Annotated in this window: 50 protein-coding genes and 3 pseudogenes (2 of these 53 running past the window's edge); 19 read left to right on the forward strand and 34 right to left on the reverse strand. The window is 38.5% G+C overall.

The features are described 5' to 3' along the window. Positions 1 to 1788, reverse strand: a pseudogene (gene polA / locus H9N25_RS18940) (DNA polymerase I) (it extends 1019 nt beyond the left edge of the window). Between the two features lie 95 nt (positions 1789 to 1883). Beyond that, the gene (locus H9N25_RS18945; RefSeq protein ID WP_190326878.1) at positions 1884 to 2639 is read right to left on the reverse strand and encodes a CPBP family glutamic-type intramembrane protease; all 756 of its coding nucleotides are present in this window, start codon (positions 2637 to 2639) and stop codon (positions 1884 to 1886) included. Between H9N25_RS18945 and H9N25_RS18950 the strand changes: the two genes are divergently transcribed. Then, positions 2640 to 3320 carry a hypothetical protein gene (locus H9N25_RS18950; RefSeq protein ID WP_190326879.1) on the forward strand — a complete coding sequence of 227 codons (681 nt, stop codon included), beginning with the start codon at positions 2640 to 2642 and terminating at the stop codon, positions 3318 to 3320. It begins immediately after the preceding gene. Between the two features lie 36 nt (positions 3321 to 3356). Here H9N25_RS18950 and H9N25_RS18955 read toward each other — a convergent pair whose 3' ends face one another. The 4 genes from H9N25_RS18955 to H9N25_RS18970 form a co-directional block, all read right to left on the reverse strand. Then, complete coding sequence (locus tag H9N25_RS18955) at positions 3357 to 3899, reverse strand: GNAT family N-acetyltransferase (RefSeq protein ID WP_190326880.1); 543 nt, start codon at positions 3897 to 3899, stop codon at positions 3357 to 3359. After that, entirely contained in the window at positions 3899 to 4486 is a 588-nt protein-coding gene (locus H9N25_RS18960) for a DNA-3-methyladenine glycosylase I (RefSeq protein ID WP_190326881.1), read from the reverse strand. Before H9N25_RS18960 ends, H9N25_RS18955 begins: the two co-directional genes overlap by 1 nt. Before the next feature lies 1 nt (position 4487). Further along, positions 4488 to 4850: a four helix bundle protein gene (locus tag H9N25_RS18965; protein ID WP_190326882.1), complete on the reverse strand. Its 363-nt coding sequence runs from the start codon at positions 4848 to 4850 to the stop codon at positions 4488 to 4490. Positions 4851 to 4921: 71 nt separating this feature from the next. Then, positions 4922 to 5263 (reverse strand): carboxymuconolactone decarboxylase family protein, encoded by a 342-nt coding sequence (locus H9N25_RS18970; RefSeq protein WP_167295681.1) that lies wholly within the window; start codon positions 5261 to 5263, stop codon positions 4922 to 4924. Positions 5264 to 5314: 51 nt separating this feature from the next. Between H9N25_RS18970 and H9N25_RS18975 the strand changes: the two genes are divergently transcribed. Continuing rightward, positions 5315 to 5674: a hypothetical protein gene (locus H9N25_RS18975; protein WP_190326883.1), complete on the forward strand. Its 360-nt coding sequence runs from the start codon at positions 5315 to 5317 to the stop codon at positions 5672 to 5674. On the opposite strand, the gene H9N25_RS18980 is transcribed toward H9N25_RS18975, so the two are convergent. Together H9N25_RS18980 and trmB are read right to left on the reverse strand one after the other, a co-directional pair. Beyond that, positions 5664 to 5996 (reverse strand): MGMT family protein, encoded by a 333-nt coding sequence (locus H9N25_RS18980; protein WP_167295683.1) that lies wholly within the window; start codon positions 5994 to 5996, stop codon positions 5664 to 5666. The two genes, H9N25_RS18975 and H9N25_RS18980, sit on opposite strands and share 11 nt — an antisense overlap. Then, positions 5996 to 6646, reverse strand: coding sequence for a tRNA (guanosine(46)-N7)-methyltransferase TrmB (gene trmB, locus H9N25_RS18985; protein ID WP_167295684.1), 651 nt, complete (start codon positions 6644 to 6646; stop codon positions 5996 to 5998). The genes H9N25_RS18980 and trmB overlap by 1 nt, the downstream gene beginning before the upstream one ends. 113 nt (positions 6647 to 6759) lie before the next feature. Between trmB and fcl the strand changes: the two genes are divergently transcribed. Both fcl and H9N25_RS18995 read left to right on the forward strand, forming a co-directional pair. Beyond that, entirely contained in the window at positions 6760 to 7686 is a 927-nt protein-coding gene (fcl, locus tag H9N25_RS18990; protein WP_190326884.1) for a GDP-L-fucose synthase, read from the forward strand. A gap of 125 nt (positions 7687 to 7811) precedes the next feature. Beyond that, positions 7812 to 8744: a hydrogen peroxide-inducible genes activator gene (locus tag H9N25_RS18995; RefSeq protein WP_167295686.1), complete on the forward strand. Its 933-nt coding sequence runs from the start codon at positions 7812 to 7814 to the stop codon at positions 8742 to 8744. A gap of 163 nt (positions 8745 to 8907) precedes the next feature. Here the strand turns inward: H9N25_RS18995 and H9N25_RS19000 are convergent, their stop codons facing one another. The 5 genes from H9N25_RS19000 to H9N25_RS19020 all read right to left on the reverse strand — a co-directional run bounded on the left by H9N25_RS19000 (position 8908) and on the right by H9N25_RS19020 (position 11580). Then, on the reverse strand, positions 8908 to 9132 hold the full coding sequence (locus H9N25_RS19000) for a hypothetical protein (protein ID WP_167295687.1): 225 nt from the start codon (positions 9130 to 9132) through the stop codon (positions 8908 to 8910). A 48-nt stretch (positions 9133 to 9180) separates the two neighbouring features. Next, a complete protein-coding gene (locus tag H9N25_RS19005) occupies positions 9181 to 9642 on the reverse strand; it encodes a hypothetical protein (RefSeq protein WP_167295688.1) in 462 nt (153 codons plus the stop codon). 98 nt (positions 9643 to 9740) lie between these two features. Next, a complete protein-coding gene (locus H9N25_RS19010) occupies positions 9741 to 10349 on the reverse strand; it encodes a superoxide dismutase (protein WP_167295689.1) in 609 nt (202 codons plus the stop codon). 213 nt (positions 10350 to 10562) lie between these two features. Next, complete coding sequence (locus tag H9N25_RS19015; protein WP_190326885.1) at positions 10563 to 11030, reverse strand: nucleoside deaminase; 468 nt, start codon at positions 11028 to 11030, stop codon at positions 10563 to 10565. 214 nt (positions 11031 to 11244) lie between these two features. Then, on the reverse strand, positions 11245 to 11580 hold the full coding sequence (locus tag H9N25_RS19020; RefSeq protein WP_167295691.1) for a tRNA-binding protein: 336 nt from the start codon (positions 11578 to 11580) through the stop codon (positions 11245 to 11247). A 194-nt stretch (positions 11581 to 11774) separates the two neighbouring features. Here H9N25_RS19020 and H9N25_RS19025 point away from each other — a divergent pair, with 194 nt between their 5' ends. From H9N25_RS19025 to H9N25_RS19035, 3 genes and pseudogenes are all read left to right on the forward strand, one after another. Next, complete coding sequence (locus H9N25_RS19025; RefSeq protein WP_190326886.1) at positions 11775 to 13259, forward strand: xylulokinase; 1485 nt, start codon at positions 11775 to 11777, stop codon at positions 13257 to 13259. 73 nt (positions 13260 to 13332) lie between these two features. After that, positions 13333 to 14663, forward strand: a pseudogene (gene xylA / locus H9N25_RS19030) (xylose isomerase). A 251-nt stretch (positions 14664 to 14914) separates the two neighbouring features. After that, positions 14915 to 16582 carry a sodium/sugar symporter gene (locus H9N25_RS19035; RefSeq protein ID WP_167295694.1) on the forward strand — a complete coding sequence of 556 codons (1668 nt, stop codon included), beginning with the start codon at positions 14915 to 14917 and terminating at the stop codon, positions 16580 to 16582. Positions 16583 to 17029: 447 nt separating this feature from the next. Here the strand turns inward: H9N25_RS19035 and H9N25_RS19040 are convergent, their stop codons facing one another. The 7 genes from H9N25_RS19040 to H9N25_RS19070 all read right to left on the reverse strand — a co-directional run bounded on the left by H9N25_RS19040 (position 17030) and on the right by H9N25_RS19070 (position 23134). Then, positions 17030 to 17410: a hypothetical protein gene (locus H9N25_RS19040; protein WP_167295695.1), complete on the reverse strand. Its 381-nt coding sequence runs from the start codon at positions 17408 to 17410 to the stop codon at positions 17030 to 17032. A 1-nt stretch (position 17411) separates the two neighbouring features. Further along, on the reverse strand, positions 17412 to 18647 hold the full coding sequence (locus H9N25_RS19045) for an ABC transporter permease (RefSeq protein ID WP_190326887.1): 1236 nt from the start codon (positions 18645 to 18647) through the stop codon (positions 17412 to 17414). Between the two features lie 98 nt (positions 18648 to 18745). Beyond that, positions 18746 to 19384: an MBL fold metallo-hydrolase gene (locus H9N25_RS19050; protein ID WP_190326888.1), complete on the reverse strand. Its 639-nt coding sequence runs from the start codon at positions 19382 to 19384 to the stop codon at positions 18746 to 18748. 48 nt (positions 19385 to 19432) lie between these two features. After that, the gene (gene gldD, locus H9N25_RS19055) at positions 19433 to 20020 is read right to left on the reverse strand and encodes a gliding motility lipoprotein GldD (protein WP_190326889.1); all 588 of its coding nucleotides are present in this window, start codon (positions 20018 to 20020) and stop codon (positions 19433 to 19435) included. A 55-nt stretch (positions 20021 to 20075) separates the two neighbouring features. Beyond that, a complete protein-coding gene (locus H9N25_RS19060; protein WP_167295699.1) occupies positions 20076 to 20819 on the reverse strand; it encodes a shikimate dehydrogenase family protein in 744 nt (247 codons plus the stop codon). Positions 20820 to 20902: 83 nt separating this feature from the next. Continuing rightward, entirely contained in the window at positions 20903 to 21670 is a 768-nt protein-coding gene (locus tag H9N25_RS19065) for a phosphosulfolactate synthase (RefSeq protein ID WP_169502713.1), read from the reverse strand. 60 nt (positions 21671 to 21730) lie between these two features. Beyond that, entirely contained in the window at positions 21731 to 23134 is a 1404-nt protein-coding gene (locus H9N25_RS19070; RefSeq protein WP_167295701.1) for a tetratricopeptide repeat protein, read from the reverse strand. Between the two features lie 250 nt (positions 23135 to 23384). Between H9N25_RS19070 and H9N25_RS19075 the strand changes: the two genes are divergently transcribed. Beyond that, positions 23385 to 23843 carry a nuclear transport factor 2 family protein gene (locus H9N25_RS19075; RefSeq protein ID WP_190326890.1) on the forward strand — a complete coding sequence of 153 codons (459 nt, stop codon included), beginning with the start codon at positions 23385 to 23387 and terminating at the stop codon, positions 23841 to 23843. 136 nt (positions 23844 to 23979) lie between these two features. Here the strand turns inward: H9N25_RS19075 and H9N25_RS19080 are convergent, their stop codons facing one another. Both H9N25_RS19080 and H9N25_RS19085 read right to left on the reverse strand, forming a co-directional pair. Then, entirely contained in the window at positions 23980 to 26490 is a 2511-nt protein-coding gene (locus H9N25_RS19080; RefSeq protein ID WP_190326891.1) for a M1 family aminopeptidase, read from the reverse strand. Between the two features lie 105 nt (positions 26491 to 26595). Then, positions 26596 to 27477 carry a TraB/GumN family protein gene (locus tag H9N25_RS19085; RefSeq protein WP_190326892.1) on the reverse strand — a complete coding sequence of 294 codons (882 nt, stop codon included), beginning with the start codon at positions 27475 to 27477 and terminating at the stop codon, positions 26596 to 26598. Positions 27478 to 27609: 132 nt separating this feature from the next. Between H9N25_RS19085 and H9N25_RS19090 the strand changes: the two genes are divergently transcribed. After that, positions 27610 to 28722, forward strand: coding sequence for a TlpA disulfide reductase family protein (locus H9N25_RS19090; protein WP_190326893.1), 1113 nt, complete (start codon positions 27610 to 27612; stop codon positions 28720 to 28722). 164 nt (positions 28723 to 28886) lie between these two features. After that, positions 28887 to 30428 carry an L-piperidine-6-carboxylate dehydrogenase gene (amaB, locus tag H9N25_RS19095; protein WP_190326894.1) on the forward strand — a complete coding sequence of 514 codons (1542 nt, stop codon included), beginning with the start codon at positions 28887 to 28889 and terminating at the stop codon, positions 30426 to 30428. A gap of 95 nt (positions 30429 to 30523) precedes the next feature. Here amaB and H9N25_RS19100 read toward each other — a convergent pair whose 3' ends face one another. Beyond that, a complete protein-coding gene (locus H9N25_RS19100; protein WP_190326895.1) occupies positions 30524 to 31165 on the reverse strand; it encodes a GIN domain-containing protein in 642 nt (213 codons plus the stop codon). 291 nt (positions 31166 to 31456) lie between these two features. Between H9N25_RS19100 and H9N25_RS19105 the strand changes: the two genes are divergently transcribed. The 4 genes from H9N25_RS19105 (at position 31457) to H9N25_RS19120 (ending at position 36211) form a co-directional block, all read left to right on the forward strand. Continuing rightward, on the forward strand, positions 31457 to 34246 hold the full coding sequence (locus tag H9N25_RS19105; protein WP_190326896.1) for an outer membrane beta-barrel family protein: 2790 nt from the start codon (positions 31457 to 31459) through the stop codon (positions 34244 to 34246). A gap of 5 nt (positions 34247 to 34251) precedes the next feature. Next, complete coding sequence (locus H9N25_RS19110) at positions 34252 to 35034, forward strand: GLPGLI family protein (protein ID WP_190326897.1); 783 nt, start codon at positions 34252 to 34254, stop codon at positions 35032 to 35034. A 57-nt stretch (positions 35035 to 35091) separates the two neighbouring features. Continuing rightward, on the forward strand, positions 35092 to 35661 hold the full coding sequence (locus H9N25_RS19115; protein ID WP_190326898.1) for a Crp/Fnr family transcriptional regulator: 570 nt from the start codon (positions 35092 to 35094) through the stop codon (positions 35659 to 35661). 115 nt (positions 35662 to 35776) lie between these two features. Then, positions 35777 to 36211: a carboxymuconolactone decarboxylase family protein gene (locus H9N25_RS19120; RefSeq protein ID WP_167295711.1), complete on the forward strand. Its 435-nt coding sequence runs from the start codon at positions 35777 to 35779 to the stop codon at positions 36209 to 36211. A 112-nt stretch (positions 36212 to 36323) separates the two neighbouring features. Here the strand turns inward: H9N25_RS19120 and H9N25_RS19125 are convergent, their stop codons facing one another. Further along, a complete protein-coding gene (locus H9N25_RS19125; protein ID WP_190326899.1) occupies positions 36324 to 37508 on the reverse strand; it encodes a class I SAM-dependent rRNA methyltransferase in 1185 nt (394 codons plus the stop codon). Between the two features lie 137 nt (positions 37509 to 37645). Further along, entirely contained in the window at positions 37646 to 38662 is a 1017-nt protein-coding gene (locus H9N25_RS19130; RefSeq protein WP_167295713.1) for a LacI family DNA-binding transcriptional regulator, read from the reverse strand. Between the two features lie 263 nt (positions 38663 to 38925). Between H9N25_RS19130 and H9N25_RS19135 the strand changes: the two genes are divergently transcribed. From H9N25_RS19135 to H9N25_RS19155, 5 genes are all read left to right on the forward strand, one after another. Beyond that, the gene (locus tag H9N25_RS19135; RefSeq protein ID WP_190326900.1) at positions 38926 to 42147 is read left to right on the forward strand and encodes a SusC/RagA family TonB-linked outer membrane protein; all 3222 of its coding nucleotides are present in this window, start codon (positions 38926 to 38928) and stop codon (positions 42145 to 42147) included. A 12-nt stretch (positions 42148 to 42159) separates the two neighbouring features. After that, on the forward strand, positions 42160 to 44001 hold the full coding sequence (locus tag H9N25_RS19140; RefSeq protein ID WP_190326901.1) for a RagB/SusD family nutrient uptake outer membrane protein: 1842 nt from the start codon (positions 42160 to 42162) through the stop codon (positions 43999 to 44001). Between the two features lie 20 nt (positions 44002 to 44021). Beyond that, entirely contained in the window at positions 44022 to 45668 is a 1647-nt protein-coding gene (locus H9N25_RS19145; protein WP_167295716.1) for a fibronectin type III domain-containing protein, read from the forward strand. An 81-nt stretch (positions 45669 to 45749) separates the two neighbouring features. After that, complete coding sequence (locus H9N25_RS19150; RefSeq protein WP_190326902.1) at positions 45750 to 46772, forward strand: pectinesterase family protein; 1023 nt, start codon at positions 45750 to 45752, stop codon at positions 46770 to 46772. 8 nt (positions 46773 to 46780) lie between these two features. After that, positions 46781 to 47521 carry a rhamnogalacturonan acetylesterase gene (locus tag H9N25_RS19155; protein ID WP_190326903.1) on the forward strand — a complete coding sequence of 247 codons (741 nt, stop codon included), beginning with the start codon at positions 46781 to 46783 and terminating at the stop codon, positions 47519 to 47521. Between the two features lie 124 nt (positions 47522 to 47645). Here the strand turns inward: H9N25_RS19155 and H9N25_RS19160 are convergent, their stop codons facing one another. The 9 genes and pseudogenes from H9N25_RS19160 to pelA form a co-directional block, all read right to left on the reverse strand. Beyond that, positions 47646 to 49271 (reverse strand): NADP-dependent glyceraldehyde-3-phosphate dehydrogenase, encoded by a 1626-nt coding sequence (locus tag H9N25_RS19160; RefSeq protein ID WP_169502710.1) that lies wholly within the window; start codon positions 49269 to 49271, stop codon positions 47646 to 47648. 112 nt (positions 49272 to 49383) lie between these two features. After that, positions 49384 to 50823 carry an MFS transporter gene (locus tag H9N25_RS19165; RefSeq protein WP_190326904.1) on the reverse strand — a complete coding sequence of 480 codons (1440 nt, stop codon included), beginning with the start codon at positions 50821 to 50823 and terminating at the stop codon, positions 49384 to 49386. Between the two features lie 21 nt (positions 50824 to 50844). Then, the gene (locus H9N25_RS24690) at positions 50845 to 51222 is read right to left on the reverse strand and encodes a bifunctional 4-hydroxy-2-oxoglutarate aldolase/2-dehydro-3-deoxy-phosphogluconate aldolase (RefSeq protein ID WP_255524493.1); all 378 of its coding nucleotides are present in this window, start codon (positions 51220 to 51222) and stop codon (positions 50845 to 50847) included. Positions 51223 to 51242: 20 nt separating this feature from the next. Further along, on the reverse strand, positions 51243 to 51506 hold the full coding sequence (locus H9N25_RS24695; protein WP_223833438.1) for a beta/alpha barrel domain-containing protein: 264 nt from the start codon (positions 51504 to 51506) through the stop codon (positions 51243 to 51245). Next, positions 51499 to 52554 carry a sugar kinase gene (locus H9N25_RS19175; protein WP_190326905.1) on the reverse strand — a complete coding sequence of 352 codons (1056 nt, stop codon included), beginning with the start codon at positions 52552 to 52554 and terminating at the stop codon, positions 51499 to 51501. Before H9N25_RS19175 ends, H9N25_RS24695 begins: the two co-directional genes overlap by 8 nt. Before the next feature lie 114 nt (positions 52555 to 52668). Then, positions 52669 to 54069, reverse strand: coding sequence for a glucuronate isomerase (gene uxaC / locus H9N25_RS19180; protein WP_190326906.1), 1401 nt, complete (start codon positions 54067 to 54069; stop codon positions 52669 to 52671). A gap of 203 nt (positions 54070 to 54272) precedes the next feature. Further along, a complete protein-coding gene (locus tag H9N25_RS19185) occupies positions 54273 to 55919 on the reverse strand; it encodes a UxaA family hydrolase (protein ID WP_190326907.1) in 1647 nt (548 codons plus the stop codon). Between the two features lies 1 nt (position 55920). Further along, a complete protein-coding gene (locus H9N25_RS19190) occupies positions 55921 to 57432 on the reverse strand; it encodes a tagaturonate reductase (RefSeq protein ID WP_190326908.1) in 1512 nt (503 codons plus the stop codon). A gap of 78 nt (positions 57433 to 57510) precedes the next feature. After that, positions 57511 to 57671, reverse strand: a pseudogene (pelA, locus tag H9N25_RS25510) (pectate lyase) (it continues 870 nt past the right edge of the window).

The following is a 57671-nucleotide window of genomic DNA, read 5'->3' on the forward strand; positions in this document are numbered from 1 at the left end:
AAATAAAACCTCTCCCAACTGCTTTGGTGAAGCCAGGTTAAATTTAAGCCCTGCTTTATCGTAAACATTCTGCTCAAACTTAATAATTTCAGTTTCGAGCTCTTTAGAGTAGGCCTTTAAGGTTTCGATATCAATGCGAACACCTTCTTTTTCTATATCAGCCAAAACATAAACCAAAGGGTTCTCAATTTCTTCTGCTAGTTTAGCTGCATTTAATTCTTTTAATTTTGGTTCGAAGATATGTGCCAGTTGTAGCGTCACATCTGCATCCTCGGCAGCATAATCTACCACATCAATTACCGGAACATCGCGCATGGTACCCTGGTTTTTACCCTTTGCACCAATCAGTTTGGTAATCGAAATAGGAGAGTAACCGAGGTAATTTTCTGATAATACGTCCATACCATGGCGGGTATCGGGATCGATCAGATAGTGAGCAAGCATAGTATCGAAAAGTTTTCCTTTTACTTCCACACCATACCATTTTAGCACTAAAATGTCGTATTTGGTATTCTGACCAATTTTTTCGATTTCTTCATTTTCCAATACGATCTTAAATTCATCAACAATCGCCTGAGCCTCTTCTCTGTCTGCCGGAACTGGGATATAATAACCCGTGCCCGGTTTTATGGAGAAAGATAAACCAACCAAATCGGCCATGTTCGCATCGGTGCCCGTAGTTTCGGTATCAAATGAGATCCTTTTTTCGGCAAGCAATAATTTGATTAAATCGGCTCGTTGTTCAGCGGTATCAACCAACTGATAATCGTGTTCCGTATTTTCGATGGTTTTAGCCGGAAGCTTTTCTGCTGGTTCTTCTTCAAGTGTATTCGTATATTGAATGGCCTCCCCTGGCTGGTTACCGAACAAATCGGTCTGCGTACCTTCCTGAAAGCGTGCCGTCGTAACCGAAAATTCATCACCAAATACCCTGCGTCCCAAAGTCCTGAATTCTAATTCGGTAAACAAGGGTTCTAATAAATCTCGACTTGGATCGCAGAGCTCCAAACTAGCTTCATCCAGTTCAACTGGTACATCCAATAAAATGGTAGCCAACTTTTTGGATATTAAACCCTGTTCTGCAAAATTCTCCACGTTTTCGCGTTGTTTGCCTTTTAATTCGTGTGAATTGGCAATAATGTTCTCCATGGAGCCATATTGCTTGATCAGGGCTTTTGCTGTTTTTTCTCCAATACCCGGAATGCCTGGGATATTATCTACGGCATCGCCCCATAATCCTAAGATATCGATTACCTGTAATACATTTTCGATTTCCCATTTGGCCAATACTTCCTTTACACCCAATATTTCCATATCGTTACCCATACGGGCAGGTTTGTAAATAAAAATATTTTCAGAAACCAATTGTGCAAAATCCTTATCAGGTGTCATACAGTAAACCTGGTAACCCTTTTGTTCTGCTTTTTTAGCCAGTGTACCAATAATATCATCGGCCTCGTAACCATCAGAGGTGATTACAGGAATGTTAAAACCCGTAATTAACTTAATCACATAAGGCATTGCTGCAGCCAGATCTTCAGGCATGGCCTGGCGCTGTGCTTTATAGGCTTCGAAGGTGGTATGCCTTTCTGTTGGTGCTTCAGTATCGAAAACCACTGCAATGTGTGTCGGTTTTTCTTTCTTCAGCACATCGAGCAAAGTATTGGTAAAGCCCATTACTGCCGATGTATTGATGCCAGTTGAGGTAAAACGAGGGTTTTTACTTAATGCAAAATGCGCCCTGTACATCAGCGCCATACCATCTAAGAGAAAGAGTTTTTTATTCATGTGATTACACCGATTTAATGATTACACCGACAAATAGATTTATCGGATGATAAAAGTAACCAAAGTTAAAGGTTTAGAAAAGATATAGTTTCAATTTAACAGAAAAAGACTGTTAATAATACGAGGATAAAATTAAAGAAGCCATGTAATAATATGGAATAGCCCAAACCATATTTGACGCGTATAAAACCAAGTGATATACCCGTAAATGTTTGGGAGATAACGAATAGAATAAAAGCGGGATCGCTTAGTGTTAAACCTTTAATATTGCCTAAGTGTATTAAACCAAATATGATAGCAGAATAATAAAAGAGATAGCTAAATGATTTTTGCTGAAAAACCAGTCTCTTGCGTATGTCTATCCTTTTAAAATATCCTGAAATAATTAATGCCACAAAAAGAAAAAATATATAAACAGGCCAGGTAAGAAAACTGCTCTTTATGAAATAATTTGATATCAGGCCCAAGGTAAAACACACAAAGTATATTGGCAGATACTTCTTTCTCAGGTGCCATCTAAATAAAAATTCTTCTAATACTGGAGCCAAAATACAGACCAAAAGTAAGGTTACAGTTAACCCATATTTTTTCAGGATATCGATTTCCTGAACATATTCTTTAATAATTTTAAAATCTACTAGAATACAATAGGTAGTTATTACTAAACCTGCAAATAATAGATCGAGTATGAGTAGCCATAACATATCTCTCCAAAGAGATTTATTATCTTTACTGAGTTTTAAAGGTTTTGGCTTTTTTAAGAATTGCCAAAATGCAGAGAGCGTTTGTATCATTCGTATATTGAATATTATTTTTGAATAACTTACGTTATATCCCGAGATTACTAACATATGAAGATTTTTAGCTTTTTTATTTTATTTTTTTCAATAATTATTACTGCTCGTGCCCAGGATTTTATCGTTAAAAACAATGATGAAGTCATCCGTGGAACAATAAAGGGAACCGATTATTTTTCCGTTTTTATCAGTGCCAACGATGAGGCTGATGTGATTTTACCAGCAAAGGATATTAAAAACTTCTTTTGGAATGGTGATAGCTTTGTGAGCAAGGGCTTTGCAAATGGGCGCAATTTCGAATACCGTTTTGTTAAGGTAATAGAAATGGGAACGGTTAATCTTTATTCTTTTGGCGGAGGCACCTTAGTTCCTGAAGTAAAAGAGAAAAAAGTAAAATTCAGACCATCAATTGGCATCGGTACAGGAACCGGCGGTTATGGCGGGATGGGTATGGGCGGAGGCATTAGCATTGGTGGTGGACGTAATACTGCACCAGAAAGGCCAGCAGGTGCACCAGTTATCCGTTACTTTATTGAAAAACCAGGTGCTGGTCCTTTACAGGAAGTGCCGATGAAAGCAATAACCGAAGACACCAAAAAAGCTGAAGTTAAAAGTATTTTATTGCAAAAAATGAGCGACCAACCTGCTTTAAAAGCTAAAGTTGAAGCTGGAACTGATTTTAATAGCAGGGATGTAATTGAATGGGTTAAGGAATATAACGCGACAAAGAAATAGAATCATGATTAACTGATTTCAGGATTGCAAGATCGTTTAACTAATATCTTCGCGCTTTAACTTTATATAGATGGCTAAACTGATAAGCTCATCTTTTTTAATTTCACAGTTCTCCATTGTTTTCTGATAATCAAAATCAAGTTTTTGCAGCACCTTTTTGCTGTTTTCATTTTTAGTTTCAACCACGGCCTCGATCTTTATTAAGCCTAATTTCTCAAAGGCATAATTGCAAACGGGATTTGCTACTTCTTTAATGATACCTTTTCCCCAATGTTCGGGCAACAGCCAAAAACCGATTTCAGCCTTTTGATCCGTTTTACTTAAATCATTAAACCCTATCGCGCCTAAGAGACTAAGGTTTTCTTTATCGCAGATGGCCCACCAAATACCTGTTTCATTTTTTTGAAGGTCATTGAACCAGATCAATTGCTCATTGGTTTCCTCTAGGCTAGAATAGCGCACACCGTAATAAAGGATCACATCCGGATGAGATAATCCTTCAAAAACAAATGCTAGATCGTCAGAACAAAATTGTCTTAATAAAAATCTATTCGTGTGTATTGTCGCTGAAGCAAACATTACCTTGCGCAACAGTTTAATAAATGGTCATTCACCATTCCGGTTGCCTGCATATGGGCATAGCAGATAGTGGTGCCGAAAAATTTGAAACCGCGTTTTTTCATGTCTTTACTGATCTGATCAGAAAGTTCGGTTCTTGGCGGCACATCACCCATTTTTTCGATGTGATTTTGAATCGGTTTACCATCCGGAACAAAACCCCACATGTATTTAGAGAAACTGCCAAATTCTTTCTGAATTTCGATAAATAGCTTGGCATTCGTGATTGCGCCATTAACTTTTAAACGGTTGCGGATAATGCCTTCATCGTTCATTAACCTTTCTACATCTTTTTCTGTAAAAGCAGCTACTTTATTAACATCAAAATCGGCAAAAGCTTTACGGTAGTTTTCCCGTCTTCGAAGAATAGTGATCCAGCTTAAACCTGCCTGGGCACCTTCGAGTATTAAAAATTCGAATAAAATTTTATCATCATAAACAGGCTTTCCCCATTCTTCATCATGATATTTGATGTAAAGCGGATCGGAGCCAGCCCAGCTGCAGCGGATTGTTAAGTCCTCAGTCTTGAGTCCAGAGTCTTGAGTCATATTATGCGAATTTTGCAGGATTGTTAATCATAAAGTTTAATAATTTGCTTATCTCTTCACATTGACTATCCAAGTGATTGAATTTTTCCTCAGAAATATAGTTACATGCAAGCGCTACATCTAACCAAACTTGCGTTTCACCATTTTCCATATCGGCGTCTGATAATTTGCTGATGAAATGATTTGGATACCTTCTTTTTTTATAAGCTTCACCTATACTGCTACAAACAGACCTAGAAGATCTGCGAATTTGGTCTACCAAACTATATTGCTCAGATTTGGGAAATTCTTTTGTTAACATAAAGATATCCATCAACAGAGAAAATCCTTTTTTATAAACCATTAGTTCTCTAAATTTCCCCATAGTTTTTTAAAACTAATATAACAATTTGAGAGCAGAATAAAGACTCTAGACTGAGGACTTAAGACTCGGGACTAAGCATTCAATTCATCCCAATACTCCACCGCTCTCCTATAATGTGGAATTACAATACTACCGCCTACAAGATTGGCGATCATGAAAATTTCGTTCATCTCATCGTGGCTTACACCGGCATCGAAACATTTGCCCAAATGGTATTTAATACAATCATCACAGCGCAAAACCATCGAGGCTACCAAACCTAACATCTCTTTCGTTTTAACATCTAAGGCTCCGTCTGCATAGGAAGTTGTATCGAGCGCAAAAAAACGTTTAATATTTGTATTTGCCGTTTCCATTATCCTATCGTTCATTTTTTCACGATAGCCATTAAATTCTTCTACAAGCTTTCCCATATTTTAAAATCTTTTTTAACTGTTATTTGTTAGGGATATAAACATTTGATTATGAAAATGATATCCCCAAAATTTCATGCCGTTTTAGATTACCTATTAGTAATGCTTTTATTGGCTTCACCTGATGTTTTTGGTCTTTCCAAAACCGCTTCAACACTCGCTTATGCACTGGGTATCATTCATTTTTTATTAACAATAAGCACTAATTTTAGCGGAGGTATTTTTAAAATCATTAATCTTAAACTTCACGGCCTGATCGAATTTTTCGTCAGTGTTATTCTAGTTATTTTAGCGTTTACGCTTTTTAAGGGAAATTTAGTAGATGAAATTTTCTACGCCTGCTTAGGCTTATTGATTCTGATTATTTTTATCCTTACTGATTATAAACGAAGTTTACCTGTTATATTATAATTTCTTCCAGCGGATTCCAGAATATCTTTTTAAAGTTTACCACCTTGTCGTTCTTCACTTCAACACCTTCTTTCCTCAACAGCTCCTCCATCAATTCGGGCGGTTTGAAATGAAACTTTCCGGTTAGCAAGCCACTACTGTTTACTACCCTATGTGCAGGCACACTAGGATGTGCTGTTCCGGCATAAAGCATGGCATGCCCTACCATTCTTGACGATTTTGCTGCACCCAAACTTTTGGCGATAGCGCCATAAGAAGTAACCCTTCCTTTCGGAATTAACCGGGCAATCTCATAAACCTGCTCGTAAAAGTTGGTATCCATTATTCAAAAGAAAATTGAATATAATTAATATTTTTATCGTGTAACAAGTATTTTTTCTCGTAATAGGTTTTGATCGACAATACTTCATCAACCAGTTCAGATGTATATAGATGATCGGTGTTTTTATGTACAGGCAAGCCCAATTCTGCCACCTTTTCGCAAGTATAAGTATACAGTTGGTCGTTATCTGTTTTTAAATTAACATTGCCACCTGGCCTTAAAACAAGTTTATAACGGTTCAGGAATGCCGGAAAAGTCAGACGTTTTTTCTCACGGCTATCTTGTGGTTGCGGATCGGGGAAAGTGATCCAGATCTCATCAATTTCTCCTTCGTTGAAATAATCCAGTAAGTTTTCAATCTGGATTCTTAAAAAAGCCACATTATCAATCCCGTCTTCAATGGCCGTTTTGGCCCCGCGCCAAATGCGGTTACCTTTATAATCAACGCCTATAAAATTCTTCTCCGGGAATAACCTGGCCAGATTTACCGAATATTCGCCTTTTCCACATGCCAGTTCGAGCACAATTGGATTCGTATTTTTAAAATGTGCTGAAGCCCAGTTTCCCTTTAAAGCTTTTCCTTGTTCTAATTGATATACGTTTGCAAATGTTTCAATTTCTGCAAAACGCCTAAGTTTATCTTTACCCAAAAGTTTTTTTTCTGCAAAAATACAATTAAATCAATAATCGAAGTTTCTTTTGCTATAAAGATTAATGTCATTCTTGCATAGGAATCGTATTTTTGTAACCTTATAAAAATACCGTGGAAAAAAACGCTAAAATATATGTTGCAGGTCATCGTGGTATGGTGGGTTCGGCCATTTACCTTAAACTGCAAAAAGAGGGTTACGAAAATATCATTACCAAAACGTCAGCAGAACTTGATCTGCGCAACCAGCAGGCCGTTACCGATTTCTTTGCAAAAGAAAAACCGGATTATGTGTTTCTTGCCGCAGCAAAAGTTGGTGGTATTATAGCCAACAATACATACAGGGCCGACTTTCTTTACGAGAACTTAGCCATACAAAATAACGTGATCCACAATGCTTATGTAAATGGCGTTAAGAAACTTATGTTTTTGGGATCGAGCTGTATTTACCCTAAAATGGCTCCGCAACCTTTAAAAGAAGATTACCTTTTAACCGGAACTTTAGAGCACACCAACGAACCTTATGCCATTGCAAAAATTGCAGGAATTAAAATGTGTGATGCTTACCGCGATCAGTATGGCTGTAATTTCATCTCGGTTATGCCCACAAATCTATATGGCTTTAATGATAACTATCACCCTCAAAATTCGCATGTTTTACCAGCTTTGATCCGTAAGGTACACGAAGCAAAAGCAAATAACGAAAAAGAGATTGTAGTTTGGGGATCAGGATCGCCGATGCGCGAATTTTTGTTTGCAGATGATCTGGCAGACGCCTGTTATTTTCTGATGCAAAACTATAACGAACCACATTTGATCAACGTAGGCACCGGACACGATTTGACCATTAAAGATTTAGCTTTATTAATCAAAGATGTATTGGGCTTTGAAGGTGAATTGGTATTCGATGCCAGCAAACCAGACGGAACGCCCCGTAAATTGATGGATGTAAGCAAACTGCACAGTTTAGGCTGGAAACACAAAATCGAATTACCTGAGGGCATTGCTTTGGCTTATCAGGATTTCGAAAGCAGATATTAAATAATGATTGAATGATAGAATAATTTTTATGCAGCTAGCCATTTCTCTCATTCAAAATTCCGTCATTCGCTAATTTATCATAGCTAAAATTTATATATTTGTTTTGATAAATAAATTTTAACTATATGACTTTAGTTCAGCTAGAATATATCGTTGCTGTAGATACTTACAGAAGTTTTGTTACCGCTGCAGATAAATGTTTTGTAACGCAACCTACCTTAAGCATGCAGGTACAAAAACTGGAGGAGTTGATTAGCGTTAAAATTTTCGACAGAAGCAAACAGCCAGTAAGTCCTACTGAAATTGGCGCCCAGATTATTGCTCAGGCCAGAATCATTTTACAAGAAAGCGGAAAAATAAAAGAACTGATCAGCAGTCAGCAACAGGATGTTTTAGGCGAGCTAAGAATAGGTGTAATCCCAACTGTTGCACCGTACCTGCTGCCTGAAGTAATTTCGGCCATGCTGGATAAATATCCCGAATTAAAACTTTTAATCTGGGAATATACCACAGAAGACATTATTCACCATTTAAAAACAGGCGTACTCGATTGCGGGATTTTAGCCACCCCACTTACCGACCCGAACATTACTGAAACCCCTTTATATTACGAAAACTTTGTAAGCTACATCAGCAAAAACAGCAAGCTTTATAAAAAGAAGGCCGTTGATGCAGAAGACCTAAACGATGAAAACATCTGGCTTTTGAACGAAGGTCATTGTATGCGCAATCAGGTATTGAATATTTGCCGCTCTACAAAAAACAACAGATTACAGGGGCTGGAATACAATACAGGCAGTGTAGAAACCTTAGTGCGTATGGTTGATTTAAATGGAGGTGCAACATTACTCCCTGAGTTGGCCATAGCAGAATTAAATGCAAAACAGACCAATAAAGTTCGTCATTTTAAATCTCCTGAACCTGTGCGTGAGATCAGCCTGGTAACACATAAAAACTTCATCAAAAAAAGGATGCTCAATGCTTTAAAAGATGAGATTTTAGAAATTATCCCAAAAACAATGAAACAAAAAAAGAAAAAAGATATCGTTGGGATATAAATCATCTTGAGAAGTTTAAAAGTGCGAAGCGATAGAAAAACTTCGAAAGCTTTAATATGGTTGTCATTGCAAGAAGGCTCTTTCAGCCGACGAAGCAGTCTTACAACGATCGCTAGAAGCATGCGCATTAAGATTGCGTGTACCTCATTTAAACTTCATGAAGTTACTCACGATCTTTATCTACATGATCAGCCAGCTTATAGCCTGCAGCAGCAGGATTTTTATCTTCTAAAAAGATCAAAATAATTAATGAAATAATGGGGATTAAAAAGGAAATGAAAAACCAGAACCAAAAATTCCGGCCTGTTCGCTTTGCCAAAAAACCTGCAAGTAACTGTGGCGATAATAGTAGTCCGAGTACAATAGTGCCTAAGATAATCTCTGGCATTTGTTATTGATTTAATTGATTACAAAACCACTGATTTGCTTAATAATACTACTGATTTTGTTTTTCTACGGGAGGTGCAGATAGCAATCCTTTAATATCGCTCTCCACTTCTTCTTCTTCGCCTTTCTTCTTTTTCTTGTTTTTAGCTTTTAAGCCTTTACCGCTTAAACGTTCCTCAATAATTTTATCATATTCGGTTTGTTGCTCTGGCCTTAAAACATTGCGGATATTTTTTGAGGTTTCGTTCTGGAGTTTATAGAATTTATCTACATCCTCTTCGCGCGAGTTGCCTGCCTGTTGTCTTTTAATTAAATCAGCCTGCTCTTTCGCCTGGTTATAGGTAAAGCTGTAGATTACGCTTTTTTGCGTCCCATTAAGTTTTAATCGCTTATCCAGATCCTCCACATTCTTCTGTGCAATTTCTGTTGGAGTAGGTACTTTATTCTGTTGTGCACGTACCAATCCATTTGCACCAACAATAATTAAAAATAAAATTACAAGCCTTTTCATTCCGAACATTTTATATCTGCGAAGTTACTTAATTATCTTAAAACAAGAAAGTCCCGATTTGCATCGGGACTTCTCTTAAATTTTATTTAATGTTTAGCTTATAAAGCTTTTTTGTAAAGCTCAGCAACTGCATCCCAGTTAATTACATTCCAAATGGCCGCTAAATAATCAGGGCGTTTGTTCTGGTATTTTAAGTAATAAGCGTGCTCCCAAACATCGATACCTAAAATTGGTGTGCCTTTTACCTCAGCAATATCCATTAAAGGATTATCCTGGTTTGGTGTAGAAGAAACTTGAAGTTTTTTATCAGCACCTACTGATAACCAAGCCCAACCAGAACCAAAACGGGTAGCACCGGCTTCTTGTAATTTAGTTTTAAGCTCGGCAAACGAACCAAAAGTTTCGTTAATGGCCTTAGCTAAATCGCCAGTTGGCTCACCACCCTTATTTGGACCTAAAATGTTCCAGAATAAAGAGTGATTATAATGTCCACCGCCATTGTTTCTTACAGCAGCAGGGAATTTTGAAATGTGTTTTACAATTTCCTCAATGCTTGAAGTCGCCTCTGGCTTACCTTCTAAAGCTTTGTTTAGGTTGGTAACGTAAGCCTGATGGTGTTTATCATGGTGGATTTCCATGGTAGTTTTATCAATATGCGGTTCTAATGCATCGGTTGCGTAATGTAACGCAGGTAATTCAAAAGCCATAATGTTTTATGTTTAAAGATTTAAAAATGTTTCTTGTAGCAAATATAACATTAGAACGTTAAGATTTGTTCATGTTATTATCATCAAATCGTTTTCTGTAAGAAGTTGTAAAGCCAGAAGGGTTGAAAAGTTGTAAGGTTCAGGCCGGTAAGTCTGAAAAAAAAGATTCATGGCTCATGGTTTGATTGCCTAATATGCAACCATCAACTCAACCTATCTCTTCTTCGCAAAAAATCCTTTCATTAACGCTCCGCACTCCTCAGCCATTACACCGCCTTTTAATATTGTTTTGGGATGGAGCAGGTTTGCATTTTTAGAGATAAATCCTCTTTTCTCTTCTCTAGCGCCATACACAATGCGACCAATTTGTGTCCAATAACTTGCACCGGCACACATTACACAAGGCTCGATGGTTACATATAAAGTACAATCCCTTAAATATTTCCCTCCAATGGTTTGCGCAGCAGAAGTAAAAGCCTGCATTTCGGCATGTGCTGTTACATCATTAAAGCGTTCAGTTAAGTTATAACCACGGCCAATAATCCTGTTTTTACTTACTACTATAGCGCCTATCGGAATTTCATCATCAGCCAAAGCTTTTCTTGCTTCTTCCAAAGCCAGTTTCATATAATGGATGTCTTCTTCTTCGGGATCCGTATTTTCGAAATTGTAAAAACTCATGGAGCAAATATAGGGTATAGTTCAGTAGTTTTGCCCCTCATATGTGTTGTAAACTTCTGGAGTGAGATTGATTTTTGAAGCGCAACGCGAGCGCTAATCGGCTACTGTATTCCTGCTTTGCATTTCAAGTCCGCCCTCGTTCCTCGCTTGCATGCTTCCCACTTCAATCAGGGCTATTAGCGTCGAGTCTCAGCTAAAACACTTCAGAAATCGGCTAAATCAACTTACTCCCATTAGGCACTTTACTTTGCACAGCTGTTAATACGATATCGCCGTTTTCATCAGCAAAACCGGTAACTAAAAATTCGGACATAAATTTTCCGATCTGTTTTTTAGGAAAGTTAATTACCCCAACAATCTGTTTTCCGGGTAATTCGTCCAATGTATAATGTTTGGTAATTTGCGCGCTGCTCATTTTAATGCCGAATTCGCCAAAATCTACCTTCACTTTATATGCCGGTCTTCGGGCTTCAGGAAATTCGAAGGCCTCTAAAATGGTCCCCACCCTTAATTCCACCTTTTCGAAATCATTCCAGGTAATCTCTTCCATAGCTTAATTTTAATGTATAGACGGCAAAAATATAAATTATTAAATAATTCGGGTATAGCTTAAATTAGCACAAATATGCAATTCAACCGATTGCATTAAAAAGAATAGATTTTACAAAAAATTTGCGTTTTATCTTTTAACCACTATCTTTATGCAACCGTTTGCATAGCCAAATATTAAAATAATTTAAAACGATGTATTTATTAGGGATTGATTTAGGTACCTCATCTATAAAGGTCGCAGTTGTTGATGCAACTACACAAAGAAACATAGCCACCGCTCAGTATCCAGAGGAGGAAACAGCCATCAAATCTTTACAGTCCGGCTGGGCAGAACAATCACCTAACGATTGGTGGCAAAATGTTCAACTGGCCATTCTCAAATTAAATTCGACAGGCCTTTTTGATCCTAAAGAAATTAAAGCCATTGGTATTGCGTACCAAATGCACGGATTGGTTATTGTAGATAAAAACCAGCAGGTGCTCCGCGATAGTATTATCTGGTGCGATAGCAGAGCGGTTGAACTAGGCAATAGCGCTTTTGAGGCGATTGGGCACGAAAAATCGTTAAAACATTTATTAAACTCTCCAGGAAATTTTACGGCCTCAAAACTGGCCTGGGTAAAAGCAAACGAACCAGACATCTATAGTCAAATTGACAAGATAATGCTACCTGGCGATTTCATTGCGATGAAATTAACCGGAGAAATTACAACAAGTATTTCTGCACTATCTGAAGGCATTTTCTGGGATTTTGAAAACCACGAAATTTCTAAAGATGTAATGGATTATTATGGCATTTCGGACAACCTTATCCCAACGGTGAAACCCTTATTTTCAGAACATGGTTATTTAAATGCAGATATTGCACATGCGTTGGGTCTACCAATCGGAATTCCAATTGCGTATAAATCTGGCGATCAGCCGAACAATGCGCTTTCTTTAAATGTATTAAAACCCGGAGAGGTTGCCGCCACTGCCGGAACATCGGGAGTGATTTACGGCGTAAGCGACGGGCTTACTTACGATAAACAATCGAGAGTAAATACCTTTGCGCACGTCACCTATTCGGAGGAAAAAAAACACACTGGCGTTTTACTTTGTATCAATGGTACCGGCAGTATGTACCGTTGGGCAAAACATAATTTCGCACGACAGGCTACCTATACCGAGCTGAATACGCTGGCATCAAAAGCACCAATAGGTAGCAAGGGTTTAAAAGTGCTTCCGTTTGGAAACGGTGCCGAAAGGATGTTAAACAACAAATATACCGGAGCTCAATTATTAGGTATTGATTTAAACCTCCACAATCAATCAGATATCTTCAGAGCGGTACAAGAAGGGATTGCTTTTTCTTTCCGTTATGGATTGGATATTATGCGAGAAAATGGCATGCAGCCTAAAGTCATCCGGGCCGGAAGGGCCAACCTTTTTTTAAGTGATGTATTTGCACAAACTTTTGTAGACGTTACAGGCATTCCGGTGGAACTTTACGAAAACGATGGTAGTGTAGGTGCAGCATTAGGTGCAGGTATAGGTGCCAAAATTTTTAAAAGTGAAGAAGAAGCTTTTAGCAACCACCAAGTAATTAATACTTTAACACCACAACATTCAGCTGTATATGAAGCAATCTATCAGGATTGGAAAGAAATATTAGAAAAACAATTAGCAATTGGTTAATGGTTGATAGTCCATAGTGAGATCTACTATGAACTATTGACCAATAGACCATCAACCAAAAAAAACAAAAAACATGACAAAAGTAGTAACAGGAGCAAAAGAATTTTTCAAAGGCATTGAGCAGATCAAATTTGAAGGTCTGGAAAGCGATAATCCATTAGCATTTAGATGGTATGATGCCAACAAAGTAGTAGCGGGCAAAACCATGAACGAACATTTTAAGTTTGCTTGTGCTTATTGGCACTCATTTAATGGTAATGGTGCCGATCCATTTGGAGGCGCAACGCACATTTTCCCTTGGGATGAAAAAAAAGATGCAGTAGAAAGGGCGAAAGATAAAATGGATGCAGCCTTTGAATTTATTACCAAAATGCAGATCCCATATTATTGTTTCCATGATGTGGATGTGGTAGATTATAGCGACGATATTGCCGAAAACGAACGCAGGTTACAGGCTCTTGTTGAATATGCCAAACAAAAACAAGCAGATAGCGGCGTAAAACTATTATGGGGAACAGCCAATTTATTTAGCCACAAGCGCTACATGAATGGTGCATCTACCAATCCTGATTTTCATGTGCTGGCACATGGGGCCGCCCAGGTTAAAGCAGCTTTAGACGCTACCATTGCCCTTGGTGGCGAAAATTATGTTTTCTGGGAGGAAGAGAAGGCTATATGAGCTTATTGAATACCAACATGAAACGTGAGCAGGAGCATTTGGCCAAATTCTTACATGCCGCTAAAGATTATGCGCGCAAACAAGGTTTCAAAGGAACATTCTTCATTGAACCAAAACCTTGCGAACCTTCTAAACATCAATATGATTACGATGCTGCAACAGTAAAAGGCTTTTTACAACAATACGATCTGTTGGCCGATTTCAAATTAAATTTAGAAGTTAACCACGCTACTTTGGCTGGTCATACTTTCCAGCATGAATTACAGGTTGCTGTAGATAATGGTTTATTAGGATCTATCGACGCTAACCGTGGCGATTATCAGAATGGCTGGGATACTGATCAGTTCCCTAATGATATCAACGAACTAACGGAAACTATGTTAATCATTTTAGAGGGTGGCGGCTTACAAGGCGGAGGCGTAAACTTCGATGCGAAAATCCGCCGTAACTCAACTGATCCGAAAGACTTGTTCTATGCGCATATTGGCGGCATGGATATCTTTGCAAGGGCATTAATCACGGCAGATGCCATTCTTCAAAAATCAGATTACAAAAAAGTAAGGGCAGACCGTTATGCTTCATTTGATAGTGGAAAAGGTGCCGAATTTGAACAAGGCAAACTAAGTTTAGAAGATTTAAGGAACTACGCTGCAGAAAATGGCGAACCAGAGGTACGCAGCGGGAAGCAAGAATATCTGGAAAACTTAATTAACAGGTATATTTAAAATTAATTCTCCCTGGTTTGTGAAGGCACAGGCCAGGGATGATACATACTTTATTTCAACAAATCTCAAAAATTTCTCCGTTCTGCTGCAAAGCAGTCGAAATGACGATGAACTTAGTCTATCTTAGCTTAATAACCTTGAAATTAAGATGGATGAATTAATAAACGTCACTTTAACATTTTTTAATTCAAAAAAAGCGGAGATTAATTTATGATTTTGCTACATTTAGATTTCTAAACCAAATAACTTAAATGAAAGTCACAGATTACATTATTTTTCTAGCCTACTTTGCCATTGTGGCAATTTACGGTTTTTGGATTTACCACCGTAAAAAACAAAAGCAGATGAGCAGCAAGGATTATTTTCTTGCGGAAGGTTCACTTACCTGGTGGGCAATTGGCACATCCTTAATTGCCTCGAACATTAGTGCCGAGCAATTTGTAGCCATGAGTGGCGATGGATTTAAAATGGGACTAGCCATTTCTACTTACGAATGGATGGCAGCTGCAACATTGGTAATTGTAGCTACATTTTTTATTCCCGTATATCTTAAAAATAAGATCTACACCATGCCACAATTTTTAAGTCAACGTTACAACGGCACCGTAGCCATGATTATGGCTGTGTTTTGGTTGTTATTGTATGTTGTAGTAAACCTAACCTCTATCTTGTACCTGGGGGCCTTAGCTGTAAGCAGTATTTCGGGTATTGGCTTTTGGTATTGTATGATGGGTCTAGCTATTTTTGCTGTAATTATAGCATTAGGTGGCATGAAAGTAATTGGTTACACGGATGTAATCCAGGTAGCGTTTTTAATTTTCGGCGGTTTAGCAACTACTTATTTAGCGCTTAATTTAGTTAGCGATCATTTTGGCGGCCATGGCGTATTAGATGGTTTATCGTTCTTAAGAGAAAAAGCACCAGATCATTTCCACATGATATTTAAGAAAGACAGTGCCAATTACGCCTCATTACCTGGTATGACGGTACTGCTCGGCGGGATGTGGATAGTAAACTTAAACTATTGGGGCTGTAACCAATACATTACCCAGCGTGCTTTAGGTGCTGATCTAAAAACAGCCAGAGCAGGTATTTTATTTGCTGCCTTTTTAAAGCTGCTAATGCCACTAATTGTAGTTTTGCCAGGTATTGCAGTATATATGTTGTATCAGGAAAAAACAGGTATTGATGTAAACTCAATGATGCCTGGAGGAGAGCTTCGCCCGGATAGGGCTTACCCTACTTTATTGAGTATCTTACCAACAGGGTTAAAAGGTTTATCTTTTGCAGCATTAACCGCAGCGATTGTTGCCTCATTAGCTGGTAAAATTAATAGTATCTCCACCATTTTTACTTTAGATATTTTTAAGAAACACATTAATTTAGAAGCCAGTGAGAAAAAACTGGTAAGTACCGGACGCGTAGTGGTAATTGTTGCCATGGCTATTGCTATCGGTATTTCGCCCTTCTTAGGTATCGATAAAAAAGGTGGTTTCGAATTTATTCAGGAGTATACAGGTTTTGTGAGTCCTGGTATTTTTGCCATGTTTATATTGGGCTTCTTCTGGAAAAAAACTACTTCAAATGCAGCCCTGTTTGCTACTGTTGGTGGATTTGGTTTATCAGTATTGTTAAAATTCTTGCCGGGAATGATGGATTTATCTTTCCTTCACAATTTTGGATTCTCGGTGGCCAATGCAGATGGAATCTACGAAATACCTTTCTTAGATAGGATGGGCATTGTATTCGTAATATGTATTGTAGTAATGTTTGCCATTAGTATGTTCGAAAACAGCAAAGGCGATAAATCTAATGGTTTAGAAGTCGATTCGAGCATGTTTAAAGTTCATCCTTCGTTTGCCGTTGGATCGCTGATTGTGTTCGGAATTTTAGTTGCACTTTACTCTACTTTCTGGTAAAATTAAAAATCAAGAATATATAAAAGGCTCGCAATGAAAGTTGCGAGCTTTTTTGTTTATCTACTGGCTGTGTTACCAACAACCCAATTGGCTAAAAGCTGTTTTTGCTAGCGAGAACATCCATCAATCTGTAAAGACATTGCGATTAACGCTACAACAGGATAGGCAGAAAAGAATTTGCAGGCGCAACAGTTAAATAGTAGCAAAAACTGCCCAAAATAACCCTGATTGAAGTGAAAGCCTGCAAGCGAAGCATGAGCGCGGACTTATAACGGAAAGCAGGACTGCCCTATCCGATTAATACTGCAATTGCGCTCTAAAAAAATGAAAATAATAAAATAAACAAGTCGTCGAGGCTGACCACGTAGTAGCTACACCGCAATCAGAAACACTATTTCTACTTGTAAAATAAATTCAGCAGCACGATTTCTGTAGATTTTAAATGAATTATTGTGCGCAAGGCCCATCAGGGATTTCTTTGCTGATTTTGATTACTTTGGTTACTACTAGAGTAGAATCGAAGTCGGCAGAAACAGTTGCTGTATCTGATTTAGCAAAATAACCTTCTAATTCTACATATACTGGCTCATAAGGCTTTTCGAAGCCTAGCTTGCTATAAGAGAGTTCTAAGTTTTTTACGCTGTCTGTAACCCAATATTCACGTCCATCTTCGCACAAGGTAAAAGACCTCATTTCTGGGCCAAAACTATACAAACCTTTAACGGTTTTCAGATTACTTTTTTCTCCCTCGGCTTTATCGTTTCTACAAGCTGTAGCGGCCACGCCAAGGAGCACAACGAGTACAATTGCTTGCTTAAATAACTTCATTTTATATAGTTTGATTAATTTGATCTATCTTTTTAACGCTTAAATTGGATGACAAAGCAGATGCCAAAAATGAGAAGATGCCTACTGTAACAAAAACTAAAACAAAATCTTTCCATTTTAGTCCGATTGGATAAGAACTTACCAGTGTTTTGTTTACGTCATCGCCCATCTTAATAAAACCATAGGTGTGCTGAAAATAATAAAATATAAGGCCTATAATTAAGCCCAGTATGCAGCCAGACATAGTGATCATCATACCCTCAAATAAAAATATACGTTTGATTAATTTCTTGCCTGCACCTAAACTGCTCAGAATGGCAACATCCTTTACCTTATCGATTACTAACATGGTTAACGACCCTATGATATTAAATATAGCAATAATCAGGATAAAAGTAAGAATAATATATACAGCCCATTTCTCGGTATTTAAAATGTGGTAAAGGGATTTATTTTGCTCCGCCTGATTTCTGACTTCATAATTCTTACCAGCCTTTTCAATTACTTCTTTTTGAAAATCGTCTACATCAACACCAGGTTGGAGATTGATCTCTATTGCAGACACTTTTTTATCTTCGCCTAAAAGTTCGCGGGCAAAATTCAATGGTACAATAATCCCATTGTCGAAATCTTGCTGCACTTCAAAAACACCGCTTACCCGGATGTTCTTCACCACAAAATCATCGGCCGGATTTAAGGTATTGGCAGCAATATCTTTCTTTGGCGAATAAATTTCCAACTCTGTAAAGGGATCAACAGTGTTTACAGCCAGGTAACTTTGTAACGCAGAGCCAATTACGGCATTATCGCCACTTCTGTTGTGCAATATAAAATGGCCTTCTTTAATGGTACTATCTAATTTGGTATTCTTCAAATAGTCTAAACTTACACCTTTAACCATTCCAACGGCCTGCTTATTGTTGTATTTCAGTAAAGCATTTTCTTGGAGCACTTCGGTAAAAGCGGCAACACTTTTATCTTTTCTGAGCTGATTAAAATAGCTTGTGTTTGGATCAAAAGTTTTCCCCTTAGCCGGGGTAATGGCAATTTGCGGGGTAATGGTATCGAACATACTCAATACCACTGTTTCTAAACCGTTAAATACCGAAAGGATAATAATCAAAGCAGCGCTGCCAACCATTACACCTACCATTGATATGCCCGATATCAGGTTAATGGCATTGGTTGATTTTTTGGCAAAAAGATACCTTTTGGCAATATAAAGCGATGTATTCACAGCTGCAAAGATAGGTAAAAGGTTGAGGGTTTAAATGTAGTAGAAGGTATAGGTTGTAAACTGCTACATTTAAAAGACCTTATAAACAATATTCAATTTTAAAAAAATGGGTTATGCTGTTTTTCAAAACCTATGCTTGTGGCCGGTCCATGGCCAGGATAAACTTTGGTTTCATCTGGTAAGACAAAAAGTTTATCGGAAATGTTTTGAATTAATTGCTGATGGTTGCCTCCTGGCAGATCGGTACGACCAATGCTGCCATAAAAAAGTACATCACCACCTATTAAAATATGATCGGCAGAGCTGTAAAAACATAAATGTGCAGGCGAATGGCCAGGGGCAAAAATTAAGCTTAAAGTGCTGTTGCCAAAAGAGACTGTTCCTGTTTCGGGCAAAAAAGTATCGGGCAATGGCGAAACATCATAACGGGTAAAACCCATTGATGGCGCATAACCCGGAACTGCATTTAAAATCGGTAATTCACCCTGATGAAACTGTGGTTTTAAGCTATAGGTTTCGTACACAAATTTATTGCCGAAAACATGATCGAGATGACAATGTGTATTGAGCAATAAAACAGGTTTTAACCCTTCATTTTTAATGAAAGCCGCCAATTCATTTTGCTCAAAACCCTCGTACATCCCCGGATCGAGAATGGCGCATTCTTTGGTTTCATCGTAAAGTACATAGGTATTTTCGCTGTAAGTGTTAAAAGTGAAGGTTTTTATTGTAATCATAAATTTTAGAAAAAACCTGCTTCCAAGAACAGGATAACAAATAATAAATTAATTTTTCCACCTGAAGGTAGAAATCAAGGTATCGATATCCTTTTTAATAAATTTAACAACGGGTTCAATAGAGTCGTATTGTGGGCGTTCATTAAAATATAAAGCCCCTCTAAAATAATGTTTAGCACTATCGGTTAAAAAAAACTGGACTGATGATGCAGTATTCCCTTCAATGGCGTAATAAATGCCATAAACTTTATGATCGGGGTAATTGATGAGCTTTTGATCAATTGCACTGGCTTTTATTGTATGTTTAAAGGCAAGTTTTCGGGCATCTTCTACCATTTCATCATATTCGCTTTTTCCCGAAACATCATAATAAGTTAAATGCAAAAAGCCATTAAACTGCTTAAAGTGTAAATTGTACCAGCTTTTTTTGGCATCGCGGCTTTGATCTTGCTCTACCGCAGCATAAGCAGGGTATTTGAAAGTAAAGGGAACAGGCTTGGTAAATGTGACATAGTCTTTTTTAGGAAATACAATCCTGAAATAAGCCTTTGGCTTCGGACTATAATCATGGTTCTGGCAAGCTGTTATGAACAAAAGCAATACAAAGGGGATACAGATCAGTTGTTTTAGTTTCATAACATTCTATCAAAGATTGCTTCGTCGTTCCTTCTCGCAATGACGATAAGTTAAATTATTTATTCCAAATTGCCCAGGCTTTTTCTGCTTGTTTGTATAGCATTTCCAAACCGTTTTTAATCGCCGCACCACGCTCGGCAGCTTTAGCTAAAAATGCAGTCTCCAGCGGATTGTACACTAAATCGTAAGCTAAATATCCTTTTCCAAGCAAACTGTAATCAATTTCGGGAAAAGTATCTACACTTGGCGACATTCCCAAGGGCGTAGTATTAATCAATAACTGGTGCGAGGCTAAAATCTCTGGTGTAATTTCCGAGTAAAGAATAGCACCGGGCACAGCTGTTCTTACCACCACCTGATATTGGATCTTTAATTTATCTAAAACGTACTTTACTGCTTTCGCCGCACCACCATCGCCAAAAACAAGTGCTTTTGTATGTTGTGGCCCTAACAATGGCTTTAACGATTCTTCAAAGCCGTATGCATCGGTATTGTAGCCTTTTAAATAGTTTTTATCTTCAAAAGTTTTAATGGAAATACAATTTACGGCGCCAATTTTTTCTGCAGCTTCATCTACTTCATTTAAATAGCAAAGCACGTTAACTTTATGCGGAATCGTAACATTAAGCCCACAAAGTGAAGGATTTTCACTTAGTAGATCGGGCAGTGATTTAATATCGGCTATAGGGAAAAGTTCGTATTGATGATCGGCTATGCCCTCATTTTGAAATTTTTCCGTAAAATATTTTTTCGAGAAAGAATGAGAAAGTGGGTATCCGATTAAACCGTATGTTTTCATATTTGATATAAATAAGCAAACCTTACAGGTTTTAAAAACCTGTAAGGTTTATTTAATATGCCCCGCAATGACGGATTTTGTCTTTATTTTACTTGGTTCAGGAAATAATCAAAAGTATCTCCGCGTAATCCTAAACGAATAGTTTCCAAAGGAATTACTTCTGCCGGGGCAATATTACCCAGGTTTACATTACTACCGATTAATTTAATAAACCAAACTTGCTGTTCTTTTTGAGGTGCTTCCCAAATAATGGTTTCTTCAGGAATCTGCGTTAATATTTCATCCACCAATCCTTCACGCACTTCTCCGCTTCCACGGTAAATTCCAACATTACCACCTTCTCGTGCTTCGGCAATTACCTTCCACGATCCCGCCTCAATTTCGGCCTGCATTAATTTAATCCACTTATATGGGGCAAATATTTTAGCGGCATCTTTACTGCCTACTTCAGAAATAACGGTTACCTGTTTAGCCAGTTCACTGATAAAACCACATTTTTTATCGTGCTCAATTTCGATAGAACCATCAGAAACTTCTGCATATTCCATTCCATACTGATCTAAAACACGTTGGTAATCTGAAAACTGGTTTCGGATAATAAAGGCTTCAAATAATGTTCCACCAAAATAGGTAGGAATGCCTGCACTTTTATATAAAGCTAATTTTTCTTTAAGGTTTGGTGTTACGTGTGATGTTGCCCAACCTAATTTCACAATATCTGTATGTACGCCGGCAACTTCAATAAAATCTTCAACCTGGCGTAGGCTCAATCCCTTATCCATAACCATTGTTAAGCCTTTTTGGCGTGGTTTAGCTGGACGTTCGGGAACGTTTAATAATGGATAATTCATATGCGTACAAAAGTGAAAAAAATTTTGAGATTTATTTGTTAAATTTTTCTCACAAGGTCGTTACCTTATATATCGGTTTATAACGTTCAAAATGGCACTATTATCCTGCAATTGCGGCAAATATTCAAATAAAATATAGTGTTTATCAGGGTCGGTTGTTAAAGCCGTTTCTAAATATCCCAGTGCATCGCCATAGTTCCCTAAGGCAAAAAGATAAGCCACCATCCGGTAATATAGTTCTGCTGCTTCCGGGTTATTCTTAATTGCTTCTGCCATCGTTTCAGATGCTTCCAGCAATTTCCCCTGTTCGTAAAGCACGGTACTAAAATCTAACCAGGCTTCGATATCCAAAGGATTAAACTCCAATACCTTTTCGTAAGCTTCAATCGATTCGTCAATCTGGCCTAATTTATAATAAGCATCAGCCATCGCAAACCAGAAATCGGCATTCTCCGCTTCTAAATCGATTGCTTTTTTATAAAAATGCAGTGATTCGAAATAACGTTCTTCAAAATTTAGTGTAACACCGATCCCAAACCAGGCATCTGCCATTTTAGGGTCCATTTTTACCGATTTTTTGTAGTAAGAACGGGCTTCGTCCATTTTTTCCAGTTTCTCATAACACTCTCCAATGGCACAATAGGTATCGGCATTAGGCTGTTCGTATTCGAAAGTCTGTTTATAAACATCTATCGCCTCATCGTACTTATCCAGCTGTACGAGCGCATTTCCTTTGTTAAAATAAGCCGAACTAAAATCTTCTTTAATTAGTATCGCGTAATCATAAGCGTCAATCGCTTTTTCGAAAAGGTTCAACTTGTGGAAACTATTGCCCAAATTATACCAGGCCGCATAAGAATACGGATCGGTATCGATGTATTGCTGATAAAACTTGATACTTTCTTCTTGCTTATCTAATACATCGTAACAGAAAGCCAGCTCATATAAACCATCCTGGTTCTCCATATTTTGCTCTAAACTAAGCTTAATATAGGTAATGGCGCTTTCATAATCGCCCATGCTCTGGTAAACATAAGCCATCTGTAATAAAATCTCATCGGTACTTTCGGCCAACCCCAATGCTTTTTCATAATTTTCCAAAGCCTCATCAAAACGTTCGGTATTTTGAAAAATATTACCGCGGAGCAAATAAATATCCGGTTCAGACGGTTCTAAAAGCTCAGCCTTTTGTAAAGCAATAAAAGCCTTTTCGTTGTTGTTGGTTAAAATGTAAAGGTGAGCCTGTTTGATTAAAAATACTGTTGCATAAGGGTGTTGACTGATTGCAAAATCAACTACCTGCAAAGCTTTGACCGGATCATTTTTCTCAATGTAGAAATCTACAATGTATTCGAATGCCCCTGCATCGAAGAAATACTGATCCTGGTTCCGGAGCATTTCTTCGTAACGTTCTACCGAGCGTTGTGCATCTTCGTTGGATTCAAAAAAGAATTCTTCTTCCATATATTATACTATTAAAGAACCGTGCCAGTTAGCAGAAAAACACATTATAAGTTTACAAGTTTTAATTATCCGTTTTTAAAATAATTATTAACATCAATCAGCTAAAACAGCGTAAATAGCTGACTATAAAGCGTATTGACTGTGATTAAGATGTGTGGATAATCGATAGATTTTTTGCAACATCGCGGTTCCTTTTCCCTTCTTTTACAAAAATACTATAAATTTATGGTATATACGTAATTAAGAAGTCATGAAAGGATTAGTCATTTTTGCCCTGTTTTTATTATGTTTTACTACAAATGGCTTTGCACAAAGCGATGATGAAAGTGCCATTAAAAAAAACATAGCCAAGCTTTTTACCGGCATGAAAGACGGAGACAGCACTTTAACAAGAAGTGCCTTTGCACCAGCAGCAATAATGCAAACCATCGTCAACAAAGAAGGTAAGGTGAGCATACGAACAGAATCGGTTAACAGCTTTATCAAAGTTATTGGCACTCCGCACCAGGATAAATACGATGAGCGTATTGTTTTTACTAAAATCTTAATCGATGGCCCTTTGGCTTCTGTTTGGACAGACTATAAATTTTACCTGGGTGAAAAATTTAGCCATTGCGGGGTTAATTCTTTTCAGTTGGTGAAAGGAGATAAGGGCTGGCAAATTGTTTATATTATTGATACCAGGAGAAAAGAGGGATGTAATCCTTAAAAGACAAATAGCCAGCTTTGGCAGATTGTAAAAAGAACGATCGTCATTCCCACGCAGGTGGGAATCTTAAAGCTCACTGCATTAAGATCCCCAATCAAGTTGGGAATGACGCATCGACACATAACTATGTTAATTATTATTCTTTTCCTAAATCAGCTGCGCCTTTTTTAAACAATTCGGCCTGTTTGCTTAGCTTTGTTTTAGCCTCTCCGCTTACTGCGGCAGCTTGTTGTGTTTTAGCCTGGGCAGCTGCAGTGTAGGCTCCTGAAAGTTGCTTATTTAAATAAGATTGTAATTTTAATCTTTCAATGGCGCCAGCAATGTTCATAATACCTTTTTCGGTAACTACGGGGTTATTGTTGGCTCTCAGATACTGAAAATACTGACCAACTACTGCAAAAACTTCATTCTTATCGCCTGTAAGCATAATGTTATCATAAAATGCCTGATACTCATCTTTTGGTTCGTTGATATATAACGTTGCAATAGAAGCTGCTATATGTGCTTTTGTATCTTCATCTAACGATGCTAAAGTTGCGATACTTTCTTGTGGAGCCAATTTGGCCAAACCATCAACACCAGCAGCAATTACCCTGTACGACCTGTCTTTTAAGCTTTCTAACATTAAATTTTTATATGCCTGATCGCCAGTTTCAGCTAATTTCAAAATTGCAGCTGATCTTGCTTCGGTATTTTTATCTGTTTTGGCGATCTGAAGTAAAATCGGCAAAGCTGCTGCTTTAATCTGAGTATCGTCTAAATTAATGCCATCTATACTTAAAGTTCTCAAATCTGCCGATTGATCTTTTAAACCTTCTAGCAATACGAGTTGGCCGCTTTTGGCTTTACTCTGCATAATAAATTGTAAGGCTTCAATTCTATTGGCATAACTAGGGGCATTTTTGTATTGGAAATAATAGTTTTCAGCAGTTTTGTTATCGTTGGTTTCGCCAACTAAAATTTTATCTACATCAAAATCGATTAAATCCGGTTTAGCACTCACCTCAAAACTAAAATTCTGCTCACGACTATTAATCAGAACCTCTTTTCTGATTTTTTGACCTCCCGCGTAAATATCAATTTTGACCGGTAGCGTAAAGGTCTGCACGCTCGAATCCTGTGTCTGCTTAACTTTAATTGTTGCCTTGCCGTTTTCGTAGCCATAATCGATACTTAAAATCGGGTGGCCGCCATTGTAATACCACTGATTAAAATACGGACTCCAATCTTTTCCGGTAACATCTTCCATTGCCAAACGCAATTGGTGCGTTTCGCCATTTTTAAAGGCATTTGTAGTGAGGTAGCGGTTAAGCGACTTATAGAAAGCTGCATCGCCCATCTGGTTTTTTAAGGCATACAGAATAATCGAACCTTTGGCGTAGCTGACATTATCGAACATATCTTCTTTATCGTTGTAATAGAAGCGGGCCAAAACCGGACTTTCGCCTTTTTTAGTTGAGCCTAGGTAAGACTGAAGTTTTTCGTAACGCGATTTATCTTCAGCATCCTTACCCGCATCATGCCCATGCCAGATTACCTCGCCAAAGGTGGCAAAAGATTCGTTCATGGTTAAATTAGACCACGATTCGGCCGTTACATAATCGCCAAACCACTGGTGAAAAAGTTCGTGTGCAATGGTTCCTTCTTCATTTTCGTCCAATAATTCCCGATCGGTTTTTTGCACCTGCTCGCCGTGCAAAGTTGCTGTAGTATTTTCCATCGCACCCGAAACGTAATCTCTGGCTACCACTTGTGCATATTTGTTCCATGGATAATCTACACCCAACAGATTGCTATAAAATTGGATCATATCAGGCGTTTTACCAAAAATCTGTTTGGCGTAAGGCGCGTATTTAGGCTCCAGGTAATAACTCACTTCCTTACCTTTATAAGTATCTTTTGTAATTTTGAATTCTCCCACAGCCATCATAAACAAGTATGGCGAGTGAGGAAGCTCCATTTTCCATGTATCGGTTCGGGTTCCATCTGCATTGGCTTTCTGGCTCACCAATTTTCCGTTAGAGAGTGTTGTATATTTCGATTTTACCGTAATTGAAATCTCTTCAGTAGTTTTCTGATCAGGTTTATCGATAGTGGGAAACCATGCCGAAGATGATTCTGTTTCACCCTGTGTCCAGATCTGCGTTGGTTTATTTTTATCCGCCCCATCCGGGTTGATAAAATATAAACCTTTAGCATCGGTTATGGCCGCACTCCCCTTTACTTTCAGTTCATCAGGTTTAGCAGTATAAGCAATATATACCGTATACTTTTCAGTATTAGTGTACTTTTTATTTAATGTGATGTACAGTTTATTATTGTTATAAACATATTTAAGCGGGGTATTTCCTTTTACGCCAACCAATGCAACGGTTTTAATATCCATTCCCTGTGCATCAAGTGTTAAAGAGTCTGTAGCATAAAAATGAGGCTTTAAAGTAACCCATTCCTTACCAAATAGGTATCGCTTAGCATAATCAAAAGATACATCGAGTTTGGTATGTATCAGATCGTTAACTTTAGTTGCAGTTACACGGTAAATATTTAAGTTGTTCGATTTTTCTACAGGCAGTTCCTGCGCAAAAAGTGGTTTAGCCATAAAGGCCGAAGCCAGCATTATCCCACAGGCAATAATTTTTTTATCCATTTTTATGTTGTTACAGTTAGTTTTACTTTAAACGAGCTATTTGTGCTAAAGTTAAAACGCAAATGTAGTTCCCTTTCGTTTGTTTTTACAAACACATTAAAACATTTAATTGGTTGCTACAGGCTTCAAAATGTAACCTTTAAGTTGCAGTCCTTTTATCAAACCTTCAGTACCTACTAAATGACCCGCCCCGACCGCTATAAACAACGACTGGTTTTGCATTAAGGCAGGTAATTGATCCAACCATCTTTTATTTCGATTTTTTAACACTTCAGTCATAAACTCTTTGGTTTCCTCGTCTTGTATTTTAAAAAAATCGGTTAATTTATCGATATCCTGGGTGATATAATACGTTTTCAGCTCTTCCATTTTTTGTTTGCTTTTATCTCCCTCCCTAATCGATTTCAGCAATGCTTTTTTTTGTTTTTGCAGATCATTATCGAATAAAAGTGCTCCCTGATACTCGGCTGTTTCTAACCCATACAATGATTTACCATTGTTTTTAGCATATGCCTGGAAACTATTATCAATTCCTTCTCCTACATCTTTTAATAGATCTGCATTATCAAAAAACACCATCATAAACGACACCATTGCAGGCTTAAAGTTGTTTAGCTCCTTTAATTCAAAATCGGGCTGTTTGGTTTTGAAATAATCTTCTACCTCTTTAAATTCTGCTTTTGTTAATAAACTATCGAGTGTGTTGTTTTTCATCATTAAAAAAGGCGCCATTTTCTTCTGTATGGTACTATCCATTACAATTTCACCCACTACCGCATCGGCCGATTTCAATTTCTCCTGCAAAACCTTCATGGTATCCGCAAATTTAGCCCCTATTAAATGATGCGTGCCAAATAGATAGGAAGGCTTTTTTAGCCCATTACCAGAAATTTCCCATAAAAGAGAGTTCGTTGCCTTCTTGGGTTGTGCGTTAAGGCTGAGCCCGAAGCCTAAAAGGGCAATGAATAATAGTTTAATTTTTTTCATTGAATAGTAGTATTGAGTAAAATTAGGGTAAGATATTAAGAATTATGCTAAAGCTAAGCTTGTGTAGGCACTAGAAAATGTGCTCTCATAAAATATTGCTTTCATAAAGGCAAATCCTTATTTTGGTCAAATATGAAAAACGCGCTATTACTCCTTATTGCAATCTGCATCACCACGCTCGTTTCTGCCCAGCAGTATGTTATTAACGCACAAATTACTGGCTTTGAAAACGGAACTAAGTTTTACTTAAACGATTCGGAGCTTGATACCGACATTGATAGCGCCATAATCAAAAATAATGTTCTAAATTTCAAAGGCATGCTTAGGAAAACACCTCAATCATTATGGGTAAAAACAACTGTAGCCAAGGAGTTTTACTATTTTACCTTACTAATGGGAAATGAAAAAATTAATGTAAAGGGAGACATTAAGGATTTTCCTTTTGACCTGAAGATAACGGGATCAAAAACACAGGATATGCATAATAAAATGATAGACTTGACTAAAGCAGGTTATAAGCAACGGAATAAATTAGTAGCGGAATATTTTGCACTGACAGGAGATAGTGCGAAATTAAAGGCTAAAGCGATATGGAAGGTGATTGGGAAAATAGATAGTACAGACAGGATTACAAGAATGAATTTTGTAAGGCAGAATTTAAATAGTTTCGAAGCACTCGATGCTCTTTTCTATCTTAAAAATGACTTTCCGAGAGACACAATACGTAAATTTTACAATTCTCTCCATGCAGATTTTAAGAATACTTTATATGCAAAAAGAATTGATACGTATTTAAAGGTTGGGGATATTATCGATAAAGGAGATAGTTTCTACAATTTTTATGCTTTCGATAAAGATGCTAAGCAACATTCTTTAGCTGAGTTGTCGGGCAAGTATATATTATTGGATTTTTCAACTTCTTTCTGTGGCCCTTGTATAGAATCCATTCCAGAGTTAAAGGAAATCTCTCAAAAGCTCAATGATAATTTATCAGTAGTCTCCTTTTCATGTGATGCAGGGAAGGAAACTTGGTTAAAGGGCTTAAATAGAGATCAACCTCAATGGCTAAGCCTCTGGGATGGGAAAGGATTTTATGGCGAAACAATCATCAAATATGGTGTTTCTGGTTATCCTACTTTTGTACTAATCAATCCACAAGGCAAGATCGTCTCCAAATGGTCAGGCTATGAAAAAGGAGCACTATTTAAGAAAGTTCTTGGACAGATCTCTACAAAATCTAATTAATATTCTGTTTTGCACTTAAGCCCAAACTCAATGTGTAAAAGAGAATCACGAATAATTTGATCTTTCTATTAAGTAAGGGTTTTCAGCCGATTGTGATAAGATAAGCGGTAAACATACCTACTTTCCTTTATTTTTTTTGTTTTTTTGTGTAAATCGTTAGATATATGACTACAGATATTCAATCCATTTTAAACAAACTGGGCATTAATGCAAGCAATGCCGCCTATAGTACAGGCAGCAATTGGGGCGGTGAACTTAATCCAAATACATTAGAAAGTTTTTCTCCTGTTGATGGTAAGCTGATTGCTTCGGCAAAGGTTGCAAGTGCTGCTGATTATGATGCTGTTGTACTTAAAGCGCAGGAAGCATTTACAGCATGGCGTTCGGTTCCAGCGCCCAAAAGAGGAGAAATTGTGCGCCAGTTTGGTGACGCATTACGCGAAAACAAAGATGCCTTGGGTACCTTAGTTTCTTACGAGATGGGCAAAAGTTTGCAGGAAGGGCTTGGCGAAGTACAGGAAATGATCGATATCTGTGATTTCGCCGTAGGTTTATCGAGACAGCTTTATGGTTTAACCATGCACAGCGAGCGCCCGAGCCACCGCATGTACGAACAATGGCATCCTTTGGGAATTGTAGGTATCATTTCTGCATTTAATTTTCCTGTAGCCGTATGGAGTTGGAATACCGCCCTGGCCTTGGTTTGCGGCAATGTTTGCATTTGGAAGCCATCAGAAAAAACCCCTTTAACCGCCGTTGCGTGCCAACATATTATTGCGAAGGTTTTTAAAGATAACGATATAGCCGAAGGCGTTTGTAACCTTGTTTTAGGAGATAGGGAAGTTGGAGAACTGATGACAAATGATGGACGCATCCCTTTAATTTCTGCCACCGGCTCTACAAGGATGGGCAAGGCAGTTGGCGCAGCTGTTGGTGCACGGTTAGGGAAAAGCCTGTTGGAGCTAGGCGGCAATAATGCCATTATCATTTCAGAACATGCTGATTTAGATATGAGTTTAATTGGTGCTGTATTTGGTGCTGTTGGTACTGCAGGCCAGCGCTGCACTTCTACCAGAAGATTAATTATACACGAAAGCGTATATGATGCTTTTACTGCTAAACTGGTTAAAGCTTACGGACAGTTGCGCATAGGCGATCCATTAGATCAAAATAACCACGTTGGTCCGCTGATTGATACCGATGCAGTTGCAGCTTACCTAGATTCTATAGCAAAATGTAAGGCCGAAGGCGGCAATTTTGTGGTAGAAGGAGGCGTTTTATCTGGCGATGCTTATACAAGCGGGTGTTATGTAAAACCATGTATTGCCGAAGTTCAGAATGATTTTAACATTGTTCAGCATGAAACATTTGCGCCTATTTTATATCTGATTAAATACAAAACATTAGAGGAGGCCATTGCCTTGCAAAATGCCGTTCCTCAAGGATTATCATCGGCCATTATGACCTTGAATTTAAGAGAGGCTGAGCAGTTCTTATCCGCTAACGGATCTGACTGTGGCATAGCCAACGTAAATATCGGTACTTCAGGTGCAGAAATTGGTGGTGCTTTTGGTGGTGAGAAAGAAACCGGTGGTGGCCGTGAAAGTGGATCGGATGCCTGGAGAGCTTATATGCGCAGACAAACCAATACCATCAATTATTCGAATACACTGCCTTTAGCACAGGGGATAAAATTTGATTTGTAAAATCGTCCTCGTTTGTAACAAACGATCATCTTTTTAAAATAAAAAAGGCACTAAATTTAAAATTTAGTGCCTTTCTGGTAAAATATATGATGGAGTTAGAATAGTTTTTCTAGTATATCTACTTGTATATCATCGTAGCGGGATTTGTTGTTGTTTGCTAAAAGTGATTTTCCTGTTAATCTGATACTACTTTCTTGAGCGGTAAAACCGTCCATGTTTATTTTCGATGCTACGCCCAAAACAGCTTGGTGTGTATCGGTAGTGCCTTCCAATTTTAATGATGCGCCATCTTTAATATTTGTTGATAAATTAACCGTATTGGCTTTAATATCTGCCGATGCCTCATCATTTAAAACAATGCTTAGGTTTAACAGGTTGAAATTTCCAGCAGTGTTTACACTTGCAGTATTTGAAGCTTCGATGGCAGTTAAATTGTTTACGTGGGCAATTACGGTTAGGGTATTTTTATCAAAAGAGCTGATCCTAAGTTCTTCGCCCTGCTGTTGCACCAACGCATTTTTGGTATAATACTGATCATAAACCACAACACTTTCTTTGGCATCCTGAACAAGGATCAGTTTCACATTTCCGGAAACTACAATTTTGCTTATGTTTTTAACTTTTGTTAATGCAGTGTAGCTGGTATTATTTTCTGTTGCGTTTGCTACTACTGTTGCGCTGCTTAAAGTAACCATTACTAATGCTGCTGCGAATAAATTTTTGATAGAAGTTTTCATGACCTTAATATTTTTATGTTTATAAATCTTTATTTTAAATCCCTAATTATTAGGTGGTTTTGTAATTAAGACTATATACTATCAAAAACGTTTCAGCCAATTATGGGCTATTATACCATGGGCTTGTATTTATAGACGAACGCCTAATTAACCTATATGAAAAACGATTTGTTGTAAACCTGAAAGATTAAAATGAATTGACTATTAGGCAATAATGTTAAAAAAGGTTAAAGCATTATGCACAACTAACATATTAGTTTTATATTCGGCAAACAAAACAAAATCCTATCTATGAAACGCCTACTACTCTCGCTGTGCTTTTTTATTTTTATCACAACTTATTCCAGGGCGCAGGGTCTACACACGATTAAAGGCCGAACGATTGATACAGCATCGACAACGCTTTTATCAGGAACATCTATTGCCGTTTTAAATGCAAAAGATTCTACTTTGGTAAAATTTACCCGTGCAGCAGAAAATGGCTCATTCGAACTTACTGGCATTAAAAATGGAAAGTTTATCTTATTGGTTTCTTATCCTAAGTATGCAGATTTTGTAGATCATTTTACGCTCGATTCTACCACTCAGGTTAAAGATTATGGAAAAATTAATCTTACCGGGATGGCCAAAATTCTTGCCGATGTAATTATTAAAGGGAACAGAACAGCCATAAAAATTAAAGGTGATACCACAGAGTTTGATCCGAAAGCATATAATATCGAACCTAATTCGAAGGTAGAAGATTTAATTAAACAGTTTCCAGGTTTTCAGATAGATAAGGATGGGAAAATTACAGCTCAAGGCAAAAGTGTCCCAAAGGTATTGGTAGATGGTGAAGAATTTTTTGGTGATGACCCCACGCTGGTAACCAAAAATCTTCGGGCTGATATGGTAGAATCTGTTCAACTTTACGATAAGGCTAGCGATCAGGCTAGTTTTACCGGCATTGATGATGGCGAAAAAACCAAAACACTTAACATTAAACTAAAAGAAGATAAAAAGAACGGCTATTTCGGTAAAGTACAAGGTGGTTATGGCACTAAAGATTTTTATCAGGGTCAGGGAATGTTCAATAAATTTTGGGGCAAAAAGAAATTTTCGGCCTACGGCATTTTAGGCAACAATGGTACAGTAGGTTTAGGTTGGGACGACCGGGATAAATATGGGGGCTCTGGTGGCCTGACGATGAGTGATGATGGTGGAATGTATTTTAGTAGTGGAAGCGATGATTTTGATAGTTATGACGGACAATATAATGGTGAGGGTTTACCTGTAGCCAGAACCGGGGGCTTGCATTTCGATAACAAATGGAACAAAGACAAGGAATCGTTAAATACGAATTATAAAATTGGATCGATCAGAGTTACGGGTAATAGAAATTCGATAAATCAGAACAATTTTTCATCGGTTATTCAGAATAACACCTCGGATCAATCATTTGACAAAGACATGTTCAGACAGAAATTGGATGTGATGTATGAAATCAAAATCGACACCACATTAACGATGAAAGTAAATGTTGATGGCGCATTGAAAAAAAGTAATACCTCAAACCATTTTATAACCGAAACTACTGATGGCAACAATGGGTTCTTAAATTCATCAGATAGAACACTAAGCAATGAGGTGGATGATCAAAATTTTAACATGAACGTTTTATTCACCAAAAAATTAAAGAAAAAAGGGCGTACATTATCATTAAACTTAAATCAATCGATCAACAAAAGTAATAGTGAAGGGTATTTAAATTCGCTTAACAGAAGCTTAGGAAAAGTAGATAGTCTTACCAACCAATTAAAGGCTAACGATATTACTAACAGTGCCTTCAAATTAAATGCAGCTTACACAGAGCCTCTATCTAAAACCTTAACTGTAATTATAAACTATGGTTTAACTTTAATGAACGGAAAATCGGATAGGCTATCCTTTAATCAATCTGGAAGTGGCAAATATGATATTTTAGATACACTCTACAGTAACAACTTTGAACTGAACCAGACCATCAATCAGGCTGGAGCAATTTTCAATTATAAAAAAGGCAAAACCGTTATCAATTTTGGTTCGAAGTTTAGTGGTGTAAATTTTAAGCAGGATGACATTTACCACAACAAAACCTATGTAAGAAACTTTATTAATTATATGCCTCAAGCATCTTATCAATATCGTTTTTCTCAGCAAAAATCGTTTAGAATTAGCTATAACGGTAATACCAATCAGCCCTCACTTGATCAACTTCAGCCAGTAAGGGTAAATGACGATCCATATAATGTTGTGGAAGGAAATCAAGATTTAAGACCATCATTCAGAAGCAATATTAACGCTAATTACAACGCATACAAAGTTTTAACCAATCAATCGGTTTGGTTAAGTGGCTCCTATAGCTTTACTGCAAATCCAATTATTAGCGATGTAACCACTGATGGTGTTGGTAAAAGTACCTATCGTTACATCAATTACAATGATAAAATGCAGACAAATTTCTATTTGTATGGACAGATAAGCAGGAAAGTAAACACGCTTGGCGAGATAAATCTTGGTTTAAACGCAAACGCAAATGGGAGTTCTTCTTATAACTTTATTACCATCAACGATAATAGAACCTTAAATAATACTAAAAACTATACCTACAGTGGGGGTATCAATATTTCGAAATACAAAGATAAAAGTTATAGTTTTTATACCCGCTTTGGCCCAACATACAACATGTCTAGAGCAAGTATTGGTAGGAATAGTGATGGGTGGGGATGGACTGGTTATGCGTCGGGTAATGTGCAATTACCAGGGAAGTTTGAAATATCTACAGATGCAGAATACCAGTACAATGGAAAAACACAAGTGCTTACCGAAAGTTTTGAGCGTCTTATCTGGAATGCATCAGTAAGTAAAAAATTCTTCAAAGCAGAAAATTTAAGATTCTCAGCAACTGTAAATGATATTCTTAACCAGAATATCGGCTTTAATCGTTCGGCCAACAATACAACCATTAGCCAAAGCAGTTATACCACCATAAGGCGGTATTTAATGTTCTCGGTATCATGGGATTTTAGCAAAATGGGCGGCGGTATTAAAACACAAAAATAATTATCATGAAAACTACACTAAAATATATCGTCTTATTTGCTGTTATTTTCATCAGCAACGATCTTTTCGCCCAAAATATACACTTCATAAAAAATGGTGTGATCGAATTTGAGAAAAGATCAAATATGTATGCCTTGATTAAAAAGAGGATCAATAAAGATAATGAGACTTATATGAATCAGGCTTTTGAGCAATATAAAAAGAACAATCCACAGTTTAAAGTTGCCAAAAGCACCTTAAACTTTACCAGTGATAAAAGTTTATATAAGTGGCCAACGGTAGAAGAAACGATGAATAACAATTGGCTATCATCTGATGTTCTGGCTGATTTAAAAAATACAATTGCTACAAATTTCAATCAGCAAACCAGTGCTACACAAAAAAGTGTTTACGAAGACACTTATCTGGTTAAAGATAGCGTGCGTAAAATTAACTGGAAAATTACCGACGAAACAAGAGAAATTGCAGGCTACGAATGCCGCAGGGCAAATGCCATCATTATGGATTCGGTTTATGTGGTGGCTTATTACTCCAACCAAATTGCTGTTTCTGGTGGTCCAGAATCTTTTACCGGATTACCAGGCATGATTTTAGGTTTAGCTTTACCTCACGAAAATGTAACCTGGTTTGCAACTAAAGTAACAGAAGTTGCCGTGCCAGAGAAAGATTTAGCACCGCCTACAAAAGGAAAGCCGACAGATAATAAAGGTTTGAAAGCCATATTACTTGGCGCGATGAAAAATTGGGGCGAATACGCGCATCCCATATATAAGGCTTTTTCACTTTAACACCATAAATTCCATTCTTGTAATTATGCCTATTTTAGCGTAATCAATAGAATAGTAATGTACAGTGCACTTTATAACCACATCAATAGATTCATAGATTTGAATAGCGATGAACAAGAAACCCTTGAGTCGCTACTCAAATCTTTTTCCGTTAAAAAGAAGGCTTTTTTATTAGCGCAAGGACAAACCTGCAGGGCAAATTATTTTGTAGTAAAAGGCTGTTTAAGGCTTTATTTCATTGACATAAAGGGCGCTGAGCAAACCACTCAATTTGCCATAGAAAACTGGTGGATTACCGATCTAACCAGCTTTCTTTTTCAGGAACAATCTGAATTTTATATCCAGGCGGCAGAAGCCACCGAGGTGATTGCCATTGAGCATCATCATTATGATGAAATGTTCCATAAATTACCCAAGCTGGAACGGTATTTTAGGTTGATTCTGCAAAAAAACCACCAGGCATCGCAAAGAAGGATAAAATTCCTGTATAGCCAAACCGCTGAAGAAAGATATCGTCATTTTAATAGTTTATTCCCTGAATTTGTACAGCGTGTGCCACAGTATATGCTGGCTTCTTACCTCGGCTTCACCCCCGAATTTCTGAGTAAAATCAGGGCTAAAAAGTAACTCTTCATTATTCGCTTTTTTTAGGTTACGAATCAACATTTCATTTCTTAAACTACATTAAGTTTTTTGATAGTTAAGTTGCAGACCTTTACATCGTAATCAAAAAACAAATAAAATGGAAAATAGAATCAACATCCAAAAAGTAGAACCTGCAGCTTACCAAGCCATGTATGGTTTAGAGAAATATTTATCAACCAGCAAACTAGATCCAATTCTTTTAGAACTGATTAAAATGCGTGCATCACAAATTAACGGCTGTGCATTTTGCTTAAATATGCACTCAACCGATGCCCGCAAAATAGGTGAAACCGAACAGCGTTTGTATTTATTAAATGCCTGGAGAGAAACAACTTTATTTACGCCGCAAGAAGAAGCTGTTTTAGCTTTAACAGAAGAAGTAACCTTAATTAGCCACCATGTTTCTGATGCAACTTATCAAAAAGCCGCAAGCTTTTTTAACGAACAGGAATTAGCGCAGATTATTATGGCTATAGTTACCATTAATGCCTGGAATAGACTTGCTATTACCGCTAAAGTAATGGTTGGCTAACCAAATGCTGATTTCAGCTTATCACAAAGACACGAGAACACTTGGTTAACATTCAAAATAACTTCGTGTTTTGGTGTCTTTATGCTTTAAAATAGATTAGTAAGTGATAAATTTATAGTACCCTTAACAACAAACCTTTTAAGTACTCTCCTTCTGGAAAAGAAATCCGAACGGGATGATCTTCCGGTTGGCAGAATTGTTTAATAATCTGAACTTCCTTGCCTGCATCAAGCGCAGCCCAGGCAATTATCTGTTTAAAGGTTTCAATATCAACTGCACCCGAGCAAGAGAAAGTAGCCAATAAGCCTCCTTTTTCTAGCAATAGCATACCTAAACGATTTAAATCTTTATAGGCTCTTGCCGCGCGGTCTAATGCCGAACGCGATGGTGCATATTTAGGTGGGTCGAGCACAATCACATCAAACAATTCGCCCGATTCTTTGAAAGCCCGGAGTTGTTTGTTTACATCTGATTGTATCGCTGTTACTTTAGCCGCATCGAATTTGTTTAAGGCTACATTCTGCTTTAATGTTTCAACCGCCAAACCTGAACTATCAACGCTGGTAACGCTAGCGGCATCATTAGCCAGGCTATTCAAGCTAAAACCACCACTATAACTAAAACAGTCTAAAACTTTTTTACCTTTTGTATAACTGGCTAAAATCCTTCGGTTATCACGCTGGTCGCAATAAAAACCAGATTTTTGTCCTTCAGCAATATTGATATTATAAATAATTCCATTTTCTTTTACCTCTAAAAGTTCTGGAGGATTTTCGCCCCAAAGTAATCCATTTTCAATGGGTAAACCTTCGTGGGTGCGAGCGGTTGCATCACTTTTATCAAAAATTCCTTTTGGATTTAATTCGGTTTTTAAAATTTCTACAATTTCTGCTTTCACTTTTTCGATTCCAGAACTTAGAATCTGTAACGATAGGAAATCGGCATACTGATCGACAATTAAACCTGGCACGAAATCGGCTTCACTAAACACTAAACGACAGGTATTGGTCTGCTCGTTTAAAATAAACTGACGTGAAGCAATAGCCTGTTTTAACCGGTTTTGATACCAGCTGGGATCAATAGTTTGTGTTTCGTCCCACTCTAATAAACGAACGGCAACACGCGAATTGCTGTTGAAATATCCATAGGCCAGAAATTCATGATCAAAAGCAAAAACTTTTACTACATCACCATCTTCAGGTTTTCCTTTAACTTTTTCTAATGCGCCAGAAAATACCCATGGATGTCTTTGTAGTGCCGCTTTTTCTTTGCCCTTTTTTAATGTAATTTCTACCATGGTGCAAAGGTAATAATTAGTTTGGAGAGTAGCGTTCGGCGCCTAGCGATAAGCGTTTCATACGAAGCGCGTATCAGAACGTCTGTTAAATCGGAGTGCTTATTTGGATGTAGCGTTAAACGCTTAGTGCTGGGCGCTTACTGCTTTGCCATCTTAACCAGTTCCGTATCCAAAACCTTGGTTTCAAACTCAGTTACAGGCCTTTTAGCCTCGATCATCGAAATCAATAATTCTGTGGCCACCTGTCCCATTTCGAATGCAGGCTGTTTAACTGAGGTTAAGGATGGCGAAAACAGTTCGACTAGATTAGAATTGGTAAAACCCGCTATCGCAATTTTATGTGCCACTTCAGGATTGGTTTTCTTTAGGGCCATAATACAGCCTGTGGTTAAGCGGTCGCTCGAGATAAAAATCCCATCGGGCTTAAGCGGCAAAAGTTCTTTCACCGCTTCTTCAAGTTCTGCGCTGTGCATACCGCCATGCTGGCAATATTTCACCAGTTCGGGTCTAAATTCGATATGATATTTAACCAAAGCCGCTTTATAACCTTTTAACCTTTCTTTCGTTATCGAAAGGTTTTCGGAATTCGTTAAATGGGCAATGGTTCTTTTTCCTGATAAAATAAGATGTTCTGTAGCATCAAAAGAACCCTTAAAGTTATTGGCAATTACTTTATGGGTTTCAAAATCTTCGGGCACCCGATCAAAAAACACAATTGGTAAGCCCTTGGCATATAAATCTCTTAAATAATCGATATCCTGTGTTTCTGAAGAAAGCGCAATTAATAAACCATCAATAGAACGCGATGCCAAGTGTTCTACGTTTAGCTTTTCCTGCTTATACGACTCGTGGCTTTGAGAAATAATAACATGATAATCTTTATCGTAAGCAATTGATTCAATGCCATTTATAACCTGTGAAAAAAAGTTATTCGCAATTTCACTTGCAATAATGCCGATAGAATAGCTACGGCGCTCCTTTAAACTTCTGGCAATCGGATTGGCACGATAATTTACCTTTTCAGCATAGGCTAAAACCAGCTTTTTTGTTTCTTCACTAATTTCGTAACGATCTCTTAAGGCACGGGAAACCGTAGAGGTAGATAGTCCCAATGCTTTAGCAATATCTTTTATGGTAGATGTTTCAAATCTCATTTTTCGTATTGGGTACAAGTTACAAAAAATATCTCTTTAAGGGGATTCACTCACCAATATTAATAAACGTTAAATTAACGTTTTTGGGAACGTTTGCACAGTTTTTTAGTTAAAATTGGTTTCAAACGGTTTTTAGTTTGTAAAATTGTTACCTCAACGTAACCAAATATAAACAAACAATAACATTCCGAAATAGAATTATATTCTATCTGCAAGCGGTTGCAGAATCTTAAAATAACCAAATCACTTCAAATAAATAATTTATGAGCAGAGTTCTACTCTTTTTAGCATTTTTCTCTTTTTTTGGATTATCTGTCGCTCAAGCACAAAACAGACAATTAACAGGAACTGTAAAGGATAAAGCCGACGGGCAGGTACTGGTAGGCGTTAGTGTAAACGTTAAAGATACTAAAATTGCAGCCAGTACCGATGCAAACGGAACCTATAAAATCAATATTCCATCCAATGGTGCCACGGTAACGTTTACTTATGTTGGTTACAAAACCAGGAACGTCACTGTAACCAGCCAAACAAAAGTTGATGTCAGCCTGGAAGAAGATGCAAACAACCTTCAGGAGGTAACTGTAAATGTGGGTTATGGAACGGTTTCAAGGGATAAACTTTCTTCTGCAGTATCGAGTGTAACAGCTAAAGATCTGGCCGATTTCCCGGTAAGCACTGCTGCACAGGCATTGGCAGGGAAACTTGCCGGCGTTTCGGTAACCACAACCGAAGGATCTCCGGGTGCAGAAATCGAGGTTAAAGTAAGAGGCGGAGGTTCATTAACCCAAAGTAATGCCCCGCTTTATATCGTAGATGGGGTTCAGCTGGATAATGCGCTATCGTTGTTATCTCCAAACGAGATCCAATCAATAGATGTATTGAAAGATATTGCTTCGACAGCCATTTATGGTGCGCGTGCGGCTAATGGTGTAGTTATTATTACTACAAAAGGTGGTAAAGAAATGAAAACTGCCGTTTCTTTTGATGCTTATGCAGGTGCAAGGCAGATTGTTAACGAACTATCGGTAATGAATCCTTATGATTACGTTTCTTACCAATACCAACTTTATAATTACAACACTTCGCAGGATGTAAAAGATGCATTTACCAAACGTTATGGCACTTTTGAAGATCTCGACATTTATAAAAATATCCAAAATATCGATTGGCAGGACAAAGTTTTTGGTCGTCAGGCTTTTTCGAATACGCAGGTGGTAAACTTAGCGGGCGGAACCAAAGCCACCACTTTCAATTTTACTGCAAATAATACGCAAGAAGATGGGATTATGCTAAACTCGGGCTATAGACGCACTTTTGCTTCATTTCGTTTCGACCATAAAATTTCCGATAAATTCCGTACGGGCATCAACCTGCGTTACAGCCGTCAGCGAATAGATGGCGTAGGTACTTCGAGCTCCGGATCGCAAGGAACCAACCGTTTACGCAACTCGGTACGTTACCAACCTTACAATGGCGCAGGCGATTCTGGCGATCAATTTGATGCCGATTATGGTGCAACTTTATTAACCAATCCGATTACCTTGGCTAATCAGGAGCTTAAATACGATTACCGAAACGATTTTATCAGCAGCGCCTATTTAAGCTACCAGATCTTAAAAAACCTAAGCTTTAAAAGTACGCTTGGTTTAAACTTTAGCGATCGTAAAACGAATACCTTTAACGGTCCTTTAAGCGGTGTGGCCCGCAATGCAGCGGGTTTACCAGTTGTGGTTTTGGCCAATTCGAGCACTAAAACTCTAACCAATTCCAATACGCTTAATTACCGGCCAAATCTGGGTGGCAAACACGAACTTGATATTTTGATCGGTCAGGAGATCAATCAATCAGACAATAACCAGAACAGCACTACGGTTAAATATTTCCCAGTTAACATTACTGCCGAAGAAGCTTTTGGAAACATTCAGAAAGCCAGCCCCGGCACCGGACAGGTTCAGGATGCACCAACAACTGGCGTAAGCGGATTCAGGTTATTTTCTTATTTCGGAAGGGCCACTTATACTTTCGATAACAAATACATTTTAACCGCTTTGGTAAGGCGCGATGGTTCTTCGCTATTTGCTGCAAATAACCGCTGGGGGACTTTCCCGTCAGCACAATTTGCATGGAGGGCTTCAGAAGAGGGCTTTATTAAAAATGCACAGTTGAACTGGTTGGATAATTTAAAAATCAGGGCGAGTTATGGTTCTGCAGGTAACAACAGGATAGACCCAGATTTATACAAGACGTTGTTTTACACCAATTCGGTAAGTGCCGGTTATGCGGCGAGTGATGCATCCATTACTCCCGGACTTGCCACAATAGCCCTAGCCAATCCTTCGTTAAAATGGGAAACGACCATTTCATTAAACTTTGGTGTTGATTTCAGCTTATTCAAAAACCGTTTATCGGGATCAATTGATGTGTATCAAAACCACGTGAAAAACCTGATCCTAAACGCCGATATTCCATCTATTTTGGGAAATGCATTTCAGCTTCAGAATGTCGGTTCTACACAAAACAGAGGGCTTGAGTTGCAATTAACAGGTTCGATCGTTAAAACCAAAGATTTTACTTACAACAGCAGCTTTAACATCGCTTTCAACAGGAATAAAGTTTTGGGTCTTGCATCAGGCGTTACAGCAGTTAAAGCTGCTTCGGGCTGGGTAAATAATTTAGATGATTTCTATGTTGAAGTGGGTAAACCCGTTGGACAGTTTTATGGCTATGTTTCAAACGGTTTTTATACCCTTGATGATTTCGATCGCGCTACTTACGAATCGACAAACAGATGGGTTTTAAAACCTGGCGTAACGGATAATGCAGCCATTATCGGTAAAGCAACTGTAGCGCCGGGCGATATGAAATTACTAAAAACCACCAACACGGCCAGTAATACAATTACCGTTGATGACAGAACCGTTTTAGGTAATGCACAACCGAAATTTACCGGCGGTTTAAATCAGCAATTTGCTTACAAAGGTTTTGATATGAGCATTTTTGTTAACTTCTCGGTTGGCGGAAAAGAATACAATGCCAATAAAGTTGAGTTTACTTCTCAATATAATGTTAAAGACAATAACCTGTTATCGACAATGAACGACAGGTGGAAATGGTACAATACAAATGGTGCTTTAATTACCAATTGGGATCAGCTTGCTGCTGCCAACGCCGATACGAAAATCTGGACACCCGTTACCAATAACTATTTCTTAACCTCGTACAGTATCGAAGATGCTTCCTATTTAAGGATCACGAATGTTACCCTGGGTTATTCGCTACCTCAAAAACTATTGGCAAGAACCAAAGTAATTAACAAAGTCCGCTTTTATGCTACTGTAAACAACCTTTATACCATTACCGGTTATACTGGTTACGACCCGGAAGCGAGTACGCGCAGAGGCAATCCATTAACGCCGGGCGTAGATTATGCAGCCTATCCGCGTAGCCGTTACATTTTGGCAGGCTTAAATGTTACCTTTTAATTTGAACTGATCATGAACAAAGCATATTTAAAATATAAATTATTGGTGGTGCTGTTAGCTGTAATGGCATTTACCTCGTGCAAAAAATACCTTGATGTAACTTCGCCATCAACCACTTCGCCCGAATCGGCTTTTGGAAGTACATCAAACACCAATGCCGTGTTAATTGGAGTTTACAATAAACTATGTGGCGACAATGGCTATGGCAACCGCTTATCGGCACTTTTTCCTCAAATGGCAGACGACTTTAGAACGTCAGGAAATTATACCAACGGATCAGACCGCAGGGGAATAAGCATGTATGCCGCAACACCGGATAATTCCGACTTATATAACCCTTGGTTGCAGTTATACAGCGGAATTTCGAGGGCTAATTATGCCATTAAATATATTCCGCTATCGCAATTGTACACAAACGGATCGGATGCCGAAAAAGCAGAAATAAAACGTTATTATGGTGAGGCTTTAGCATTAAGGGCGCAGTTTTATGCAGAATTATTGCGTAATTGGGGTGATGTACCAGCATATTTTGATGCGCCTACCGATGTGGAGGATGTATATATTCCAAATGTTAATCGCGATGAAACCTATAACCGTATTATTGCTGATTTAAAAATAGCTGAGGACCTGGTGCCATGGAGAAGTGAATTGCCAAGTTATGGCGATTTCCGTTTTACCAAAGGTGCTATTAAGGGGTTAAGAGCAAGAATTGCCCTGGCAAGGGGAGGTTATTCTTTCCGCGCTACTGAAAATGCAATGGTGAGAAGAGCCGATTACCTTGATTTTTATAAAATAGCTAAAGATGAATGTCTTGACATTATGAATCACAGGGGCGATCACAGCTTAAATCCGAATTTCGAAAATGTTTTTAAAACACTGCACACCACCACCCGTTATGATGATGCCCACGAGCTGATGTTCGAAGTTGGTGCTTTTGGCACCAATGCTTCTACTGATAGTAAAATCGGTTATTACGACGGTCTGGTTTTTGCTGCCGGTTCATCTTATGCTTCGCAGCAGGCAGGTGGAGGGGTAAATGCCATCCCAACTTATTTTTACGAATTCGATCAAATTAAAGATTGCCGCAGAGATGTAACTATTGGTTCGTATCAAATTAATGCTTCTTCATTAAAAGTCCCTGTTCTTCCTACCTCACAAACCAATTCTAAATTCCGCAAATCGTGGACAGCATTTAACAATGCCAGTACTTCTCAAAATTTCTCGATCAACTGGCCGATTCTTCGTTTTGCTGATGTGCTGTTAATGTATGCAGAGGCTGATAACGAAATTAATGGCGCACCATCGGCGGCGGCTATATCAGCACTGCAAGAAGTCCAAAAACGTGCCTATGCGGGTTTCGAAACACAAATTCCAGTCACACCTATGGATAAAACAGGTTTTTTTGATGCTATTGTTAAAGAGCGTTTGTTAGAATTTGGTGGCGAGGGCATCCGCAAATATGATTTAATCAGATGGAATCTTTTACAAATAAAACTTGAAGAAACAAGAGCGAAACTAAGGTTGTTTATGACCAATAGCGGAACTTTTGCCAGTATACCAAAAACGGTTTACTACATTGCATCTGCTTACAATTTATCGCCAAGTGTTACCGAAGTAGCCACAATCAATTTTTATGGCGGCAATGCAAATATCGCATTATTCCAGCCCACAACGGCAACTTCTACACCAACAGGTTATACTTCTCTGGCATGGTCTACCAACATTACTGAAGATGTAATTACCAGTGCAGCGAAAGGTGTTGCCCCAGGTTATGTTCCGGCAAAATCACTGTTCCCATTTCCGGCAACAGCACTTATCCAGAACCCAAAAATTAAACAAAATCCTAGTTATTAACTGCTTTTTAGGTATTAATCATGAAAAAATACATTAACCATTTGGTTCTTAAAATCACTTTCCTTTTAGGAATAGTGATTTCCATTTCAGCCTGTAAGAAAGATGATCAGCCAACAGAAGCTGCGCGCTCTTTTAAACCTAGTGATGTTAAAGTTAGCGCATCTGCAATTTCTGCAAAACTAACTTGGACGGCACCATTAATGTCTACAGGGAAAGCATTAAAATACAGTATCGATTTTTCTACCGACTCGCTCTTCTCTAGCATAAAATATTCCACCACATCCGATACCACCGGCATTTCGGTAACCGAAGACAATTTAGCTGTCAGAACAAAATATTTTGCAAGGGTAAAAGCGAATGCAACTGAAACACAGCCGGAATCTAAATACCTTGTAAGCTCATCGTTTCAGTTAACAGGGATCCAGTTATTTTTACCAGTTAGGGATTCGGAGATTAAAGAAACCGGCATTACCCTGCGATATGCCCCGACAGTTGGTCTTACATCTATCGTATTAACACCTTCAACTGGAAATACAATAACAGCCACTTTAAGTACAGGAGATGCAACTGCAGGATTAAAAGCCATTACCGGTTTAACTGCGGGGATTAAATACAGTGCAGAGTTGTTCGCTGGCACTAAGAGCAAAGGCATCACTACTTTTACTACCCAAATGCCTACCAGCTACACTACTGTAATTTCTGCTACCGACGATCTGGCAGCTACCATTGCCGCAGCAGCAAACGGTGCAGTGATCGGCTTAAACCCGGGCACCTATAATTTAACTGCGGCAACAACATTTATTACGCAAAAAACCATCACCCTAAAATCGACATCCGGCACCGCTACAGATACAAAAATCAACTATAAAGAATTCGATTTAGAAGGCACAGGAGCTGGTTTAACGTTATCCGGATTAGAACTTGATGGTACAATAGGAGCTTCGCCTTATTTTATCAACCTGATTGGCTCGCAAACCAATGTTGGTGCAGCCGCAACTTTCACCAACATTATAGTTGATAACTGTATTGCACATGGCTCTACTACCGCGTTTTTGCGGGGAGACAGGGGTGCTGCGGTGAAAGATTTTAAAATTACAGGTATTACTGTTAATAACTCTATTGTTTACGATATGGGGGCAAATGGAACATCAACATATTATACCTTTAACATTACCAAGTTGCAGTTTAATACGCTTACGGTATCGAAATCTACTTTTTACAATTGTGGTCCTGGCCTGGTAATTAGTTCAACACCTTTTATTGCTGATCAAACACCAACCGTTTTGATCAGTTATTCTACCTTCAATGCATTTGGCGGAAGCAGTAAATATGCCTTGTTGGATGCAGCTACCAATCCGATCAATTTCAGCATCCAGAACAGCATTTTGGCCAATACACCAAAATCTGGAACGGTTAATGCAGCAGCCATAAGGGGTACAGGAGCGGGGAGTTCGATTACCATTTCGAATACCAATTATTTTAACCTGAACAGTGCGTTAACAGCAGGCACAGCCTTAACATTCAGCGCGGCAACCCTAAGTGTAACACAACAGCAAAACTTAGGTTGGACAGCAACAACCACCGATTTTACCCTGCCAGTAGGCTCAACGTTGAGAACCTCGAGCACTACCGGAACGGCAATCGGCGATCCACGCTGGGCTTTTTAACAACAACATTTATTTTACGAAGGGCAGGTTTTAATCTGCCCTTTTTTAATGAAATTTATATCGCAGTTCTAATTGATCATTATGACAAGAATTCCTTATTTCAAGATCATTACGCTAATCTTTATTAATGCTTTTTCCATTCTTTATCTCCATGCTCAGGACCCTAAATACCCATCAACAATAACCGTTTCAAAAGATGGCAATGCAAACTATAAAACCATTCAGGAAGCGGTAAATTCGGTTAGAGATTTAGGCGAGCAAGAAGTCAAAATATATGTTAAAAACGGCATTTATAAGGAAAAACTAATTATCCCGTCATGGAAAATTAAAATTACCATTATTGGCGAAAGTGCAGAAAATACTATCATCACCAACGATGATTACTCGGGTAAAGCCAACCCAACGGAAAAAGATGCTTTTGGCAATGCGAAATTCAGCACCTATACCTCATTTACGGTACTGATTCAGGGCAATGACATCCACTTCGAAAATTTAACCATTATCAATTCATCTGGACGCGTTGGCCAGGCTGTTGCGCTGCATGTAGAGGGTGATCGTTTCATAGCAAAAAACTGCAGGTTTCTGGGTAATCAGGATACGCTTTATGCTGCTATCGAAAATAGCCGTCAATACTTTCGAGACTGTTATATAGAAGGCACAACCGATTTTATTTTTGGCAAGGCAACGGTAGTCTTTCAAAATTGTACCATCAAAAGTTTAAGCGATTCTTACATCACTGCAGCTTCAACTTCTGCGCAACAGAAATTCGGATTTGTTTTTCTAAATTGTAAGCTCATTGCTGATACTGCTGTAACGAAATCGTATTTAGGCAGGCCATGGAGACCCTATGCAAAAACGGCATTCTTAAACTGTGAAATTGGGAAACACATTTTGCCTGACGGTTGGAATGCCTGGAAAGGCGACAAGATGTTCCCAGATAAGGAATTAACGGCTTTTTATGCTGAATATAAGAATAAAGGCGCTGGTGCATCGACCAAAACAAGATTACCCTGGACTAAACAGCTCACTGATAAAGAGGCTAAAAATTATACTTTAAAAAATATACTGGGTGGGCCAGATCGATGGAATCCACTCACAAATTAACTGAATAGATGAAAACGAATTTCCTTAAGATTTTTGCGGCAGGAGCCTTAGCTGTTTTATTCTCTTTTACTTTTGTTCAAAAGAAAACAAAGCTGTACATCATCGGCGATTCTACCGCGGCCAATAAAGAAGAAAAAGCATATCCCGAAACCGGTTGGGGTATGGCTTTACAAGCTTATTTTAAACCTGATGTTACGGTTGATAACCGAGCTTTAAATGGCAGGAGTACCAAATCGTTCAGGGCGGAGAAGCGTTGGGACCCCATTTTAGCGCAGTTAAATCCAGGTGATTATGTTTTTATAGAATTTGGGCATAATGATGAAAAAGTTGATAAACCTACGGTTGGTGTTTCACTGGCTGATTTTAAAATCAATTTGGTGAATTATGTAAAAGAAACCCGAAGCAAAAAAGCTTTCCCGGTTTTATTGACGCCTATTTCGCGTAGAAGTTTTAAGAATGGTGTATTAATTGATTCGCATGGCGATTATCCACGCATTACCCGGCACGTGGCCGATTCGTTAAATGTTCCTCTGATTGATATGCTGGTAAAAACGGAAAGTTTGTTAAACCGCCTGGGTGAAGAGCCATCCATCAAATTATTCAATTATGTTGATTCAGGAAATGTAAACTATCCAAATGGCAAGAAAGACAACACGCATTTAAGTCCAGAAGGTGCTAAACAAATTGCAGGTTTGGCAGTGAAAGGGATTAAAGAGTTGAAATTGAGTTTGGTGAAGAGTTTGAAGTAAGTTTTCCGTCATTGCTTCGTGCCTCGCAATGACGATTCACTCTATCATGCGGCATTAGAAAACAAAAAAGCCGCAAATTCAGAGATAGTAATCTGTGAATCTGCGGCTTAGTCTTATAATCTAATTAAAAAATATACTTCGTACTTAAAAAGTTCGAATCATCTCCTTTAACAATTTCGTTCAATAACTTTTTATTATCATCTGTAAATTTGGTTGCTACCAAAGAACGGATCGAGAACGAACGCAATGCATCCACTACAGAAAGTGTTCCTTCAGCACTGTCTTTGCGTCCTGTAAATGGAAAGGCATCTGGTCCACGTTGACATTGGCAATTGATATTTACGCGACTCACCTGGTTAACCAAAGGATCTATCAATGATGAAATTACCGCAGCGTTGTTGCTAAAAATACTCACTTGTTGGCCGTGCGGCGAACCGATTAAATATTCGATAGGTTCTTCCAGATCATCAAACGGAACAACAGGAACAATCGGGCCAAACTGCTCTTCGCGGTAGAGTTTCATATTGCTGTTTACCGGGTAAACAATGGCTGGATAAACAAAAGTTTCTAAAGTCTGTCCACCATTTTTGTTTACCACTTTAGCGCCGTGCGAAACTGCATCATCAATACATTCTTTTAAGTATTCAGGTTTGTTCAGCTCTGGCAGCGGTGTAAGGTTTACACCTTTCTCCCAAGGCATACCAAATTTCAGTTTTTCTACTTCTGCAGATAACCGTTTTAAAAATTCCTGCGCTAAACTGCGGTGCACATAAACGATCTTAATAGCTGTACAACGTTGTCCGTTAAAAGAAAGCGATCCTAAAACAGTTTCAGAAACCGCAAGATCAAGATCTGCATCTTTAGTAATGATCGCTGCATTTTTGGCATCCAAGCCCAAAATTGCCCTTAAACGGTTTACTTTAGGATGCAGTTTTTTAAGTTCGTTGGCCACCTTGCTCGATCCGATTAAGGTAAGTACATTAATTTTTCCCGATTTCATTAAACCTGGAACAATTGTATTGCCACGTCCGTAAATCGTATTTACCACACCCTTAGGAAAGCTGGAACGGAACGCCTCCAATAAAGGGTAATGTAATAAAGTACCATGTTTAGGTGGTTTGAATAAAAGCGTATTGCCCATAATCAAAGCTGGGATCAAGGTGGTAAAAGTCTCGTTTAAAGGATAATTGAACGGGCCCATACAAAGCACCACCCCAAGCGGAGAACGACGCACCTGGGCCACAATACCTTGTTCTATTTCGAAACGTGATGACTGCCTGTCGATATCTTTCAGTGCATCGATGGTTGCGTAGATATATTCAACTGTACGGTCGAACTCTTTAACCGAATCGGCATAAGATTTTCCGATTTCCCACATAATGAGTTTGGCAACAATTTCTTTTTGCTCAATCATTTTATGAGTAAAATTTTCTACACAGGCAATGCGGTCGGCAACGCTCATGGTTGGCCATTGTCCGCGACCGTTGTCATAAGCGGCTACGGCGGCATCCAAAGCTTCTGTCGATTCTTTTTCTGTACATACCGGGAAACTACCGATACGCTTTCGTTTCAAACCCTCAGGGGTTTTTACGCATACTGGAGAAAAGACTTCATTAAACGGTCCGTTCCACGGTTTCATCTCTCCATTTGATAGAAACTCCTTTTGATTGATTTCTTCCGTGAGCCTAAATTCATCTGGAATCTGGCTCTCTTCAACGAAAATACTTTCGAGGTTTAGCGTTGTACTCAATTTTAAGTTGTTGTTAGGGTTAAATTAATGTTAAATCTATAGTTTAAGTATAGATTCGTTTGTATAAAAAGGCTGATGGTTCAGAAAGCTTTCCTTAACATCAGCCTTTGGTTTATTTTAGTTCGATTACTTTATATTTTGGCACTAGGGTTTTCATTACCGTCCAACCGATTAAATAACATACCGCACAGATGGAAAAGATAATGAAATAACCGGCCTCCTCACCCTTAAAACCCATAAAAACAATCTCGTTTTTGCCCGTGTAATCGAACAGCAAACCAGAGCCTTTATTAATGATGAAAGAGCCTAAACCGCCCGCCATACCACCAATACCTGTAATGGTAGCAATGGCTTTTTTAGGAAACATATCGCCTACGGTTGAAAATATATTTGCCGACCACGCCTGATGGGCTGCACCTGCAATACCGATAATAATTACCGGAATCCAATAGGTAATATGGCCTAAAGGCTGTGCGGCCAAAGCCAAAAGTGGGAAAAATGCAAAAATCAACATCGCCCTCATACGGCCTTCGTAAGGATTCATACCTTTTTTATCAACGAAATAGGTTGGTAACCATCCTCCGATAATCGAAAGCAGGGTAATCACGTAAAGTACAAATAGTGGTAATGCACTTTGTGTAGAATCCATACCATAAACCGATTTTAGGTAGGCAGGAGTCCAGAATAAAAAGAACCACCACACGCCATCGGTCATAAATTTACCAAAGGCAAAAGCCCAGGTCTGTTTATATTTAAAGCAATCGATAAAAGAAACTTTTTCTTTGGTCTCTTCCACATAATCAGCCAGTTTACGATCGTTGATCACATCCTGCTGAATATAAGCCAACTCTTCAGGGCTAACTCTTTTATGCAACTCTGGTTTATTATACACAAACACCCATAGCCCCATCCATACAAAACCAAGTGCACCGATAATGATGAACGACATTTCCCATCCATAAGCTTTTGCAATAAAAGGGATGGTAATCGGTGCAGCTAGTGCACCTACAGTAGCTCCTGCATTAAAAATACTGGTTGCAAATGCCCTGTCTTTTTTAGGGAAATACTCTGCTGTGGCTTTAATCGCTGCGGGAAAATTTCCTGCCTCTCCAACAGCCAATACAAAACGGGCAAAAATAAACAGGGTAACACTTACCGAAACAATTAACCCGGTATCGTTAACACGGGCAATAACTTCTTTGGCACCCTCAAATCCTACAAACCAGTTTCCATTGATGATCCCAGCTGTGGCGATACCACAGAAGGCGTGTAAACAGGCTCCAACAGACCAAACGCCTATTGCCCATAAAAAGCCTTTTTTGGTATCTAGTTTATCAACCAAACGACCTGCAAAAAGCATCGATATTGCATAGAAAATAGAGAACAGGGCCGTAATATTTCCATAATCATTATTATCCCAATGAAATTCAGGTTTAATAAAATCTGTCCAGGTTAACGAAAGTACCTGTCTATCTAAATAATTTATGGTCGTGGCTAGAAATAACAGCAAACATATGGTCCATCTGTATTTGCTTGTTTTGGGTTGGTTCATTTGGTTAGGGTGTCTTAAATTTTATTTGCTCTGCTGAATTAAGTCAAGCGCTAATTTTGTATTGTCGAATAACTCCTCGTAAAGACCTTTGCTCATCACATCTTTACTGATTAATTTGCTGCCCATACCTACGGCACAAACGCCTGATTTAAACCAGGTTTTTAGGTTGTCGGCATTAATTTCTACACCACCAGTTGGCATAAACAGCTGTCCGGCGAAAAGATCTTTAATTGATGAAATAAATTCAGGTCCTAAGATGTTGGCAGGAAAAATTTTGATCAGCATGGCTTTGTGCTCTTGTGCGATGCTGATTTCGGTCGGCGTCATACAACCGGGGATCCAAAGCATACCGATTTTGTTTGCAATTTCGGCAACTGCCGGATTTATAATAGGTGCCACAATAAAATCTGTTCCGGCTTCTATAAATGCATTTGCATCAGCGGGGTTTTAATTGTTCCAATACCTAGATAAAGATCGGGCATTTCTGCATCACGGATTTCTTTTAACTTTTTAAAGTTCGGCAGAGCCGATTTACCACGATTGGTGTATTCGAAAACTCGAACACCAGCTTTATACAAAGTGCGTAATATTTCTACACTTCCCGATTCGCTATCCTGATAAAAAAGGGGTAACATGCCCTGCTCTAAAATGGCATCTAAAATTTTGTGCTTGTTGCTAATCATTGCGTATTATTCTTTTTTCTATATCGGCTACAGTACTGGTTGTAGCATCACTTGGAATGTATAATTTATCGTATGCGGCAGCTGTGGCAAAATTCAAGGTTTCTTTTGCAGACAGTTGGTTGTAAAAGCCGAAAATCAAGCCCGCCATAAAACAATCGCCACTACCTACTTTATCTAAAATTTCTTCAGAAATATATTCTTCAGAAACGGTTAATTCATCAGCGGTATAAATGGCAGTATAGTACCTGATGCCTTTGCCATGATCGAACCTGAAGGTATTTGCAACTGCTTTACATGCCGGAAACAAACTTAATATTTCTTTAGAAGTATCTGTTGCCTGTTGCAGTAACGTTTCCTTTGCATAACCCTCAGTTGGTGTTAAATCTTCGTGAAGTGCAGTACCCAACATTTTATTGGCCGCCCAAACATTGCCCATAATCAGCGTGCAATATTGAGCCAGCTCAGGTAAAACATCAATCGGATCTTTACCATATTTCCAAAGTTTGGCGCGATAGTTTAAATCAAGCGAAATGGTGATATTTTTTGCACTTGCCGCTTTTAAAGCTTCTAAGCAAACATCAGCAATAGATTGATTTATTGCCGGACATATGGCGCTAAAATGAAACCAGCCAACACCATCGAAAACTTTATCCCAGTTAATCTGTCCAACTTTTAAATCAGCATAGGCCGAATTTGCCCTATCGTAAATTACGCCTGCATTTTTAAGGTCTTTCCCTTTCGGAAGATAGTATAAACCCAAACGCTCTCCATGGTAAACCATAGGGGTAGTATCGATGTTCCGGGCATCAAGATAATCTACAATTTCGCGCGTTACCGAATTATCGGGTACAGCCGATAAGTAAGTTGAAGGAACATTCCAAAGTGCCAGTGCCGTTGCTACATTCAGCTCTGCACCGCCAACATAAAACGGAAGTTTATTTTCTTTTAACCAAGCACCATCCATATCAGGGCAGATGCGTAAAAGTATTTCACCAAAGCTTAAAACTTTTTTTCCTTTTTTTGATGAAGCGAATATTTGGGTGCTCATTTTTGTATCTAATTGGCGTATTTCATGCTGTTTTCTGCAACGGTATGAAAGTGGAAGGAAAACGATTGAAATGATTTGATTTCAACGAAATACCTCTTTAAAGCCCTATTTTGGTTAAAATTTAAAGTAATTTTTTGCGTTAAAGTACGAAATATCCTGAACAATTTTGCCAACCCACTCCAAGTCGTTCGGCAATTCGCCATTCTCGATGTCTTCTCCAAACAGGTTGCAAATAATTCGTCTGAAATATTCGTGGCGCGGAAAAGAAAGAAAACTGCGCGAATCGGTAAGCATACCCACCAAACGGCTTAAAAGCCCCATATTCGATAATGCGTTTAACTGTTTAATCATGCCGTCTTTCTGATCCAAAAACCACCAGGCTGAACCGAATTGCACTTTACCAGCAACTGAACCATCGTTAAAGTTACCGATCATTGTGGCAATCAACTCGTTATCAGCCGGATTAAGGTTGTAAATAATGGTTTTGGCCAATTTATCCTGATTATCTAAACGGTTCAAGAATTTAGAAAGCATACGGGCCTGGCTAAAATCGCCGATTGAATCCCAACCAGTATCAGGGCCTAATTGCCTTAACATCCGGGCATTGTTGTTGCGCAGTGCACCTAAATGATATTGTTGTACCCAGCCTTTTTCGTGATCCCACTCTGCAAAATAAACCAGCATAGCCGATTTAAATTTCAGGTTTTCCTCGTAAGAAATGTTTTGTTTACTACGGATTTTATTAAAAATCGAGGCAATTTCTGTTTCGGTATAATCTTCAGCATAAATTTGCTCTAAGCCATGGTCAGAAACTGAACAGCCATTTGCGGCAAAGTAATCATGACGGCTTTTTAAAGCATCAATATAATCCTGAAAGCTGCTGATTGTTTTATCTGCAACACTTTCCAATTTGTCGATATACTTGTTTAAACCTTCAATATCATCGCTATTCATCGCTTTATCCGGGCGGAAAGCTGGCAACATTTTTAAGCTAACGCCTTCTCTTGCCAATTGCTGGTGGAAGTTTAAACTATCCAAAGGATCATCGGTAGTACAAACGGCTTCAACATTCATTTTAGCCAGCAAACCACGTACAGAATATTCAGGTGTTTGTAATTTCGCAGAACATTCGTCGAAAATTTTCTGAGCCGTTTTACCTGAAAGTAAATCAGTTATACCAAAATAGCGTTGAAGTTCCAGATGTGTCCAGTGGTATAAAGGATTGCGCAGCGTGTAAGGAACGGTTTCTGCCCATTTCTCAAATTTTTCATAATCAGATCCTACACCTGTGATGTATTTTTCATCAACACCGTTGGCACGCATGGCTCTCCATTTGTAATGATCGCCAGCAAGCCAAACCTGGCTAATATTGGAAAATTGAGTATTATTGGCAATCTGCTCTGGTATAAGGTGATTATGGTAGTCGATAATCGGCAACGATTTTGCAAAATTGTGATAAAGCTTTTCAGCAGTCTTGCTTTGCAAAAGAAAATTTTCGTCTAAAAAAGATTTCATGCTATGTGATTTGAGACATTAGATAAAGGATTTGAGATGTTCTAAATGCCTTTCTATTAATTTTATTTTTTACCCCTGGTCTGTGTCTTCACAGACCGGAATTGAATTTATATTTTTTATCTATTGGTAATAATATTGTCCATGGTCTGTGGGGACACAGACCACGGAATTTGGCTCCAAGACTCACGACTTGGGACTTATGACTAAAGACTAACCCCCCGTTTCCAAGGAATAAAATCATCCTGGTTTAGCAACACGGCCTTAGGAATTACCTCACCACTGGCTGCTTTAATGCAATATTCTAAAATATCTTCGCCCATTTGTTCGATGGTTTTTTCGCCTTCAATTACTGGTCCGCAGTTGATATCGATAATATCGCCCATGCGTTTGGTTAATGCATTATTGGTTGAAACCTTAATGGTTGGGCAAACCGGGTTTCCCGTAGGCGTACCCAAACCTGTAGTAAACAAAATTAGTGTTGCTCCTGAGGCTGCTTTTCCGGTAGTGGCTTCTACGTCATTTCCAGGAGTACAAACTAAGTTTAATCCTGGTTTTGTAGCAGGTTCGGTATAATCCAAAACATCTTCAACTGGAGAGGTTCCCCCTTTTTTAGCTGCTCCGGTACTTTTAATGGCATCGGTAATCAAACCATCTTTTATATTTCCAGGCGATGGGTTCATGAAAAATCCGGAACCCACATTTTCTGCCGATTGATTGTAAGCAGTCATCAATTGAATGAATTTACGCGCAGCGGTTTCGTCTTTAGTCCGGTCGATTAACTGCTGTTCTGCGCCGCAAAGTTCAGGGAACTCCGCTAGAAGTACCGTTCCACCCAGCGCCACCAATAAATCAGAGGTATAACCTACTGCCGGATTTGCACTGATTCCACTAAAACCATCGCTACCGCCACATTTAACACCTAAAACCAGTTTGCTTAAAGGAGCAGGCTGACGTTCGATCTTATTAATTTCGGTTAAGCCGATAAAAGTTTTTCTGATGGCTTCCTTCACCAACTGTTCTTCGCTTTGCGATTGTTGCTGCTCAAACACAAATAAAGGTTTATCGAAATTCGGACTACGGTGTTTTAAATCGTCCATAAAATCTTTAACCTGTAAATTTTGGCAGCCCAGACTTAACACCGTTACACCGGCCACATTGGGGTGATCGGCATATGCTGCTAATAATTTACTTAACACAGCAGCATCCTGGCGGGTACCACCGCAACCACCCTGGTGATTTAAGAACTTAATGCCATCTACATTTTTAAAAATACGGTTGGCCGTTGGATTAGCCTGTCCGATAGCGCTTGGATCGGCCTCAGCTAAAATTTCACCATTTTTATAAGCCTCCACCAGTTGGTGTGCATAAGATTTGTATTTATCGGTTACCGCATAACCCAATTCATTGTGCAAGGCTTCACGGATCACATCCAGATTACGGTTTTCACAGAAAACAGTCGGAATAAACAACCAATAATTTGCGGTGCCCACGCGGCCATCACTACGGATATAACCGTTAAAGGTTCTGCCTTCAAACTTAGAAACATCAGGTGCATGCCACTCGTAATGGTACGGACGGAATTCGTATGGATCTGAAGCATGTTTAGTATTTTCAGTATCCATTAAACCACCTTTTAGGATAAAATGCTGTGCTTTCCCCACCAGTACACCATACATAATGATGTGATCGCCCGCATTCATATCCTGCATAAAAAACTTGTGCTTAGCCTGGATATCATCCTGCAAAATATATTCCTGCCCATCGTAAATAACGGTTTCGCCTTTTGCCAGGTTTTGCAGGGCAACAAGTACATTATCGTTAGGATGGATTTTTAAAATTCTAGTAACCATTTTAAATTGTTCTTTCTGAATGCAAGTTACTCAAAGTTTCTTTTGCACCCTTATTCTGTAATAAGTCAACGTAAGATTTTACGGCCGCGTTAAAGCCCGGGTAATTATTAAGGTTTTTATCCCAAAGACGTCTGTCGCCAAGAGTATTATCTACAACCGTTTCGGGATTTTTCCAGTATTCGTATAAAATTTCTGCAAATTCATCCTGTATCGGGTAGCTTTTTCCATTTGCGCTGGCCGTGTAAGTATCACCATCTTTATTCACATTCATGAAAAGGATATATGCTGCCACACCTAAAGCGGTAAGTTGAGGTACTTCATTTTTTAAAGCATAATACCTCCTGATGAGTGGCATATTGCGCATCTGCATTTTTGAGGTAAAATTTAACGTAATAGCCTGCCACTGGTGTTCTAATGATGGATTGCTAAAACGGTCGATTACGCTTTCTGCAAAGGCAATCGCTTCGTCATAAGTAATATCTTCATTTACCACAACAGGTGCAATTTCATCTTTCATCAGTTTTAAAACATTGGCAGAGAAATCTTTATCTGCCATAGCCTCTTTTACAGTATTAAAGCCTGCTAAAATGGCTAGCCCACAACTGATGGTGTGTGTACCATTAAGTAAACGGAGTTTTAGCTCTTTAAATTTATCGATCGATGGAACAACAAAAACCCCTTTATCGGCCTTTGCAAAAGATAAAATCTCCTTCACGTTTTCGCTCGATGATTCGATAGCCCAAAGCCTGAAGGGTTCGGCCATAATCATGAGTTCATCTTCGTAACCCAGTTCACTTTCAATCGCTTTTTGTTCGGCCTCTGGAAGCTTTCCCGGAACAATCCTATCTACCAGGGTTTTGCAAAAATGATTGGCTGTTTTTAACCAGTTTTCGAAATCCCAGCCCAATTTGTTCTGGATGGCCAGATCTAATAAAATTTCTTTCAGTTTATCAGCATTATCGCTGATTAATTCCGTTGGAACAATCACCATTCCGCTTTCGGCCGAGCCATTAAAAGCAGTATATCTTTCGTGCAAGAATGCCAGTAATTTCCCTGGGTAAGATTGCGGCGGATTATCGGTTATTTTATCTTCGCTTTTAACAATCCCAACTTCAGTTGTGTTCGAAATTACAACCTGCATTTCTGGCTGGTGCGCAGCTTTTAAAATCTCTGCCCAATCTTGCGAGGCCGATAAAACACGACTGATTGAAGCGTTGATTGAATTTTCTTCTACGCTAACGCCATCCTCGATACCTTTTACACAAAGTGTGTACAAATTATCCTGTTTCGAAAATGCATCAGCACCACCCTTTGAAGTAGATTTAACGACCAAAACCCTACCGTTAAAAATGCCTTTTTGATTGGCTTTATCAATAAAATAATCAGGTAAGCCACGTAGTAAAACACCAGTTCCAAACTGGATTACTTTTTCTGGTAATGCTAAAATTTCTGCGCTTGGTTTGATAACCTTGTCGCCGTTAATGTTTTTTAAATTTTCTTTATTTAAAATCATTGGTAATGTTGTTTAACCACCAAGGCCCAATGGCACAAAGTGTGATTCATAATGATCCGTTTAACCCGTTATACTTTACTATTTCCCGATTGTGGTCAACCACTTCGGATATTCTTTCTCTATAAATTTTTGTGCCCAACTACCGTACCAGGCATAACCGTTTCTACGCTCTGGGATTAGCTCTTCTAGCTTTAACTTGATGCTATTGTCTCTATCTCCAAAAATTGGGATATTTTTAT

Source organism: Pedobacter riviphilus, from assembly GCF_014692875.1.
Taxonomy (GTDB): domain Bacteria; phylum Bacteroidota; class Bacteroidia; order Sphingobacteriales; family Sphingobacteriaceae; genus Pedobacter; species Pedobacter riviphilus.

Bases quoted from the DNA above. Each gene is read 5' to 3' on its own strand.
- H9N25_RS18945 (WP_190326878.1), bottom strand. From the start codon at position 2,639: ATGTTAGTAATCTCGGGATATAACGTAAGTTATTCAAAAATAATATTC.
- H9N25_RS18950 (WP_190326879.1), top strand. From the start codon at position 2,640: ATGAAGATTTTTAGCTTTTTTATTTTATTTTTTTCAATAATTATTACT.
- H9N25_RS18955 (WP_190326880.1), bottom strand. From the start codon at position 3,899: ATGTTTGCTTCAGCGACAATACACACGAATAGATTTTTATTAAGACAA.
- H9N25_RS18960 (WP_190326881.1), bottom strand. From the start codon at position 4,486: ATGACTCAAGACTCTGGACTCAAGACTGAGGACTTAACAATCCGCTGC.
- H9N25_RS18965 (WP_190326882.1), bottom strand. From the start codon at position 4,850: ATGGGGAAATTTAGAGAACTAATGGTTTATAAAAAAGGATTTTCTCTG.
- H9N25_RS18970 (WP_167295681.1), bottom strand. From the start codon at position 5,263: ATGGGAAAGCTTGTAGAAGAATTTAATGGCTATCGTGAAAAAATGAAC.
- H9N25_RS18975 (WP_190326883.1), top strand. From the start codon at position 5,315: ATGAAAATGATATCCCCAAAATTTCATGCCGTTTTAGATTACCTATTA.
- H9N25_RS18980 (WP_167295683.1), bottom strand. From the start codon at position 5,996: ATGGATACCAACTTTTACGAGCAGGTTTATGAGATTGCCCGGTTAATT.
- H9N25_RS18995 (WP_167295686.1), top strand. From the start codon at position 7,812: ATGACTTTAGTTCAGCTAGAATATATCGTTGCTGTAGATACTTACAGA.
- H9N25_RS19000 (WP_167295687.1), bottom strand. From the start codon at position 9,132: ATGCCAGAGATTATCTTAGGCACTATTGTACTCGGACTACTATTATCG.
- H9N25_RS19005 (WP_167295688.1), bottom strand. From the start codon at position 9,642: ATGAAAAGGCTTGTAATTTTATTTTTAATTATTGTTGGTGCAAATGGA.
- H9N25_RS19010 (WP_167295689.1), bottom strand. From the start codon at position 10,349: ATGGCTTTTGAATTACCTGCGTTACATTACGCAACCGATGCATTAGAA.
- H9N25_RS19015 (WP_190326885.1), bottom strand. From the start codon at position 11,030: ATGAGTTTTTACAATTTCGAAAATACGGATCCCGAAGAAGAAGACATC.
- H9N25_RS19020 (WP_167295691.1), bottom strand. From the start codon at position 11,580: ATGGAAGAGATTACCTGGAATGATTTCGAAAAGGTGGAATTAAGGGTG.
- H9N25_RS19025 (WP_190326886.1), top strand. From the start codon at position 11,775: ATGTATTTATTAGGGATTGATTTAGGTACCTCATCTATAAAGGTCGCA.
- H9N25_RS19035 (WP_167295694.1), top strand. From the start codon at position 14,915: ATGAAAGTCACAGATTACATTATTTTTCTAGCCTACTTTGCCATTGTG.
- H9N25_RS19040 (WP_167295695.1), bottom strand. From the start codon at position 17,410: ATGAAGTTATTTAAGCAAGCAATTGTACTCGTTGTGCTCCTTGGCGTG.
- H9N25_RS19050 (WP_190326888.1), bottom strand. From the start codon at position 19,384: ATGATTACAATAAAAACCTTCACTTTTAACACTTACAGCGAAAATACC.
- gldD (WP_190326889.1), bottom strand. From the start codon at position 20,020: ATGAAACTAAAACAACTGATCTGTATCCCCTTTGTATTGCTTTTGTTC.
- H9N25_RS19060 (WP_167295699.1), bottom strand. From the start codon at position 20,819: ATGAAAACATACGGTTTAATCGGATACCCACTTTCTCATTCTTTCTCG.
- H9N25_RS19065 (WP_169502713.1), bottom strand. From the start codon at position 21,670: ATGAATTATCCATTATTAAACGTTCCCGAACGTCCAGCTAAACCACGC.
- H9N25_RS19070 (WP_167295701.1), bottom strand. From the start codon at position 23,134: ATGGAAGAAGAATTCTTTTTTGAATCCAACGAAGATGCACAACGCTCG.
- H9N25_RS19075 (WP_190326890.1), top strand. From the start codon at position 23,385: ATGAAAGGATTAGTCATTTTTGCCCTGTTTTTATTATGTTTTACTACA.
- H9N25_RS19080 (WP_190326891.1), bottom strand. From the start codon at position 26,490: ATGGATAAAAAAATTATTGCCTGTGGGATAATGCTGGCTTCGGCCTTT.
- H9N25_RS19085 (WP_190326892.1), bottom strand. From the start codon at position 27,477: ATGAAAAAAATTAAACTATTATTCATTGCCCTTTTAGGCTTCGGGCTC.
- H9N25_RS19090 (WP_190326893.1), top strand. From the start codon at position 27,610: ATGAAAAACGCGCTATTACTCCTTATTGCAATCTGCATCACCACGCTC.
- amaB (WP_190326894.1), top strand. From the start codon at position 28,887: ATGACTACAGATATTCAATCCATTTTAAACAAACTGGGCATTAATGCA.
- H9N25_RS19100 (WP_190326895.1), bottom strand. From the start codon at position 31,165: ATGAAAACTTCTATCAAAAATTTATTCGCAGCAGCATTAGTAATGGTT.
- H9N25_RS19105 (WP_190326896.1), top strand. From the start codon at position 31,457: ATGAAACGCCTACTACTCTCGCTGTGCTTTTTTATTTTTATCACAACT.
- H9N25_RS19110 (WP_190326897.1), top strand. From the start codon at position 34,252: ATGAAAACTACACTAAAATATATCGTCTTATTTGCTGTTATTTTCATC.
- H9N25_RS19115 (WP_190326898.1), top strand. From the start codon at position 35,092: ATGTACAGTGCACTTTATAACCACATCAATAGATTCATAGATTTGAAT.
- H9N25_RS19120 (WP_167295711.1), top strand. From the start codon at position 35,777: ATGGAAAATAGAATCAACATCCAAAAAGTAGAACCTGCAGCTTACCAA.
- H9N25_RS19125 (WP_190326899.1), bottom strand. From the start codon at position 37,508: ATGGTAGAAATTACATTAAAAAAGGGCAAAGAAAAAGCGGCACTACAA.
- H9N25_RS19130 (WP_167295713.1), bottom strand. From the start codon at position 38,662: ATGAGATTTGAAACATCTACCATAAAAGATATTGCTAAAGCATTGGGA.
- H9N25_RS19135 (WP_190326900.1), top strand. From the start codon at position 38,926: ATGAGCAGAGTTCTACTCTTTTTAGCATTTTTCTCTTTTTTTGGATTA.
- H9N25_RS19140 (WP_190326901.1), top strand. From the start codon at position 42,160: ATGAACAAAGCATATTTAAAATATAAATTATTGGTGGTGCTGTTAGCT.
- H9N25_RS19145 (WP_167295716.1), top strand. From the start codon at position 44,022: ATGAAAAAATACATTAACCATTTGGTTCTTAAAATCACTTTCCTTTTA.
- H9N25_RS19150 (WP_190326902.1), top strand. From the start codon at position 45,750: ATGACAAGAATTCCTTATTTCAAGATCATTACGCTAATCTTTATTAAT.
- H9N25_RS19155 (WP_190326903.1), top strand. From the start codon at position 46,781: ATGAAAACGAATTTCCTTAAGATTTTTGCGGCAGGAGCCTTAGCTGTT.
- H9N25_RS19165 (WP_190326904.1), bottom strand. From the start codon at position 50,823: ATGAACCAACCCAAAACAAGCAAATACAGATGGACCATATGTTTGCTG.
- H9N25_RS24695 (WP_223833438.1), bottom strand. From the start codon at position 51,506: ATGATTAGCAACAAGCACAAAATTTTAGATGCCATTTTAGAGCAGGGC.
- H9N25_RS19175 (WP_190326905.1), bottom strand. From the start codon at position 52,554: ATGAGCACCCAAATATTCGCTTCATCAAAAAAAGGAAAAAAAGTTTTA.
- uxaC (WP_190326906.1), bottom strand. From the start codon at position 54,069: ATGAAATCTTTTTTAGACGAAAATTTTCTTTTGCAAAGCAAGACTGCT.
- H9N25_RS19185 (WP_190326907.1), bottom strand. From the start codon at position 55,919: ATGGTTACTAGAATTTTAAAAATCCATCCTAACGATAATGTACTTGTT.
- H9N25_RS19190 (WP_190326908.1), bottom strand. From the start codon at position 57,432: ATGATTTTAAATAAAGAAAATTTAAAAAACATTAACGGCGACAAGGTT.